Annotated in this window: 45 protein-coding genes, 1 tRNA gene, 3 pseudogenes and 1 riboswitch (1 of these 50 running past the window's edge); of the genes and pseudogenes, 28 read left to right on the forward strand and 21 right to left on the reverse strand. The window is 51.3% G+C overall.

Annotated features, from left to right (window positions below; translation table 11 throughout):
* A protein-coding gene (locus ABS784_RS07195) for an RluA family pseudouridine synthase (RefSeq protein WP_011230332.1) crosses the window boundary here: on the forward strand, positions 1–377 show its 3' portion. The gene continues 535 nt to the left of window position 1, outside the view; 377 of the gene's 912 nt are visible here — the last part of the coding sequence; the start codon falls outside the window, past its left edge; its stop codon occupies positions 375–377.
* Here ABS784_RS07195 and prpE read toward each other — a convergent pair.
* Both prpE and ABS784_RS07205 read right to left on the reverse strand, forming a co-directional pair.
* Complete coding sequence (gene prpE, locus ABS784_RS07200; protein WP_011230333.1) at positions 374–1,111, reverse strand: bis(5'-nucleosyl)-tetraphosphatase PrpE; 738 nt, start codon at positions 1,109–1,111, stop codon at positions 374–376. The genes ABS784_RS07195 and prpE overlap by 4 nt on opposite strands.
* Before the next feature lie 206 nt (positions 1,112–1,317).
* The gene (locus tag ABS784_RS07205) at positions 1,318–2,493 is read right to left on the reverse strand and encodes an FtsW/RodA/SpoVE family cell cycle protein (protein WP_011230334.1); all 1,176 of its coding nucleotides are present in this window, start codon (positions 2,491–2,493) and stop codon (positions 1,318–1,320) included.
* 198 nt (positions 2,494–2,691) lie between these two features.
* Between ABS784_RS07205 and fabI the strand changes: the two genes are divergently transcribed.
* Together fabI and ABS784_RS07215 are read left to right on the forward strand one after the other, a co-directional pair.
* Positions 2,692–3,468 (forward strand): enoyl-ACP reductase FabI, encoded by a 777-nt coding sequence (fabI, locus tag ABS784_RS07210; RefSeq protein WP_011230335.1) that lies wholly within the window; start codon positions 2,692–2,694, stop codon positions 3,466–3,468.
* A 119-nt stretch (positions 3,469–3,587) separates the two neighbouring features.
* The gene (locus ABS784_RS07215) at positions 3,588–3,998 is read left to right on the forward strand and encodes a CotO family spore coat protein (protein WP_011230336.1); all 411 of its coding nucleotides are present in this window, start codon (positions 3,588–3,590) and stop codon (positions 3,996–3,998) included.
* Positions 3,999–4,152: 154 nt separating this feature from the next.
* Here the strand turns inward: ABS784_RS07215 and ABS784_RS07220 are convergent, their stop codons facing one another.
* From ABS784_RS07220 to ABS784_RS07255, 8 genes are all read right to left on the reverse strand, one after another.
* Positions 4,153–5,724 carry a glycosyltransferase family 4 protein gene (locus ABS784_RS07220; protein ID WP_352511932.1) on the reverse strand — a complete coding sequence of 524 codons (1,572 nt, stop codon included), beginning with the start codon at positions 5,722–5,724 and terminating at the stop codon, positions 4,153–4,155.
* A 2-nt stretch (positions 5,725–5,726) separates the two neighbouring features.
* Positions 5,727–6,821 carry a CotS family spore coat protein gene (locus ABS784_RS07225; RefSeq protein WP_014195186.1) on the reverse strand — a complete coding sequence of 365 codons (1,095 nt, stop codon included), beginning with the start codon at positions 6,819–6,821 and terminating at the stop codon, positions 5,727–5,729.
* 255 nt (positions 6,822–7,076) lie between these two features.
* Positions 7,077–8,231: a glycosyltransferase family 4 protein gene (locus ABS784_RS07230; protein WP_352511935.1), complete on the reverse strand. Its 1,155-nt coding sequence runs from the start codon at positions 8,229–8,231 to the stop codon at positions 7,077–7,079.
* Entirely contained in the window at positions 8,228–9,184 is a 957-nt protein-coding gene (locus ABS784_RS07235) for an NAD-dependent epimerase/dehydratase family protein (RefSeq protein ID WP_011230340.1), read from the reverse strand. The genes ABS784_RS07230 and ABS784_RS07235 overlap by 4 nt, the downstream gene beginning before the upstream one ends.
* Positions 9,181–10,464, reverse strand: a complete 1,284-nt coding sequence (locus ABS784_RS07240; protein ID WP_011230341.1) for a UDP-glucose dehydrogenase family protein — start codon at positions 10,462–10,464, stop codon at positions 9,181–9,183. Before ABS784_RS07240 ends, ABS784_RS07235 begins: the two co-directional genes overlap by 4 nt.
* 181 nt (positions 10,465–10,645) lie before the next feature.
* Positions 10,646–11,728, reverse strand: coding sequence for a glycosyltransferase (locus ABS784_RS07245; RefSeq protein WP_011230342.1), 1,083 nt, complete (start codon positions 11,726–11,728; stop codon positions 10,646–10,648).
* 6 nt (positions 11,729–11,734) lie between these two features.
* Positions 11,735–12,730: an aminoglycoside phosphotransferase family protein gene (locus ABS784_RS07250; protein ID WP_011230343.1), complete on the reverse strand. Its 996-nt coding sequence runs from the start codon at positions 12,728–12,730 to the stop codon at positions 11,735–11,737.
* 161 nt (positions 12,731–12,891) lie between these two features.
* Entirely contained in the window at positions 12,892–13,194 is a 303-nt protein-coding gene (locus tag ABS784_RS07255) for a hypothetical protein (protein WP_011230344.1), read from the reverse strand.
* Positions 13,195–13,368: 174 nt separating this feature from the next.
* On the opposite strand from ABS784_RS07255, the gene ABS784_RS07260 reads away from it, so the two are divergent.
* Together ABS784_RS07260 and ABS784_RS07265 are read left to right on the forward strand one after the other, a co-directional pair.
* A complete protein-coding gene (locus ABS784_RS07260; RefSeq protein WP_011230345.1) occupies positions 13,369–13,719 on the forward strand; it encodes a DUF1360 domain-containing protein in 351 nt (116 codons plus the stop codon).
* Between the two features lie 23 nt (positions 13,720–13,742).
* Positions 13,743–13,877, forward strand: a complete 135-nt coding sequence (locus tag ABS784_RS07265) for a hypothetical protein (protein WP_014195190.1) — start codon at positions 13,743–13,745, stop codon at positions 13,875–13,877.
* Between the two features lie 155 nt (positions 13,878–14,032).
* Here the strand turns inward: ABS784_RS07265 and ABS784_RS07270 are convergent, their stop codons facing one another.
* Both ABS784_RS07270 and ABS784_RS07275 read right to left on the reverse strand, forming a co-directional pair.
* The gene (locus ABS784_RS07270; RefSeq protein WP_020754296.1) at positions 14,033–14,797 is read right to left on the reverse strand and encodes a hypothetical protein; all 765 of its coding nucleotides are present in this window, start codon (positions 14,795–14,797) and stop codon (positions 14,033–14,035) included.
* Positions 14,798–14,898: 101 nt separating this feature from the next.
* The gene (locus ABS784_RS07275; protein ID WP_011230348.1) at positions 14,899–15,618 is read right to left on the reverse strand and encodes a BMQ_0737 family morphogenetic spore coat protein; all 720 of its coding nucleotides are present in this window, start codon (positions 15,616–15,618) and stop codon (positions 14,899–14,901) included.
* A gap of 154 nt (positions 15,619–15,772) precedes the next feature.
* Between ABS784_RS07275 and ABS784_RS07280 the strand changes: the two genes are divergently transcribed.
* From ABS784_RS07280 to ABS784_RS07330, 11 genes are all read left to right on the forward strand, one after another.
* Positions 15,773–16,108 carry a spore coat protein gene (locus tag ABS784_RS07280; protein WP_014195191.1) on the forward strand — a complete coding sequence of 112 codons (336 nt, stop codon included), beginning with the start codon at positions 15,773–15,775 and terminating at the stop codon, positions 16,106–16,108.
* 382 nt (positions 16,109–16,490) lie between these two features.
* Positions 16,491–16,721 carry a hypothetical protein gene (locus ABS784_RS07285; RefSeq protein ID WP_011230350.1) on the forward strand — a complete coding sequence of 77 codons (231 nt, stop codon included), beginning with the start codon at positions 16,491–16,493 and terminating at the stop codon, positions 16,719–16,721.
* 27 nt (positions 16,722–16,748) lie between these two features.
* The gene (locus ABS784_RS07290; RefSeq protein ID WP_023633985.1) at positions 16,749–16,952 is read left to right on the forward strand and encodes a phage holin family protein; all 204 of its coding nucleotides are present in this window, start codon (positions 16,749–16,751) and stop codon (positions 16,950–16,952) included.
* A 158-nt stretch (positions 16,953–17,110) separates the two neighbouring features.
* Positions 17,111–17,317: a DUF1657 domain-containing protein gene (locus ABS784_RS07295; protein WP_011230352.1), complete on the forward strand. Its 207-nt coding sequence runs from the start codon at positions 17,111–17,113 to the stop codon at positions 17,315–17,317.
* 97 nt (positions 17,318–17,414) lie between these two features.
* Positions 17,415–17,891: a YhcN/YlaJ family sporulation lipoprotein gene (locus tag ABS784_RS07300; protein ID WP_011230353.1), complete on the forward strand. Its 477-nt coding sequence runs from the start codon at positions 17,415–17,417 to the stop codon at positions 17,889–17,891.
* 11 nt (positions 17,892–17,902) lie between these two features.
* On the forward strand, positions 17,903–18,382 hold the full coding sequence (spoVAC, locus tag ABS784_RS07305; RefSeq protein ID WP_011230354.1) for a stage V sporulation protein AC: 480 nt from the start codon (positions 17,903–17,905) through the stop codon (positions 18,380–18,382).
* Positions 18,382–19,395: a stage V sporulation protein AD gene (gene spoVAD, locus ABS784_RS07310; RefSeq protein WP_011230355.1), complete on the forward strand. Its 1,014-nt coding sequence runs from the start codon at positions 18,382–18,384 to the stop codon at positions 19,393–19,395. Before spoVAC ends, spoVAD begins: the two co-directional genes overlap by 1 nt.
* A 1-nt stretch (position 19,396) precedes the next feature.
* The gene (gene spoVAE, locus ABS784_RS07315; RefSeq protein ID WP_289651979.1) at positions 19,397–19,753 is read left to right on the forward strand and encodes a stage V sporulation protein AE; all 357 of its coding nucleotides are present in this window, start codon (positions 19,397–19,399) and stop codon (positions 19,751–19,753) included.
* Positions 19,754–19,765: 12 nt separating this feature from the next.
* On the forward strand, positions 19,766–19,972 hold the full coding sequence (locus ABS784_RS07320) for a DUF1657 domain-containing protein (protein WP_011230357.1): 207 nt from the start codon (positions 19,766–19,768) through the stop codon (positions 19,970–19,972).
* A gap of 12 nt (positions 19,973–19,984) precedes the next feature.
* Complete coding sequence (locus ABS784_RS07325) at positions 19,985–20,845, forward strand: DUF421 domain-containing protein (RefSeq protein WP_013523193.1); 861 nt, start codon at positions 19,985–19,987, stop codon at positions 20,843–20,845.
* Positions 20,846–20,865: 20 nt separating this feature from the next.
* Positions 20,866–21,036 carry a hypothetical protein gene (locus ABS784_RS07330; RefSeq protein WP_011230359.1) on the forward strand — a complete coding sequence of 57 codons (171 nt, stop codon included), beginning with the start codon at positions 20,866–20,868 and terminating at the stop codon, positions 21,034–21,036.
* A 139-nt stretch (positions 21,037–21,175) separates the two neighbouring features.
* Here the strand turns inward: ABS784_RS07330 and ABS784_RS07335 are convergent.
* Positions 21,176–21,508, reverse strand: a pseudogene (locus ABS784_RS07335) (thioredoxin family protein); the annotation flags it as partial.
* A gap of 116 nt (positions 21,509–21,624) precedes the next feature.
* On the opposite strand from ABS784_RS07335, the gene ABS784_RS07340 reads away from it, so the two are divergent.
* From ABS784_RS07340 to spoVIF, 3 genes are all read left to right on the forward strand, one after another.
* Complete coding sequence (locus ABS784_RS07340) at positions 21,625–21,861, forward strand: hypothetical protein (RefSeq protein ID WP_352511941.1); 237 nt, start codon at positions 21,625–21,627, stop codon at positions 21,859–21,861.
* A gap of 76 nt (positions 21,862–21,937) precedes the next feature.
* The gene (locus ABS784_RS07345) at positions 21,938–22,066 is read left to right on the forward strand and encodes a YjcZ family sporulation protein (protein WP_013146038.1); all 129 of its coding nucleotides are present in this window, start codon (positions 21,938–21,940) and stop codon (positions 22,064–22,066) included.
* 126 nt (positions 22,067–22,192) lie between these two features.
* Positions 22,193–22,450 (forward strand): sporulation-specific transcription regulator SpoVIF, encoded by a 258-nt coding sequence (gene spoVIF / locus ABS784_RS07350; RefSeq protein WP_011230363.1) that lies wholly within the window; start codon positions 22,193–22,195, stop codon positions 22,448–22,450.
* Between the two features lie 117 nt (positions 22,451–22,567).
* Here spoVIF and ABS784_RS07355 read toward each other — a convergent pair whose 3' ends face one another.
* From ABS784_RS07355 to ABS784_RS07365, 3 genes are all read right to left on the reverse strand, one after another.
* Positions 22,568–23,002 carry a GNAT family N-acetyltransferase gene (locus ABS784_RS07355; protein ID WP_352511943.1) on the reverse strand — a complete coding sequence of 145 codons (435 nt, stop codon included), beginning with the start codon at positions 23,000–23,002 and terminating at the stop codon, positions 22,568–22,570.
* Between the two features lies 1 nt (position 23,003).
* On the reverse strand, positions 23,004–23,525 hold the full coding sequence (locus ABS784_RS07360; RefSeq protein WP_011230365.1) for a YjcG family protein: 522 nt from the start codon (positions 23,523–23,525) through the stop codon (positions 23,004–23,006).
* 98 nt (positions 23,526–23,623) lie between these two features.
* Positions 23,624–24,352, reverse strand: coding sequence for an alpha/beta hydrolase (locus tag ABS784_RS07365; protein ID WP_011230366.1), 729 nt, complete (start codon positions 24,350–24,352; stop codon positions 23,624–23,626).
* Between the two features lie 186 nt (positions 24,353–24,538).
* Positions 24,539–24,649: riboswitch (SAM riboswitch) on the forward strand.
* 201 nt (positions 24,650–24,850) lie between these two features.
* Here ABS784_RS07365 and ABS784_RS07370 point away from each other — a divergent pair.
* Together ABS784_RS07370 and metC are read left to right on the forward strand one after the other, a co-directional pair.
* Positions 24,851–25,954 carry a methionine biosynthesis PLP-dependent protein gene (locus ABS784_RS07370; protein WP_352511946.1) on the forward strand — a complete coding sequence of 368 codons (1,104 nt, stop codon included), beginning with the start codon at positions 24,851–24,853 and terminating at the stop codon, positions 25,952–25,954.
* A 3-nt stretch (positions 25,955–25,957) separates the two neighbouring features.
* Positions 25,958–27,136, forward strand: coding sequence for a cystathionine beta-lyase (metC, locus tag ABS784_RS07375; protein WP_352511947.1), 1,179 nt, complete (start codon positions 25,958–25,960; stop codon positions 27,134–27,136).
* Between the two features lie 118 nt (positions 27,137–27,254).
* Here metC and ABS784_RS07380 read toward each other — a convergent pair whose 3' ends face one another.
* Positions 27,255–28,754 carry an HD-GYP domain-containing protein gene (locus tag ABS784_RS07380; protein WP_352511949.1) on the reverse strand — a complete coding sequence of 500 codons (1,500 nt, stop codon included), beginning with the start codon at positions 28,752–28,754 and terminating at the stop codon, positions 27,255–27,257.
* A 129-nt stretch (positions 28,755–28,883) separates the two neighbouring features.
* Here ABS784_RS07380 and ABS784_RS07385 point away from each other — a divergent pair, with 129 nt between their 5' ends.
* The 6 genes from ABS784_RS07385 (at position 28,884) to ABS784_RS07410 (ending at position 36,572) form a co-directional block, all read left to right on the forward strand.
* On the forward strand, positions 28,884–29,102 hold the full coding sequence (locus ABS784_RS07385; protein WP_352511951.1) for a hypothetical protein: 219 nt from the start codon (positions 28,884–28,886) through the stop codon (positions 29,100–29,102).
* Between the two features lie 121 nt (positions 29,103–29,223).
* Positions 29,224–29,296 (forward strand) — tRNA-Val (locus ABS784_RS07390).
* Between the two features lie 367 nt (positions 29,297–29,663).
* Positions 29,664–30,209: a P-loop nucleotide/nucleoside kinase family protein gene (locus tag ABS784_RS07395; protein WP_352511953.1), complete on the forward strand. Its 546-nt coding sequence runs from the start codon at positions 29,664–29,666 to the stop codon at positions 30,207–30,209.
* A gap of 212 nt (positions 30,210–30,421) precedes the next feature.
* Entirely contained in the window at positions 30,422–33,664 is a 3,243-nt protein-coding gene (gene hsdR / locus ABS784_RS07400) for a type I restriction-modification system endonuclease (protein ID WP_352511955.1), read from the forward strand.
* 2 nt (positions 33,665–33,666) lie between these two features.
* Positions 33,667–35,148, forward strand: a complete 1,482-nt coding sequence (locus ABS784_RS07405; protein ID WP_352511956.1) for a class I SAM-dependent DNA methyltransferase — start codon at positions 33,667–33,669, stop codon at positions 35,146–35,148.
* Positions 35,145–36,572, forward strand: a complete 1,428-nt coding sequence (locus ABS784_RS07410) for a restriction endonuclease subunit S (RefSeq protein WP_352511958.1) — start codon at positions 35,145–35,147, stop codon at positions 36,570–36,572. The genes ABS784_RS07405 and ABS784_RS07410 overlap by 4 nt, the downstream gene beginning before the upstream one ends.
* Positions 36,573–37,039: 467 nt before the next feature.
* Here ABS784_RS07410 and ABS784_RS07415 read toward each other — a convergent pair whose 3' ends face one another.
* From ABS784_RS07415 to ABS784_RS07430, 4 genes and pseudogenes are all read right to left on the reverse strand, one after another.
* Entirely contained in the window at positions 37,040–38,476 is a 1,437-nt protein-coding gene (locus ABS784_RS07415; RefSeq protein WP_352511960.1) for a DDE-type integrase/transposase/recombinase, read from the reverse strand.
* A 252-nt stretch (positions 38,477–38,728) separates the two neighbouring features.
* Positions 38,729–38,983, reverse strand: a complete 255-nt coding sequence (locus ABS784_RS07420) for a GlsB/YeaQ/YmgE family stress response membrane protein (RefSeq protein WP_352511962.1) — start codon at positions 38,981–38,983, stop codon at positions 38,729–38,731.
* Positions 38,984–39,157: 174 nt separating this feature from the next.
* Positions 39,158–39,358: pseudogene (locus ABS784_RS07425) on the reverse strand (nitroreductase family protein); the annotation flags it as partial.
* Between the two features lie 169 nt (positions 39,359–39,527).
* On the reverse strand, positions 39,528–39,908 hold the full coding sequence (locus ABS784_RS07430) for a hypothetical protein (RefSeq protein ID WP_352511964.1): 381 nt from the start codon (positions 39,906–39,908) through the stop codon (positions 39,528–39,530).
* A 345-nt stretch (positions 39,909–40,253) separates the two neighbouring features.
* On the opposite strand from ABS784_RS07430, the pseudogene ABS784_RS07435 reads away from it, so the two are divergent.
* Positions 40,254–40,381 (forward strand): annotated as a pseudogene (locus tag ABS784_RS07435) (IS701 family transposase); the annotation flags it as partial.

Consider the following 40,381-nt stretch of genomic DNA (forward strand, 5'->3'; position numbering starts at 1 on the left):
AGGATGAAGGGACGATTGACGCCCCCATCGGCCGCCAAAGCGACAGCATCATTGCTCGCGAAGTGCGGGAAGACGGGAAGCCGGCTGTCACTCATTTTCGTGTACTTGAGCGGCTTTATGGCTATACATACGTTTCGCTCCGGCTGGAGACGGGGCGCACGCACCAAATTCGCGTCCATTTGGCTTATCTCGGCCACCCGCTCGCCGGCGATGAACTGTACGGCGGGAGCCGGGAGATGATCGGCCGCCAGGCGCTTCATAGCCGGCAGCTGTCGTTTTTTCATCCGTTTGCCGGGCGCTGGTATACATGTTCCGCCCCGCTTCCTGACGATATGGAGCTCCTCATCGAGGCAACGCGCAGAAGGTGCGCTGATTAGGAGAACGTGCGGAATTTTTCCGGAACGAACGGCATCGAGGAAGGAACGGAGACCGTTTCCATTTCCGGATAGCGCAAGGCGGTCAGCGCGCCGCCGAATACGCAGCCGGTGTCGATGTTGACCGTCCGCCCGACAAACCGCGGTTTTTCGACCGGCGTGTGGCCATATACAACCCATGCGCTGCCGTGATACCGTTTCGCCCAGTCGCGGCGCACCGGCGTCCCGTCCTGGTTCATTTCGCCGGTGATGTCCCCGTACAGGACGAACGTCTTGACTTTTTTGTCCGTCCGCCCGATATAGTCGTGACGGATGCCGGCGTGGGCGATGACAAGGCGCCCCTCATCGAGCACCGCATACAGCGGCGCCTGTTCATACAGGCGGATGAACTTGCGGCGGATCATCTCCTGTTCGCTTGGAGGCAAGGTGCGATATTCTGCGACCGTCGTCTCAAGCCCGTGGGCGATTTGCACGTTTCGTCCTAAAAAAAAGCGGTACAGCTTATTGCAATGGTTGCCTGGCACGTAGTAAGCCAAATTTCGCTCAACAAGGGCGCAGACGATCTCGATCATGTTCAGCGATTCAGGACCGCGGTCGGTCAAATCGCCGACGAAGCCGAGCTTTCGTCCGTCGGGATGAATCGGCACCCCTTCGTCCCAATGGTAGCCGAGTGTTTCCGTCAATGCGGCGAATTCACGGAAGCAGCCATGAATGTCGCCGATGATGTCCACTTGCATCGAATGTGCTCCTTTCTCGCCATAGTGGTTGTACTACCAGTATGTCCGTTCAGTCAGGAAAAGAAAAGATGCGGCGGTTTTGCCCGTCTCATCGCGGCTTTTGCGGGGGCAACGCCCAAACGGCGGAGCCCGCGGCCAGGAAACAAAGAAGTGGAGTTGAGCTTGATGGCGACAAAAAACGCCGCCTGCGGACACAGCAAGCGGCTTTATTCATCGCTTGCGAACATAAACTTCCGCGTTCGCGAATGAACGTTTAAGACGAGGCCGATCGCCAGCATATAAGTCGCCAGCGAGCTTCCTCCATAGCTGATGAACGGAAGCGGCAACCCCGTGATCGGCAAAAGTCCAATCGTCATGCCAATGTTTTGGAACACTTGGAACGTAATCATGCCCGCGACGCCGGCGCATAAATAGCTGCCATATAAATCGTTGCTCTCCAAGGCAATATGGATCATGCGATAAATGAGCAGGAAAAAGAGAGACACGACGATGCTTGAGCCGACAAATCCGAACTGTTCTGAGATGACGCCAAACACAAAGTCTGTGTGCGCCTCCGGCAAATAGACTTGTAAGTTGCCCAATCCTTTCCCATACAGTTCCCCTGACCCAATGGCCATAAGCGAACGGATGAGCTGGAAGCCTTGTTCGTTGGAATATTCATATGGAGCCAGCCAGCCGTAAAACCGGTTCAACTGGTAATCTTCTTTAATAATGTACTTATGGAAGAAATCAGGAAAATAAAAGAAAATGAACACAACGACTGCCACCATTGTTACACCGGAAAGGACAATGCCGAAAATGATGCGCCAGCGGATGCCGGAAACGAGCACCAAGGTGGCGGTGATGGCCATAAACACCATCGACATGCCCATGTCCGGCTGCTTGGCGAGCAAAATGAGCGGCGGCAAGACGGTCAAAGCGATTTTGCCAAGCAATTTAAAATCATCGCTGATCGTCGGTTCGGGATATTTTTCCCGATGGTTGACGATGATGCGACTTAGGACGATGATCATAAAAATTTTCATCAGCTCGGATGGTTGAAAGTTGCCTCCAGGTAGATGGTACCAGCTCGTCGCCCCCTTAATGGTTACTGATCCTGGGACGTTCAATTCCAGCCCAAGCAACAGCAACATCCCGAATCCATACAAATACCAAGCGATTTGAAACAGCCGATCATAGTCAATGATCATCGTCAAGGCGATCACGACAGCGCCGATGGCGTACCATTGCAGCTGTTTCGAAGCGAAGTTGACGTTTTGCAGTTTCTCCGGCAGCATCGGTTCTGCGCTATGGATGGCGATGGCGCTGACGACCGCCATCAAGAATAAAAGGAACAGCATATGGTAATCCAGCTTCGATTTGGAAAAACGATCATGATCCATGGAACGATCCTCTCCATTCAAATGTGCCATATACCATATTAGCGAATCGCGCCGGTTTTGCAAAGTGGGAAAAACCGCCGCCAGCATGAAGGAATCGGAAGGCAAAAGGGAAGCGTGCATTTACATCGGCCGCCGCATCGCCTATAATAGAATTAACACCTGGTGCTAAGAATAAATGATAATTGGGAGGATGAACGAATGGTCTTATCGTTGGAAGGACGTACATATGTCGTGATGGGGGTGGCGAACAAACGAAGCATCGCCTGGGGCATTGCTCGTTCGCTTCACGCTGCCGGCGCTCGGTTGGTGTTTACGTATGCCGGAGAGCGGTTTGAAAAAGAGGTGCGGGCGCTTGTGGATACGCTTGGGGACGAACGTTCGCTTCTGCTGCCATGCGATGTGGCAAAAGATGAAGACATCGTTCAATGTTTCGCGCAAATCAAAGAACAAGTCGGCGTCATCCACGGCGTCGCTCATTGCATCGCCTACGCCAATAAAGAAGACTTGAGCGGGGAATATATGAACGTCAGCCGCGAAGGCTTTTTGCTCGCCCACAATATCAGCGCATATTCGCTCACCGCGGTTGCGCGCGAGGCGAAAGAGCTGATGACGGAAGGCGGCAGCATCGTCACCCTCACGTACTTAGGCGGCGAGCGCGTCGTGCAAAACTACAACATTATGGGTGTGGCGAAAGCGTCGCTTGATGCGAGCGTGAAATATTTGGCGAACGATTTAGGCAAATACGGCATCCGCGTCAATGCCATTTCCGCTGGACCGATTCGCACACTGTCGGCCAAAGGGGTGAGCGATTTCAACTCGATTTTAAAGCAAATCGAAGAACGCGCTCCGCTCCGCCGGACGACGACCCAAGAAGAAGTCGGCGATGCGGCGCTGTTTTTGTTCAGCGACTTGTCGCGCGGCATCACCGGGGAAATTATTCACGTCGACTCGGGATACCACATTTTAGGATATTAAAAACGTGCGAGCAGCCGTTCCTGTTGATGGAGCGGCTGTTTTTTGCTTGACTTGGGCAATTATTGAGATCACGGGCATACATATATAAGGTAAGGCAAGCATGGAAAAGGGGGATCGACGTGCGGAAACAAAACGTTGTGGAGACGGAGCCGTTGCTTTACATTGTGCAGCCAAAAGCGATGCGGGCGGCGGCGCATATGCAAGAAACGTTTATGTGGACTAGCCGAACGCAACAGGAAGAGGAAGGAAATTCCAACGATGAACGAGGCGGCGAGGAGGAACCGACTGAATTTTTTGCCAAAAAAGAATTCCAAGCGATGGCGCTCGACGAGCGGCTGGCCTTTTTGGCGGAGCTGCCCGGCCATTTGCCGCCGCTGAAATGCCAATTTGTCATGAAGGATAAGAGCTATGAAGGCATATTAAAGAAGTGCACGGCGACCGAGTTGACGATCGCCGATGAACAGGGAAACGAAACGGTCATCGGGCGCGCGCAGCTTCTCGCGGTGACGATGATCGGGTTTGTGCAGTAACGCATTTCCTTGCGTTGAAACGCATCTTTGCCTGAATGCGTTGCGGCGCCAGGAAAGGATGATGAGGGTTTGTTTCCTTCATTTGCTGTGGGAGTGTATTCTCATTTTTATTTTGGATGTCCGTCATTTTCTTCTTGGCGATTTTCGATTCGTGTTAGTGTGAGCTTGCAATCGTAAAATGTTTGGTGTCATGTTTCGCTTGAGCCAATTTGCGGTTCAAATGCGTTTTAGGCGACGCGTCCAGCGTTTGTTGGTTGCCGCTTGCAATGGTAAAAGGTTTTATGTGGCGGCCGGTTTGGGGCTGTTTAGGAGCTGGGGCGCTTTTCGCGAGTTCAGTTCGCTCTGCCGCAGCTTCTTTTTGTTTGGCTGTTTGTTGATGGTCTTCCATTGATATGGCACGCTCTTTTTTGGTTTTTCCCTTTTTCGTTTTGTCGGATGACGCTGCCGCGTTCTTTTTCGAGTGGACTTTTTCTTTTGCATCCGCTTTAGGGGTTGGCCGGTTCAGTTGTTCTGTTGCATCTTCTTTCAGCGGTTCTATTGTCATGCCGGCTGCTTGTTCTTCACTCACTACAGCTTGTTCTGTTTTCTCCGCCTGCTCCCAAACTTCCAATAACTCGGAAGCGACTCGCTCCCAATGATAGATCGAAATCGCAAGCTGCCGGCCTTTTTCTCCCATTCTTCTCATCAATGATTGATCCGATAATATTTGGGCAATCTTGTTGGCAAAATCACTCGGGTCCTCCGGATTTTCTACGATAAGGCCGTTTTCATTGGCGAAAATGACTTCCGGATTGCCGCCTCTCGCGGTCGTTACGATCGGAAGGCCTGCTGCCATGGCCTCATAGTGGACGCGCGCCAACGGTTCCTGCCATTGCGAGGTGCATACAAACAAATCAGCCGCCGCAAACCAATTTTGGATTTCATTCGGTGGGACAAAGCCTGTCGTGACAACGGGGACAGGCATTCGTTTCGCCAGTGCTCTTACATATGCGACATAATCAGTAATGTCATTTTCGCTAAACCAGTTGCTCCCGACAATCACCAGGGCTAAGTTTTTAAATTTTTTTGCCAGCTCCGGCAATGCTAGAATGAGTTTATCGACCCCTTTATTGCGAGACAGCCTTCCGGCGAACAAAATGACCGTTTTGTTTTCCAACCCATGTGCCCGCCGAATGTCGTTGCGTATTTTCTGCATTTTTGGATGATTTCCCGGCAAAAATCGTTCGCTGTCTACTCCAGAATAAATCGTGCGCAATTTTGGCGATGCCTGCGGATATAGACTGCGGATGACATTGCCAATATAATCGCTCACTGTTACGATGTAGGCCACTTCTGCGATGGCCGCCGTTGCTTCTTCTGGATCGATTTTTTCCGGTTGAAACATATCATTGTGCATACTTAACGTCATTTTGGCGTCGGGCGCTGCCTGCCGGATGGGCAGAACAAGGCGGGGGCGGTTAAAGATATGGATGAGATCGAACTTGTTCGCTTCCACATAACGAACAACGTTTTCCCGGTATATTTCAAATATTTTTCCCGGTACGCGCACGTAGCGAACGCCTTGGATGGTTTCTTGCTCGGGAAGCGACGAATCGCTGATGCCTAAAACGGTAATATCATGGAATTGGCTTACATGTGGAAGAATGCCGGAAATATACGTTTGAATGGCTCCGCCGAGTACAGGGGGAACGGGGAGTTTTTCTGTACAAACCATCAAAATCCTCATATTTATCCCACTCCTTTCCAGTCATTTTCGATTTCTGCCAATACAGGCCACTTTGACTGGTCGGTTTCGACAATCGTTTGAATTAACTGTGCTGTTTGTTCATTGAGAAAAATTTCCGGTTCATAGACGACTTCTTTCATATTTTTATAAAATTCGTTTGGCATGGCCAAGTCAATCATCAAAAGCTCGTATAATTCAGGTGTGATTGGATTTGCTTCGTGGTACGCTAGAATCATTTCCCGCACCCATGTTGCATCCCATTTGTATAAATCCGCCATTGTGCCGCTAATGAGTTTTCGTAAATCACGAATCGGAAGGTCAAAGGCAACTCCGTCGAGATCAATAATCCACATTCCGTCCGCGCCCATTTGGCCGTTGGACCAACCGTAGTCTTGGTGAACCAACCCCCAATGAGCCGTTCCTTGCTTGACGAATTCAACATAGCTGGATTGCAGGAATCGTTCCATGCCTTTTCGCGCCTGTTCTTCAAATCGGTCAACTACCTCTAATAATGGTGGGCTTGCCGGCATTTCAGGGTAGTATTTGGCAATGTTCCGAAACCAGCTCATTTTCGTAATCATTTTTTCATAGTTTTTTGGCCATTTGTGCAGCCGCGAAGCCATTTCCGCCTGTTTTGGGGGGACATACCCTTTGCTTAGCCGATGGAATTCACCAAGGGCATAACAAAGCTTTCTTGCTCCTTCCAAATCCTTTGTAACTGGCGTCAACGGTTCAATCCATTCCGCCACAAACCATAGTTTTCCTCCTGCCTCGACATAACTTTTTCCATCCTTTGTTTTTACAATTGGCGGCACTCTTGCCTTGCGCACTTCCACTAAATATTCTTGTGCTCCTAGGCTGAATAGGCTCCTTGTCGGCCTCCGGTGCAGCAGCTTCAAACTTTTCGGGCCTGATTTCGTTTCGAGCTTCCAAATCGCTCCTCCCTTGTCCGGTTTTGTCGTAACGATTTGCATGTTTTGAACGGATAAATCGTAGTTTTTCAGCACTTCCTCTGCCAGCTGGATGATATACTCAGGGATAAAAAATTCATGGGTCGTTTCATCGACGAGCCATGGTTCAATAACGATGTCTTTCATGCTATCCCTCCTGTCAGGTATTTGGGAATGGACGAAGTGAAATATGTGTGATTGCTACTAGGATATGTATGGAGAACGAAATTGGACTGGGTAAGCTCATTAAATAGAGGATATTTCCCGAAGCCTCTGCAGTTTGACGAACTGGGGGGCGGCGAAAGTGTGACGAGTGGGGATAGATGCACAAGGAGCGGCATGGTTGATTTCATCGGAGAAAGAGAAAAAGGCTGTCCCGAAAACATTTCTCTTAGACAGCCCTTATTGGTTTGGGGAAAGAGAGGAACATGCTTCGATATAAACCGTTTCAAACCGCTTGGCCACATGGTGGAATTGAAATTGCTGTTCAACGAGCGTTCTTGCCTTTTTCGCCATGGTTTCCGCTTCATGTTTGTTCACAAGCATGTAATCAATCGCTTCAAAAAAAGCGTGCGGGTTTTGGTAGTCATCGATGACAAAGCCGGTTTCGCCGTGGCGGACGATTTCGGTGTTGCCGCCGCGGTTGGTTGTCACGACCGGAATGCCGGCGGCCATCGCTTCGTAATGAACGCGGGCGAGCGGCTCGTGCCATTGCGAGCTGCATACAAACACATCGGCCATTAAGAGCAGTTTGGGGATATGACTGTGCGGAACGTAATTCGTAAACAGAACGCGATCGGCCATCGGCGCCGCGAGCTCATGAAGCCAGTCGATGTATTCGCTTCGGCCGGTGTCGCCGAACCATTTTCCGCCGACGATGACAAGCGCTGCCTCGGGATGGCGGATCAAAAGGGATGGCAGGCATTGAATCAGCAAATGCGGTCCTTTTGTTTTGCTGAGTCGGCCGAGAAAGAGAACGACTTTTTTATCGGTGAGTCCGTACGCTTCGCGTTCCGCTTGGCGGCTGCGCCTGCCTTCTTCCGTCCAAACGGGGATGTATTGGGAAGCATCGACTCCGGAATAAACGACTTTTACTTTCTGAGGATCGATTGGGTAACGGTTTGTCACCGTCCGTTTGATGTATTCACTGACGGCGGTCAGCAAGGTGCAGGCGTCTAGCGCCCGCTTCGCCTGTTCTGCTGTAATTTTCAGCGGGGAAAACATGTCGTTATGCAGGCTTAGCACAAAGGCGCTTTGCGGAGCCGCCGCTTGGTAATCGATGAGCGGAACAGGACGATTGAAGACGTGGACGACATCGAATTTGTGCGCGGCCAACGCACGTGCCACATCCGTTTCATACGTGGCTTTTGGAAAACGGATGTAGCGGATGTCTCCGTCTGTCTCTTCAGGCGGCAAAAGCGGATCAGCGATTGAAAAAATCGTCAGTTCGTGGCGTCGGGCGATCAATGGAGCAATCCCATCGATCATCATTTGAATGGCCCCGCCCCGCACTGCCGGGGCGGGCAGCTTTTCCGTGCAGACATAGGCGATTTTCATGAATGCTCACCCTCATACAGCGAACGGATGTATTCGATCTCTTTTTGTAGGCCGCCCTCAAGCGTTACAACCGGCTTGTACCCGAGCAGCCGCTCCGCTTTTGCCAAGTCGGCCCACGTTTGTTTCGGCTCTCCGCGGGCGGAGGGGGTATACTGAATGATCGCTTGTTTTCCCGTCAGCGTTTCCAGCAGACGGATCACCTCATTGACCGATGCTCGTTCTTTTCCGCCGATATTGATCGTTTCTCCAATGACGCCATCCCGCTCGAGCGCGGCGATCGTTCCATCAACGCAGTCAGAAATATAGGTGAAATCGCGCGATTGTGTTCCGTCGCCGAACACGGTGAGCGGTTGTCCAGCGAGCAGCTGGCGGATGAAGCGGTGAAACGACATGTCCGGGCGCTGGCGCGGGCCATAGACGGTGAAATAGCGCAAAATGACGATCGGTACGGCGAACTCGCGAAAATAGACGCGGCATAAATGTTCGCCGGTGAGCTTCGTAATGCCATATGGGGAGAGCGGGGCCGGTTCAAGCGTTTCCGACAACGGGCCGCTCCGCTCGCCGTAGACGGATGAGGTCGAAGCGTAGATGAACCGTTTGAGTGGCCGGTCTTTGCATGCCTCAAGCAACCGCTGGGTAGTGGAAATGTTGTGTGCAGCATAGGCGGCAAACTCCGTCCCCCAGCTCGTTCGCACACCGGGCATGCCGGCTAAGTGGTAGACCGCTTCGACGTTTTGCAGCAAGGACGGCAAATCGGCTGTCAACAAATCCAGCTCAAGAAAGGTAAACCGTGGATGAGACTGCAAATGGGCAATGTTCTTCGCTTTTAGCGGCGCCGGCGTCGGTCCGAGAAAGCCGTCGACGCCAATCACATGATGCTCGTCGTTTTCCAGCAGTTTTTCGCATAAATGGGAGCCGATAAATCCGGCCGCACCGGTGACGAGAATGTTCACGGGCGCCCCACCCCCATGTAGCGCAAACCGCTTTGTTCGACTGCATGGCGATCCAAACAGTTTCGACCGTCAAACACGAGCGTCCCATTCATCGCCGCTTTCACTTGCCCCCAGTCAAGCGTGCGGAATTCGTCCCAATCGGTGGCGATGACCAAGCCATCCGCCCCTTGGATCGCTTCGTGCACCGACTGGACTTGTGTGACGCGGGTAAGCGGCTCCGAGAGCGTTGCCTTCGGGTCGTAGGCGGCAACCGTACAGCCGTTTTCACTCAATCGGCGGATGAGCGCTTCAGCGGGGGAAAAACGCGTATCGTCTGTATTCGGCTTGAAGGAGATGCCAAGCACGGCAATCTTTTTGTCCGTCAATGGGGCAAGTTGCTCATTGAGTTTTTGGAAGCAAACGTCAAGCTGGGTGGCGTTGATGGTCTGCACCGCCTTCAGCAAATGCGGCTCCACTTGGCGCGAACGCGCCGCATGTTCGAGCGCTTTGATATCTTTTGGAAAGCAAGATCCTCCATAGCCGAGGCCGGCCCGCAAAAAGTGTGGGCCGATGCGCGGGTCGAGGCCGATCCCGCGGGCGATGTCATTGACATCGACGGCAAACGCGTCACAGATGCGCGCCATTTCGTTAATAAAGGAAATTTTGGTCGCCAAAAACGCGTTGGCGGCGTATTTGATCAGTTCCGCGCCGGTCAGGCTCGTTGTGAGGTAAGGGGCGTTGATGCCGGCATACACCGCCTGCATGACGGCAAGCGATTGGTCATCATCCGGTTCGAGTCCGACGACGATTTTGTCTGGGTGAAACATATCGTAGACAGCCGACCCTTCCCGCAAAAACTCTGGGTTGGATACGATTCGGAACAACTGCGGTTTCACTCCTTTGCGGATAAGCTCGGCACGCATCCATTCATTCGTCCCCGGCGGGACAGTGCTTTTCGTGACGATCGTTTTGTACGATTTGATCGTCGTTGCCAAGCGGTCGAGCACCGCTTCAATATAGCGCAAATCGGTGCCGCCGTCGGGCCGCGGCGGGGTGCCGACACAAATGACAACGACGGCCGCCCGTTTGATATCATCCCAGCGGCCGCTGAACGTCAAATAATTATCATTTTTGGCAATCAATTCTTCGAGCCCTGGCTCATAAAACGGAACTTCCCCGTTATTGAGCAGGCGGATTTTCCGTTCATCATGATCAATGCAATGCACTTCATGCCCAAGTTCAGCAAGGACGGCAGCGGTGGTTAGTCCGACGTAGCCAGCGCCAATGATGCAGATGTTCATGCTAATAGGCCTCCTTCGTGAAATCTCCGGCTTTTATAGCGTATTAACGGACAAGTGTGGTTTGCTACATGGCAAGCGCCTAAAACGCTGGAAATGGTGCGGCCTATTTTCGTCGGACAACCTTTCTACTGTTTGGAAAGGAAAGGGGAAGAATTGAGCATCAAAAAAAACCAGGTGACAGTTACCTGGTTTTTTTGATGAATTCATCATACAGCCGCTCCTGCACCTTGATTTGTTTCGTGATATCAAACCGCTGTTCAATCACTTTGCGCGCTTTTTTCGTGAAGGATGGAATTCGTTCCGGATGTTCCAGAAAAAAGCGAATGCCGTTCGCTAGCTCAAGATCGTCTCTTTCTGGTGCGAGATAGCCGGTGCGTTTGTGTTCGATCAATTCGGGGATGCCGGCGTGATTCGTTGAGACGACCGGCAGCCCGCTTGCCATCGCCTCTTTCAACACGTTGGGGATGCCTTCGATGTCTCCATCAGAAGCGGTCTCGCTCGCCAAGCAAAATAGATGGGCGCGTTCCATTTCGCGGGCGATTGAAGCGGCATCCATGGCACCCAGCAGGTCGACAAACGGATCGAGCTTCAGCTCGCTGACAAGCCGGCGGATGTTTTCTTCCTCTTTGCCGCTGCCGATGATGCGGAGGCGGCAGCGCGGATGAACTGCATGCACGCGCCAAAAGGCGCGCACGAGCGTTAAAAACCCTTTTTTCTCGACGAGCCGGCCGATCGAGAGAATGATGATGTCTCCGTTTGCAGGAATCGTCCGTTCCCGGTACGGAAATAAATCGAGCTCGATGCCGCCGTAGAGAACTTGAATTTTTTTCGGCGGAAAGCCTAGCGTGATCAGTTCATTGGCAAGGTAGCGGCAGACAGGAAGAAAGAGCGCCCCATGCTGTTTGAGCAAATTGTACCGTTTTTGATTGCGCCGCAAACTTTGATGCTTCGCCGATCCATCGCGGCCGCGGATGCTGACGACAAGCGGAATGCGATGGGCGATGCAAAGCGGAAGAATTTCGACGGCATGCTTTCCATGGTGAGCGTGAATGGCGACAATATTTTGTTCTTTGGCGAAGCGGCCGAAATCGTCGATGTCGTTGAGGCGGTAATAGTTGATGAGAGGAAACGGATGGATGCCGTCATCAGCGAATGACCCGATCATGATCGGGCGGTATTTTTTTAAATGAACCATTTGGTTGTAAATAAAACGTTGATTGATTTTCATTTTTTCATGAAGAAAGTGGGCGATCGTTTGTTTCATTTTTCTCTATCCCTCGCTTTTGAAAAAATCGGACAAGAATGCGAATTTTTTTGTTTCCTGTTCGGCGAGGCGGGTGAGCAAGTCCAAGGACGATGGGCTGTGCAACGCTTGCTTTTGTTTTTCACGGCCGACCGCTTCGCTGTAAAACACGTGAGGAAACATAGCATCAGCGACATAGACGCTCTTGTACGGAGCGTACAGCGGGCAAATGGAGAAATAAAGGTCAAATAGCAGCTTCGTTCGCTTTACCGCATCGTTTTTCGGGTTTTTCATCAATGAAACAAGCAGAAAGCGAAAATCATCAAGCGGGAGGCCATAGTAGGCGCGGTCAAAGTCAATCATCATGACTTCGTGGTTTTCCGCCAATAAAAGGTTGTTGCTGTTGTAATCCCCGTGGCAAATGGCCTTTCGTTCTTTCGCTGTGCGGCAAAAATCAGCTAGATTGCTTTTTTCAAGCCATGCATAACTTTGATTAGCGATCCGGGCCATCTGTTCCATTATATGAGAAAGAGTGTCACCATGATCGATGGCCTTTGCCTGCTCCTCTAACTGTGCTGCTTTTTGCCGATGTGCGCTCAGCACGTCTTTTGGCTCCGGAAACGATGAAGGGCAGGGGCCGATCCAATCGGCAAACAGACTGTGAGCATGAAAGCGGGCGAGCCCTTCGATCCGTTGTTGGAAAGAGGGCTTCGTTCCGCTTGGGACGATGTAGTCCATCAAATAGTAGTAATGGCCTTTTCGGTGGATGTAATATTGGTCTGTTTTCGTTTGGAAGATTTTTGGGACATGAAATCCTTCTTGGTACAGCTTTGAATGAAGCAAAATCGGAAAATTCGTTTTGTCTTCGCTCAGCCGTTTCAGCACGTACCGTTCCCTCGTTTTTTTGTTTCGCACAAGCCATACTTTGTCGTTTTTCAGTTCCTTCATGATATCGACTTCAGTTCCAGTCAGGTCGTAACTGCTTAAAATGTCAAACAACAAGCGAGATCGTTTCGAAGCCAAGATCAGTTCCTCCTAGCATCTATTGTCGATTAGTAAAAGTGTATGTAATACGAGAAGCGAATGTATAGACAAGCGCACTAGTCAATGAGAAAACGGCGCCGCCAAAAAAATAAGCGCCGACCGCGCTGGTTGGCGTCAGCCGGCTGTGCCTTCTTTTCTAGCTATTCTTCCTCTTCATCTGTGTCGGCGGATGGAGCTGGCCTCATGGAGGCAGGGAGATCGATTGAGGTGATCGTGGCAGCATCGATCGTAAGCGAGCGCCCCCCCTCTTTATAAAAGCGGTCAACCAATAGCGAGACGCTGTTCGTCCGCGGCTCGAAGCCGAGAAAAAGCGCATTGTAATGCGTCTCGTTGGTGGTGTGCACGTTAACCTCAGTGTTGAGTGGAAGCGCGGCCAGCTGTTCGTAAAGAGCACGGGGAAGGCGGGGGCGGGTTGGGCGTCGGTTGAAAAAGACATGGTACATCGCGTCGCCTCCTTTCTAGTCTCTTGTGTTAAAAACCTATACTCCATCATATGATTGGCGTAGGAGAGCGTTTGGGTAAACGTCTGTACCAAAGAGAATTCGCTAGCTGCCAAATGGGAACGACAGAAGGCAATCGGTTTTTTGCGGTCATAATCATGGAAAGGGGAGGGGAGCATGGACGATCCGTTTTCATTTGTCCTTCTTTGTTTAGCCAGCTTTCGCCTGACACGGCTCATCGTATATGACGCGATCACCGCCTGGATTCGCCGTCCCTTTCACGAATGGACGGAGCAGGAGCTTCCGGACGGAAGCAAACAAGTGTTTCTTTCTTTCAAGGGAGGCGGGCTGCGTCGCTGGTTTGGCGAACTGCTGAGCTGCTACTGGTGCACGGGGATCTGGTGTGCGGCGTTTTGTTATATTGGCCTAATGCTTTGGCCGAATGTTTTTGAGCCGCTCATTATGCTTCTAGCGATTGCCGGCGGGGCGGCGATCATGGAGACGATCGTTAGTAAATGGTTGTCGTAAGGAGAAAGGCGGCTATTGAGGTCATGACACAGCCAATGAGGGATGCCGGCGGGCGTCGTTTTGGTCAAAAAATGGACAGCGAATCGCTGATGCTGGTTGGGCAACGTTCGCTGAAGGAATGGCCGGCGGTGTGGATGGAAGTCGTCGTCAGCCGGTGATGCAAAAACAGCCGCGCAGCTTGTCGGGATGACGTTGATGGAAGGAAACGTCCAACTCCTATTGTTTGAAATAGGAAATAGCGGAGCCGGCTCAAAACGGCCGGCCCAAACAGCAGGTGCGCCGCTGGTCGGCATGAAGGCGGAAAACGAGCGGGTCACCATTGAATGGCAATATGGTTGGCGGCAGGAACGCCCTTTGGCAGTTCTGCGCAATACACGAATCCATCAACCGTCAATGAGCGGGCATTGCTGGACGGGGGAACAGTGATTTCGAACTGGGAAAAGCGCCGCTCCTCGCTTGGTTCAAGCGGGGCGTCATAAAGCGGGGCAAGCCAGTATTCCCCGCTTTGCCGCACTTTTTCCCGCCAGTTTTCGTGGGTGAACATCCAGCTTTCCGCGCTATTGGAGATCAGCGTTTCCTGCTCGGCCCGTCCGCTGTTTGGCAAAACAATTTTCCCGCTGAGCACCGCCGTTTTTGGAGGCGAAAGGCGGAGACAGACAATCAAATGGTGAAGCGGCGCTGTTCCGTGATTGCGAATGATGAAATCGCCGATGATGGTCAGCTCCTCCTCATCAAGATGCGTCGGAACGACGACAGAATAGTGAAACAACGCTGACACGGCAGCAGCTCGTTCAAACGCTGGTGTCTGTGTCTCTTTTGAGGTGTTATATCGCGTTTCTTCCAGTGCAATTTCACACAACAGAAGCTGGCGTTCCAAGGCGGCGATTTTTTTCTTGTACGTTTCAACGTTGGTTGTTTCTGCTTCACGCAGCTTCTCTTTCAAATAGGCGCTGCGCATTTTTTCCTTGGCCAACTCGGCCTCCAGTTGCTGCACTTGTTGCCGGCATGAGGCTGCTTCTGACCGGTAGTGGATGATTTGCTGCTGCAGACGGAGGTGTTGGTCGTTTTTGTTTTTCATACGGTTTCCACCCCTTCCATTCTCATCTTATGTATCCATTGCGGGTGCATGCCATATAAAAAAGGCTGTTGTTGGAACAACAGCCTGAACGGTGCAGGACGCTACATGGCCGGGAATACGTCCGGGCATTGCGGCGGGAATTTGGTTGTCGGGCAAAGCACGGCTTCGGCCAATTCTTCGCGCGGTTGGCAGAAACGAGCTTCGACTTCGATTTTGACATCAGCTTCCACTTGGACTTCAAGGCATAAGGTGATGGAAACATCAAGTTGTGCAAAGTTGTCTGTGCAGACTAGGCTCGTGTCGCATTCGAAGAACGAAATATGGCAGTTGAGCTGCGTGCCTTCTGGGGCGCACAAGATGAACGTTTGTGCTGTAGCGAACGGAATTGGTTTCGATTGGCAAATGACCGTGCCGGCTGGGCTGACAATTTGCACGACGACATGCCCTTTGATGAGCGCTTTGACTTTTTGCAGCGTCACCGTTTCCCCAGAAGGAAGGGTGACGTTTACGGACTGCCGGCCGTTTGGCTGCGTAATTTCCTGGCAAATCAATGCGTCCTGGTCAACGACCGAGTCGATCGGGTTTCCGTCGGCGTCTGTCAGGAAGCAGCGGATCGTCAAGTGTTGCGGGTTTGTATGTTGCGCTCCCAAAAAATCGCAAATCGTTCCTTCCCGCTGGCAGTGGTCCATCGGGAAAATCGCTTCCAAATCCTCGCCGCTGAAGCTTCGCAATGGCACATCGACTTGCCGCGTCACCCAGTCGTAAATTTTGCGCGTTCTGATGCATACTCTTTCTGTATCGCGACGGTGATGATGACCCATTTTCTTCGTTCCTCCTATCGTTCAGTTGTTCCCCAACGCCTGGTGGTTTGGGACTACTGTATACTATGGAACGGCTTAGGTAAATGTGTTGGGACAGATGCGGATTTTTTGCTGGTGGGTGCAGACAACGATGAATCAAAGGAGGAGATGTCGAATGATGAAAGACAAACATGGGGCGATGAATGAAGAGAGAAGGGGGACAGGTGAACAGCGGCTTGCTGAGCGAATGGCTGAACTGGAGCGCCGGCTGAAAGAGGTGGAAGCCGAAAACATTGTGTTAAAGGAACTGGCTTACCAAAGCGCCAAGCGCTACGAGCAGCTCAAACAGCTGGCGAAGGAAAATGACGAGCTTCGCCGCCAGCTGCTGCAATCGCCATGGAGCGAAAAAACGGGCAAGGCAGATGAGGACGAACGGCCGGACAGCTGGTTTTTCCGCACACTGAGGCAAGAAAATGCCATCATGCCACACCCGGAGCGAAACGAAAAATGAGAGGCACCCTTGGCTCGCCAAGCCATACAATAGCAGTAGCCGCTCGCTTTTTCTCTCGCCGTTAGACATTGTTTGTTTTTATGCCGTTTCGATTAGAGACGAATGGTACGGAAATGGACTTGAACATAAATTGGTTGATCGGCGAGGGCTACACTTTTTCGGGATGGAGGGATGAGGAATGAAGAAGCCTACTCCGTCGAAACCGGTGACAAGGGTGCTTTCTTCGACAACGCAGCCTGTGCGGCGTCCGAGCGGATGCGGATGCGGTCGGCCAGCCGTCATCAAGAAGAAATAACGGAAATCTGTGAGAGATGCCTATACTTCGCTTCGCCTCCTTGCATAGTCTAACAGTGCAACTAGGCGAAAGGAAGGAGGGAAGGGCATGTCGGATCGGAAAAAAGCGAAAGTGATTCATGTCGATAAATTGATCATTCATGCCGATGACATCGTCATTATGCCGCGCGGCCGCATCCGCGATCCATGGTTGTTCCCGCACCGCGATGATACGGAAATGGAAGCCGTTGAAGATGTGCGGGACCGGGATAAGGAAGAACATGGTGAAGGAGGCCATGATCGAAACGAAGGAGAACGGAGACCGTTCTCGTGGATCTAGCCATAAAGCAAATGGGGGACGCAAACGGTGGAGCGTTTTAAAAATTACGGGCTTTGGCTCGGGATCGGATCGTTTGTTGTACTGGCGCTGGAGACGTTTGGCGTCGACATCGACCTTGGCAAGTATGAACAGTTGTATCATGCGTTGTTAAGCATTTTGGTGATGGCCGGTATTTTAAACAACCCGTCGCTCGGCCGCGGTTATTCCGACAAAGTTGATGACAAGTCGTAAACCGTATGGGCGCCTGCAGAAGGCGCCCTTTTCGTGCCCGGAAAGGCTGGAAAGGCGGCAGAACGTTTTGCAGAAAATGACAATTATAATTTGGCGGCGAAAAACCATTCTAAACATTGTCACCACCCATCTTACACCATATAAGGAGGACATGAATCATGACGGTTGCAACACAAGTGAAACAAACATTGGCGGGGTTAAAATCGGCTCAAGCGAGCTTCGAAACGTTTGCTTTGCAAACCGAAAACCAAGCCGCGAAACAGCTTTACCAACAAGCTGCCCAACAAACGCAGGCGGTCATTGATTTGGTGAACTCGCGCATGCAAGAAATTCAAAACGAAGAGCCACAATATAAACAACAATAACCTTCGCAGAAGCGAATGGGATGGTTTAGGCGGAAAGGTTGGCACAGCACGCCAACCTTTCCCGACTTGGCGGAAATACATAAAAACGAATGGGTTGATGAAGATGAAAAAATGGTGGTTGGCGGCCGTCGTTGCGATGATCGCGGTCGGCGGCTGCGCCAAAGAAGAAACGGAACAAAAGCAATCGCTGCAAGGGGCAAACCTGCTGAGAACCCAAACGTCCGGGACGGCGAAACATGCGGAGCTGAACCAAGGTCCGGCCGAGCGGGCGGCCAGCTATTTGCGCGGGCGCGACGATGTTCGGGACGTGGTGGCGGTCAACAGCGGGGATCGGTTGCTCATTGCTTATCAAATTCCCCATATGAAGCGGTGGAGTCGAAAACAAATTGAGAAAGACATTGACCAAAAACTGCGCGACCTGTTTCCTGGCTATGACGTTGTTTCCTCGAGCGATTTGAAAATTTTTTGGAAGACGAAGGAATTAAAAGCTAACATGGACAATCGACGCTGGGATGAACGAAAAGTCAATCGGGAAATCAGGCGCATTGAAAAGCTAAGCAAAGAGCAAACATAAGAGGTGTCATTATGGCGAATGAAAAACGGAAAAAGCTGACCCCGGTTCAGCAGGAATATCATTTATTCGAAAAAGAGCGGGAAACGAAGCGCCCTATCGTTCGCAACTGTGTTTGCGCGTTTCTCGTTGGCGGAATCATTTGCGTGATTGGACAGGCGATCTCTTATTTTTACATGTATTTTTTTGACTTTACCGAGCAAACGGCAGGCAATCCGACGGTGGCGACGATGGTCTTTTTGTCGATGATTTTAACTGGGCTTGGCGTTTATGACCGGATCGCCCAATTCGCTGGGGCGGGAAGCGCCGTGCCGGTGACAGGGTTTGGCAACGCCGTCATCTCGGCGGCGATTGAGCACCGGACGGAAGGATTTGTGTTAGGCGTCGGCTCGAACATGTTCAAGCTCGCCGGATCGGTCATCTTGTTCGGTACGTTTGCCGCCTTTGTTATCGCCCTTGTCAAAACGATTGCGACCCAGTGGGGGGGATTGTAATGCTGAAAGGGCACCGCACATGGGTGTTTGCGAACAAGCCGGCAATCATCGCAACAGCGGCGGTCGGCGGGCCGTTTGAGGCAAACGGCCGCCTCGCGGAAGACTTTGATCTTCTTCACGAAGATTTATGGCTCGGAGAGGAGTCGTACGAGAAGGCGCACCGCGTGCTCATGGAGGAAGCAGCGTTTCAGGCGATGGAAAAAGCCGGCCTAGAGAAAGAAAAAGTGCAATTTCTCATCGCCGGCGACTTGATCAACCAAATGACCCCGACAAGCTTTGCTGCCCGAACGCTCGGCATGCCGTATCTCGGTGTTTTTGGCGCCTGTTCCACTTCGATGGAAGGGCTGGCGCTAAGCGCTTTTATTACCAACTACGGCGGGGCAGATTATATATTAACCGGAGCCTCAAGCCACAACGCTGCCGTCGAAAAACAGTTTCGTTACCCGACGGAATACGGCGGGCAAAAGCCGCCGACGGCGCAGTGGACAGTAACGGGAGCTGGCGTGGCGATCGTCAGCCCGAAAGGGGACGGGCCGCGCGTGACCGCGGCGACGATCGGCCGCGTTGTGGATATGGGGCTTGCCGACCCGTTCAACATGGGTGGAGCGATGGCGCCGGCGGCGGTCGATACGATTGAGGCGCATTTGCGCGACATGCAAATCGATGCATCGTATTACGATTTGATCGTCACCGGCGATCTAGGGCGAATCGGACGCCAAGTCTCCCTTGACTTGCTGCGTCAGCACGGCATTGACATCGATGAAGAGCGCTACCAAGATTGCGGACTGCTCATTTACCGCGATGGGCAGCCGGTTTTGTCCGGCGCAAGTGGGGCGGCTTGTTCCGCCGTTGTCGTTTACGGGCATCTCATCAAACGGATGCGGCGCGGCGAGCTGAAGCGCATTTTGGCAGTCGCGACAGGAGCGCTATTGTCGCCGCTATCGTTCCAGCAAAACGAGACGATTCCATGCATCGCCCACGCGGTGGCGATCGAGTATGGAGGTGAGGCGTAGCGTGTTGGCTATGTTTTTTTGGGCGTTTGTCGTCGGCGGGCTGATTTGCGTGATCGGGCAAATTTTGATGGATGTGTTTAAACTGACACCTGCGCATACGTTGACGATTCTCGTCGTCGTCGGGGCGATTTTGGATGGATTCGGTTTGTATGAGCCACTCATTGATTTTGCCGGCGCCGGGGCGACGATTCCGATTACAAGCTTCGGCAATGCGCTCGTCCACGGCGCGATGCAAGAAGCAGAAAAACACGGCATTGTCGGCGTGTTGACCGGCATGTTTGAAGTGACGAGCGCCGGCATCTCCGCGGCGATCGTCTTTGGGTTTATCGGGGCGCTCTTGTTCCGCCCGAAAGGATAGGAGGGATCTTCCATGACCGTTGCTTCGCAGGTGAAACAAACGTTGGCGAGCTTAAAAGGCATTCACGCTGGGCTGCAACAGCTGGCGCTCACTTCCCAGGATGAAACGGCGCAACGGACGTTTCATGAAGCGATGCTTGCGACAGAGGAGATCATCGCGGACATCAAAGACCGGATCGGCCGGCTCGAGTTCGAAGAGCCGCAATACCACGGAAAGTAAGGAGCATGATCGATGCCTATATGGTTAGAAACCGCCATTCGTTCGATTTGCATTTTAATCGGGTTGTTTGTGATCACCCGCATTCTCGGCAAAAAGCAATTATCAAAATTGTCGTTTTTTGAATACATCGTCGGCATTACCGTCGGCGATATCGCTGGAACGATGTCGGTCGATTTAGGAATTTCGTTGCAAGAAGGCATCACCAGCATTTTGATTTGGTCGCTGTTTCCAGTGGCTGTCGCTCGACTCTCGCTGCGCAACAAGAAATTTCGCGATTTTGTCGAGGGCAACTCCACGGTTTTTATTAAAAACGGCAAAATTTTAGAGGAAAATTTGAAACGGGAGAAATATACGGTTGACGAGCTGCTCGAACAGCTGCGCAAAAAAGATGTGTTTCGCGTCGCCGACGTCGAGTTTGCGGTGCTTGAGCCGAACGGCGACTTGAACGTGTTGCTGAAGCGGGAAAAGCAGCCGCTCACCGTCGGCGACGTGTTCCCAAACCCGCCGCGGGAAAAAGAGCCGCAAACGGTCATCATGGACGGCATGATTTTGGATGAGCCGCTCGCTACGATGGGGCTTGGCCGCGGCTGGCTGAAGGAACAGCTTGACAAACAAGGAGTGGCGATTGAAAATGTGTTTCTCGCCCAAGTCGATTCATACGGACAGCTGACGATCGATTTGTACGATGATAAGATCCAAATTGCCGAGCCGCAGGAGAAAAAGCTGCTCTTGGCCGCGATGAAAAAAGTGCAGGCTGATCTGGAGCTGTATGCGTTGCAGACGAATTCCGAAGAGGCGAAGGCGCTGTATGAACGAAACGCCGCAAAAATGGCAGAGCTTGTGCAAAAAGTCGAACCGCTCTTGCGAAACTGATGACACAGGAGGAAAAGACGATGGAAGACAAACGGATAAAAACGACGGATGAGGAAATTCAAGTCCAATTGAAACCAAACGACCGCTCCGAGCGGACGCGGACGACCGATGAGGAAATTTCGATTGAATTGATGTTTGACAGCCCGCAGCTGACGCGCCAGCCGAAAGACTACGACGAAATTGAATATTGACGGCTTCCGTTTCCACAATCGGCGATCCATAAGGAGCTGTCTGTTCATTCGCATGGCTGTCCGAGAAGGAAAGCTTCCTTCTCGGACAGCCTCTTTTTGTTGCCCTTCTTCTCTGGCGAGGCAAGGATGCCGCCCCGTCTTACTCCGGCAGGGACTGCAAAAAGGCGCGCACTTCTTCCGGCGTTTTCGCATCGGCGCTATGCAGATGAGCAATTTTTTTTCCGTTGCGGAAGACAAGCAGGCTCGGGATGCCAAGTACCTGGTATTTCTCGCCAAGTTCCGAAAACTGGTCACGGTCGATTTCAAACCAATCATATTGTCTATAGTCGCGAACGATGTCATCGATGAACATATTGAGGCGCACGCAGTCCGGACACCAAGTTGTGTAAAACTTGATGATCGTTGGTTTATCACCGGAAATGACCGCCTCGAATTGCTCAACTGTTTCAATTTGTCTCACATTCGTTCCCTCCCTTTCATGTTGCCGTTCATCTTTACTTTACCATATGGCAAGGTAAAAAAAGAACGGTGATGCCTTCACCACGGGCAGCCGTTTTTGCATACAACAGTAAGAAAGGGGGGAAACGTGTGAGCAAAGAGCTGGAAAAGGCGCTCGAAGGTTGGGTTGCGTCGCGCAAAGAAGGGCATGAAACGTTCATCCGCCTGTTTGAACAATGGGGAAAAGACTTCGACAAGCAGCTGCAAGAAATCGAAAAATTGAACAATGGGTTTCTAAAAAGTGTGCAAGGCAACTTAGACTACATCGAGCAATGGTTTGCGAAGAAGGAGCGGGAATTTGCCGGGCTGTTCCGCCGATTTAGATGACAAAATGGCGTTTGCGCCCATACGCCTCGCTAAGCCGGTGAATACGATACAGTAAACGGAGAAGGAGGTGCACATTATGATGGGCTTCTGCGGTTATGGTTATCCTTACGGCTACGGCTATGGCGGTGGCTATGGCGGTGGCTTTGTGCTGATTGTCGTGTTGTTCATTTTGTTGATTATTGTCGGCGCGGCATTTGTCGCCTAACGGAAAAAGCGAAAGGGGTACGGGCCGTTTCGGCGCCACGGAGCGGCTCGTATTTTTCTTTCCCTAATTTGATGCACGCCGAGGCGGGAGCATCATACGATATAGCAGGGAGAAGGAGGCGGAACGATGGATCAGCAATTTTTTAAAAACATCGAAAAGAAAACAGGTGTCAATATGAAAGACGTTTTTGAGCTCGCCAACTCGCTGCAAAACGCCAATTTCAGCGATGAAAAAACGGTGCGCCAAGTGGTGAAGCGGGTGGCGCAAATTGCCAACCGGAAAGTGCCAAAAGAACTTGAGGATCAAATCGTCAAGGCGATCGTCCATAACGGCAAGCAAATTGATTTCAATACGATCGCCAATATGCTGAACAACAAAAAGTAAGCAAAAGGGAGCTTGCGTGCGCACAGCTCCCTTTTGCTCTGCTTGGCTCAGGAGAGCGAAACGATGTTCGATGATCCCAAGCCTTGGATCAGTGTAGACGAGGCTGTTCTATGGCCATCATTCGAGCGATTTCACCATCGTGACATGTGGGATGCCGGCGTCCATAAAGACGCCGGAGACGGTCGTATAGCCGAGCTTTTGGTAAAACGGTTCTGCGTGCGTCTGGGCGTTCAGTTTCGCCGTTTTCGCCCCTTTTGTTTTCGCCAGCTGTTCGATCGCTTCCATCACCATCCGTCCGGCGCCGCGGCCGCGGTAGGACGGCAGGACGCAAATGCGCTCGATTTTGCCGACGCCTTCGTCAATGAAACGGAGTCGCCCAGCACCCACCGGTGTTTGGCCATCATACAGGACGAGGTGGAACGAGTCGTCCTCGAATGTGTCGATTTCCTCGTCTTCCGGCACGTTTTGCTCCTCAATGAATACGAGCCGGCGGACGCGCAAGGCGTCTTCGTACAAAGCGCGATCTTGCGTTGTGCCAATCGCAATGTTCATCTCAGACCGTTTCCTTTCCTCCGACGATAAACGTTTCATAGACGGTCCACGAGCCGTTTTCCAGCTGATAGAGAAGATGGAAGCGGTCGACGGTCTCCTCGAAGTGCACATCTTGCAGCTTCAGCTGGCTGTAGACGTCCGCATATTCTGCGCCCGGCAAATCGCGGCCGATCGTAATGTGAGGCACGAACACAAACTCCGGCTTTCCGGCGAACAAGCCGCTGTGCAGTTGTTCATGAAGGCGCTCGAGCACGTCGTTTGGTTCCACCTTCAAATAAATGATGTTGCTTGTCGGGTAAAACGAGCTGAATTTCGTCACTTTGATCGGAATGGGAGGTGTTTCCGCCGCAATGCGGCGCAACTCTTTCGCCATTTTTTTTATTTGCTCCTCATCCGCTTCAAATGGGTATTTCAGCGTAATATGCGGCGGGATGAGGGCGTAATGGCTGTCGTACCGTTTCCGGTACGAGTTGGCGAAGTCCTGAATCCGTTTTGGCGGAAAGATCACAATGCCGTACTTCATTTTGTTTTCCCTCCTTGAACCAGTTCTTTTTCCATGCACAGGAAACGCACGGAATGGATGCGGCGGCTTCGACATCTTTGAAGTTGCTCCGTTTTGTCCTATAATGATAAAACAGCGGCTACGGCCCGGGGTACATCCGGCTGCCAATACGTCCACGCATGGCCGCCTTCGAACTCATGGTACGTATAAGCAAACCGTTTTTCCATAAACAAGTCCCGCGCCATTCGATTCGGGGTGATAAAATCGCGCACATGGCCATCCGTCGTTTTCACCGCTGTTTCCTCTGTGCCAACAGAATGGTAAAGCGAAAGGAGCGATGGATCGCGGAATGAGCGGATGCGCGCCAATACCGAGTCATCGATATAGGGGGACTGCATGGCGATTTTCCCAAATGTATGCGGATACAACAACCCGGCTAGAAGCGACACCGTTCCGCCGAGCGAATCGCCGATCAGCGCCCGGCCTTTGCCCATTTGGTATGTCGGCAGTTCGCGGTCCAAAAACGGGACGAGCTCATGGGCTAAAAAACGAAGGTATGCTTCGTGCTTTCGTCCTTCCGGGTGGTATTTCTCGTAGCGGTCGTTGACGTTCCGATACGGGATGCCGACGACGATCGTCCGGTCGATTGTTCCTTCTTCCATCAGCGTTTCGATGACGGTTTTCATTTTTCCATACATAAAATAATCTTTGCCGTCTTGCGCGATTAATAAAGAATATTTGTAAAGCGGCGAAAAATTGCTTGGCAAGTAGATGAGCAGTTCGATTTCTTCTTGCAGCTCTCCGCTGTACAACTTGCAGTCGCGCATCGTTCCTGTTGCTGTCGCCATGACCATCCTCCATGAAAGCGTAAGTTCATCTGTTATTGTAACATATTTGCACCAAAAGATGTTAATGAACGGCTCGAATTTTTTGTGAATTTGCCGAATGGTGCCATTGATAAAAAAATGACTTGCAAAAACGGGGGGAATGCGCTACATTTTTTATTAAATTAGAAAAATTGAATACGCGTCTCATTCTTATCAAGAGAAGCGGAGGGAACTGGCCCAATGAAGCTTCAGCAACCAGCCGCCCGGCGGCCAGGTGCTAAATCCAGCGAATTGAGCATTCAATTCGGCAGATAAGAAGAAGCATGACCATGTGCGTATGGAAAAGTCTTCTTCTTAGAAGACTTTTTTTATTTACTCAAGCGGCCGCTTCCATCAACCGCGAGGCGGTTTCGGACGAAGGCGCTCGGCCGCTGCCCGAGAGACAGCGGCGCTTCGTTTGGCGCCAAGCGGTCGGCCGTTGACCCATGATGGAATTTTCAGCAGAAGGAGAGAGATGAGATGGAGAAACTGGAGACGTTGTTAGCGCAAATTGGCAACCGGAGCGAAACGGCGACGGGGACGGTCAACCCGCCTGTTTATTTTTCCACCGCTTACCGCCATGCCGGCATCGGAGAGTCGACCGGGTTTGACTACATCCGCACCGGCAACCCGACGCGCAAAATCGTCGAAGAAGCGATCGCGAAGCTTGAAGGCGGCGACCAAGGCTACGCGTTCAGCTCCGGCATGGCCGCCATTCAGACAGTGCTCGCCTTGTTTGAGAGCGGAGATGAGTTTCTCGTATCGGCCGACCTGTACGGCGGCACGTACCGCCTGTTTGAGCGCGGCTGGCGCAAGTACGGTCTTGGGTTCCATTACGTCGATTTTACCGATCTTGCTGCTGTAGAGGAAAAAATTGCGGAAAAAACAAAAGCCATCTTTTTGGAAACGCCAACGAATCCGCTCATGCACGAGACGGATATCTCTGCGGTCGCCGAGCTCGCCAAGCGGCACGGGCTTTTGTTGATCGTTGACAACACGTTTTATACACCGGTGCTTCAACGCCCGATCGAACAGGGCGCCGATATTGTCATCCACAGCGCCACGAAATATTTAGGCGGCCATAACGACGTCTTGGCCGGTCTTGTCGTCGCCAAGGGCGAGGAGCTCTGTCAACGCCTGGCCGAGTATCAGAACGCCATCGGCGCTGTTTTGTCGCCGTTTGATTCGTGGTTGCTGATCCGCGGGATGAAAACGCTGGCGCTAAGGATGCGCCAACATGAAGAAAACGCGAAGCGAGTGAGCGCCTTTTTGCGCGAACATGAAGATGTCACCGATGTGTTGTATCCGGGAAGAGGCGGGATGCTGTCGTTCCGGATTGCCGATGAAAAGTGGGTGAACGGGTTTTTAAAAAGCTTGCGCCTCATTACATTCGCGGAAAGCTTAGGCGGAGTCGAAAGCTTTATTACGTACCCAGCGACGCAGACGCATGCGGACATTCCTGAGGAAATCCGCATCCAAAACGGTATTTGCAACCGGCTGCTCCGTTTCTCGGTCGGCATTGAGCACGCTGACGATTTGATCGCCGACTTGGCGCAGGCATTGAAAAACATGAAAGAGGTGTAAGCGATGGAACAGGAATGGTCGTTTTCGACGAAACTGCTCCATAACGAATGGAAAGTCGACCGCGCAACCGGGGCGGTGAGCGTGCCGATCCAGCACGCCTCCACGTTCCATCAGTTCGATTTCGATTCATTCGGCAAATACGACTACAGCCGCTCCAGCAACCCGACGCGCGAGGCGCTTGAGGAAACGATCGCGGCGTTAGAAGGCGGCGTGCGCGGATTCGCCTTCGCTTCTGGCATGGCCGCCATTTCGACGGCGTTTTTGCTCTTGTCCAGAGGCGACCACGTCCTCGTGACGGAAGACGTTTACGGCGGCACGTACCGGATGATCACCGAAGTATTGAGCCGCTTTGGCATTGAGTATACGTTTGTCGATATGACCGATTTGCGCGCCGTCGCCGAAAACATCCGACCGAACACGAAAGTCATTTACATGGAAACGCCGTCCAATCCGCTCTTAAAAGTGACCGATATTCGGAGTGTTGTCAAGCTGGCGAAAGCGCATGGCTGCCTAACGTTTCTTGACAATACGTTTATGACGCCGGCGCTGCAGCGGCCGCTTGATCTTGGCGTCGACGTCGTCCTACACAGCGCAACGAAATTTTTAGCCGGCCATAGCGACGTCGTCGCCGGGCTGGCGGTCGTGAAAGACGAGGAATTGGGAAAAGAATTGTACAAACTGCAAAACGCCTTTGGCGCCGTCCTCGGCGTGCAAGATGCGTGGCTTGTGCTGCGGGGGATCAAAACGCTTCATGTCCGGCTGAAACAATCGTCCGAATCCGCCCTGGCCATCGCTGAGTATTTGGCGCGCCATCCGAAAGTGGAAGATGTGTATTATCCGGGGCTTTCGCACCACCCAGGCCATGACATCCAGCGCCAACAGGCGGCCGGGTTTGGCGCCGTCTTGTCGTTCCGCCTTGCCGATGAAGAATCGGCCCGGACGTTCGTGCAAAACGTCCGCCTGCCCGTGTTCGCCGTCAGCCTTGGGGCGGTCGAGTCAATTTTATCGCACCCGGCGAAAATGTCGCATGCGGCCATGCCGAAAGACGAGCGACTCCGCCGCGGCATTACCGACGGCTTGCTGCGGCTGAGCGTCGGACTGGAGGATGTCAACGATTTGATCGCCGATTTTGAGCAGGCGTTGTCGTTTGTGAAAGAGCGGCCGTCCGTCCCATCCACCTAGCAAGGCGCCGCACGGTATGCCCCTTGCGACGGGGGCGTACCGTTTGCACTGTTTGAAAGGAAGAAAGATGCAGCCTGAACCGTGCTTCGTGCCAGAAAGAAGGTTTGGACAGCGCTGATTAGGAAACCGCTGTAGAAGAAGGCAAAAGTTGTTGTTCTACATATTGCAAAAACACATCGACAATTTCTTCATCCCATTGAGTTCCTTTTCCATTCTTTAAAATGTCGGCCGCTTGGCGAATATCCATGCCTTTTCGGTACGGGCGGTCCGAAGTCATGGCATCAAACGCATCCGCGACGGCAATAATCTTTCCGAATAATGGAATCTCGTCACCTGCTAAGCCATCTGGATATCCCTTGCCATCGATGCGTTCGTGATGGGAGCGAATGCCGGGCAAAAGCGGTTCGATCGGTTCGATCGGCCTGACTTCTCGCAAAATGGCTTCCCCAAGGGCAGGGTGTTTTTTGATCCAGGCAAATTCGTCATCGCTTAGCTTTCCCACTTTAAGCAAAATGGCGTCCGGAACGCCGATCTTTCCGATATCATGCAGTAGAGCGGAACGATACAAGGCATCAAGCTGTTCATTCGGAAGGGAAAGCTTTTCCCCAATCGCGAGTGCGTAACGGGCCACGCGCAGCGAGTGCCCAGCTGTATAAGGATCGCGGGCGTCAAGCGCCGCTGTCAGGACAGTGATGAAACTGTTAAGCAGTTCTTTGTTCGTTCGGTCGCGGCGATGCACAGCATCGATCATATGGTTGAATCCGCGAAGCAAATAGGCAAATTCATCGGTATACACATTGTGGGCGACGGGGGTGTATGTTTCGTTTTCCGCCTGTTTCATATGCGCTACAAGCACACTGACGGGTTCATTGATCTCATTGACCAATAAGCGGGTCAAAAAAACGGAGAAGGCGGTCGAAAACAGCAAAATCACGGCTGCCCAGGGCCAATACGACCAATGGGATGCACTCGGTCCGGCGAGCGACCATTTGATTTCCGTCGCTAAGCTGAACAGCAGAACAGGAAATATCCCACTGAACAAGACCGTCAGTTGCAATTTTGTTTTGAGTGACACGGGAAGCGGCGGATGCCTTTCATCGATCCTGCCAGCCTTCGTAAGCAAATGCGCCATCAGCGGCCGGCAAGTTTTCGTTGTCAAGAAAAATTCAATCAACGCATGGAGCGACGCGATCAAAATGGCGCCGATAAAGGCGTACAAGATATATCGATACGGAAGGGATAGGACATGGTGATGGATGCATAAAGCCGTCAGCCCCATGCCGGGAATCGACAACCCGAACAAATGCGGACCTAAAATGCGGCGCACCGCCAATATCGGCAAGCGGCGTGTTTGTTCCAGGGCCTTTGCGGCCAATCTCTCGTCCGGCTGTTTGACGGCAAAAAAACGGCGAATCGGCGCCAAGTCACGGCGAAAAACGATCCACTCGGCCGCTCCCATGACCATTGTCGACAGCAACAAAATCCCTACCAGCCACTTTCCCTCCTGAAAGGAAATGCGGAGCGTCGTCAGCATTAATGTCGCACCAACGATGCCGACAGCGATGGCCGATCCAGTAATGTAATGGCGCAGCAGCTGGTGTACGAATGAACGATACATGTTTTTCCGCCTTTCTTCTAAGACTATGGGCTTATTTCTAATATACTGATTCTCGTTTGATAGAACAATCAGAATGTAATAGAAAAATGCGCTGCCCCGCTGTAAGATTTCTTCCTCCGTGTTGGTTATTTGTCCTATCTGTGTGCCAATAACAGATTCGACTTCGCCGCCTCGCTTGGCCTTGATTGTTACGTCATCTCGACCGCCAGCCTACAGCTTGACACCGACTTGATCGAAACAGCGGCCTTCGCTAAACAGCAACGCCGCCGCATCATCACACAGTACGAATCCGCCCGCCGCCGGTATACCCCGCTTTTGCTCGAGTCGTTCGATCACGGGTTGTTCTGATCGAGGACGGCACGAGCTTCCCCTTTTTCACAGTGAACACTTATTTTTTAAAAAATAGTTGACAACTTGTATTTCCGTTATATATAATTAAAAATGTGTTCAACAGCGAACAACAACATATGATTCCGTAGCTCAGCTGGGAGAGCGCCACCTTGACAGGGTGGAGGTCGCTGGTTCGAGCCCAGTCGGAATCATCAAGTGAAATCCCTTGAGCTGCAAGGCTTAAAGGGATTTTTTTGTTTATGTTGTCGTTTTTATTTGAATTTTTTGGTTATATGGGGGAGACTATGTTTAGCGAAAAAATTTACGAAGAAGTCGATAGTTCTATAAAAAAGATTTGGTTGGAAGATATCAAAAAAGATTATTTGCAACCCGTGGTGCTAGTTAAGCCTTAGCGCTCAACTAGCCCGAGTGTCATCAGCGAATACGTCAAGGGGATTCTCCTTTCGAAGGTAGGTTGCACTTTCATTAGAAGATCCGCTAAGCAAGGGCTATTTTTATGCTTGCTCAAGCTTATCTAGCACCACGGGTAATAAAACTATATTGAGCAGGTAAAAAGGGATGCATATGAAAAATAATCAAACAAGAACAGTCTATGTCATATCAGGCCCCGCTGGAGTTGGCAAATCAACAATCTCAACAGCATTGGCGAACAAGTTGGAGCGTAGTGCGTATATTTCCGGCGATGACATCAGCCATATGCATATCAATGGACGGAAAAAACCGTGGGAAAGTAAAGAAGAGCTTTCATTAATTTGGGATAATATTCTAAGTCTTGCAAGAAATTTTGTAAAATACGGCAATGATGTGGTAGTGGATTATATTGCCTTTCCCCAAGAAGCGATATGGTTGTATGAAAATGTAAAGGATTTAAACGTAACGGTTATGTATGTTGTTTTGTGGGCAGATGGGAAAACGTTAAGGCAAAGGGATGAGATGAGGGTCCCCGAGCAACAAATGGGGGAACGCTGCCTCATTTTGCTGAATGAGTTCCATGCATCAGGATTCGATCGAAAGCATCTTTTGGATACTAGCGGGAAAAGTAAGGATGACATAGATGAGATGATTGATGAAATCATGAGCAATCAAAGGTTTCGAATTTGTTAAAAGATGTTTAATTGGCGCCGCTCTTTCCTTGCCATCGCTAGTTGATTCTCACATCTTTGAAGCAATGACACTGCGAACAGCAACCACCCCTGTTCGCTTTTTTTATTGCCCTGCCGGTGAACACAAACAGCCCGTTTTCAGCGGGCTTTTTTTCATGATATGATAATGGCAAAAGAAGAAAGTTGCAAAAGAGACGAAGATGAGGGATGGGCATGGCGCATAACTTTCAATTTCTAGAAGGAAAATGGGATGTGCTCGCCCGGGTAGGGGAGACGGCCGAGCGGCATGTGCATCAAAACCCAAACGTGGCGATCAGCGAGCTGCGCAAGTTGGCCGAGGCGATGACGAAATACATATTGGCGCTCGAAGGCATTCGCGAAGAGCGCGGCACCGATCAGCAAGACCGCCTCAAGGTGCTGCTGTATGAACAAATCATCCCAAAAGAGATATATGACATCTTCACGATGATCCGCTTAAAAGGCAATCAAGCGGTGCATGATCCCCATTATGGGGATGTGCATGAGGCAAAGACGCTATTGCACATGGCGTTTCGCCTAGCCGTATGGTTTATGGAAGTGTACGGCGACTGGTCGTTCGAAGCTCCCCAGTATCGAGAACCGCTGCCGCCATCATCTGAATCGACGGATGAACTGAATCAGCTCATCGAATCGTATAAACAGCGGCTTGCCGACTTGGAAGCGGAGCTTTCGCACATCCGCGAGACGGGGCTGTATACGAGTGCCGAGGAAAAACAAAAGCGGCGTGACTATTCGCGGCGGGCGGTGGCGAATTTCGAACTGACTGAGGCAGAGACGCGCCTCATCATCGATGAACAGCTGCGGGCGGCTGGCTGGGAGGCTGATTCGGAAAAACTGCGCTTTGCCAAAGGCGCGCGGCCAGAGAAGGGGCGGAATTTGGCGATTGCCGAATGGCCGCTTCGGCACGGGGTTGCCGATTATGCTCTTTTTATCGGCTTGGAGCTGGTCGGCCTCATTGAAGCGAAACGCGCAAGCAAAGACATCCCCGCCGATATCGAACAGGCAAAACAATACGCCCGTCTCGTTGTGCGCCATGGGCAAGAAGTGATTCACGAGCCGTGGGGGGAGTATTTCGTTCCATTTTTGTTCGCCACCAACGGCCGTCCGTACGTGAAACAGCTTGAACAAAAGTCCGGCATTTGGTTTTTGGACGCCCGGAAATCGACGAACCATCCGCGCCCGCTGCAAGGCTGGTATACGCCGGACGGGTTGAAACAGCTGCTGGAACAAGACATTGAACGATCCGAACAGCGGCTGCGCGATGAGACGTTCGATTATTTGAAACTGAGGCCGTACCAAGTGCGGGCGATTCAGGCTGTTGAGCGGGCGCTTGAAGACAAGCGCCGGAGCGTGCTTATCGCCATGGCGACGGGAACGGGAAAAACGCGCATGGCGATCGGTTTGATTTACCGCTTGCTCAAAGCGAAACGGTTTCGGCGCATTTTGTTTCTCGTTGACCGAAAAGCGCTCGCCGAACAAGCGGAAGCGGCGTTTAAAGAAAGCCGAATGGAGCACTTTCAGACGTTTGCCGAGATTTACGGTTTGCAGTCGCTGTACGACCAAAAGCCCGATCCGGAGACGAAAGTGCATATCGCCACCGTTCAAGGAATGTTGAAGCGCATTTTTTACAACGACCGTCCCGAAAACGTTCCGCCGATTGACCAGTATGACTGCATCGTCGTCGACGAAGCCCACCGCGGCTATACGTTGGATAAAGAAATGAACGAAATCGAGCTGGAGTTTAAAGACCATCGCGATTATGTAAGCAAGTATCGGCAAGTGCTCGATTACTTCGATGCCGTCCGCATCGGTTTGACCGCGACGCCCGCCTTGCATACGACGGACATTTTCGGCCCGCCCGTGTTTACGTATTCGTATCGCGAGGCGGTCATCGACGGCTATTTGGTCGACCATGAGCCGCCGTATCAGTTTGATACGGTGCTGAAACGGGAAGGGATTACGTGGGCGAAAGGAGAGACGGTTGATGTCTACGACGCCGTATCCCATACGGTGTCGCAAGAGTATTTGGAGGATGAACTGAACATTGATGTTTCGCACTTTAACACGAAAGTCGTAACGGAAAGCTTTAACCGTGTCATCATTCGCGAGCTCGTCAACTATATCGCTCCGGATGATGAAGGGAAGACGCTCATTTTTGCCGCGACGGATGATCACGCTGATCTCGTCGTCCGGCTGCTGAAAGAAGAATTTGCGCGCGTATACGGAGAGTTCGATGACAATGCGGTCATGAAAATCACCGGATCGATCAAAGACCCGTCAGGAGCGATCCGCAGGTTTAAAAACGAAAAATATCCGACAATCGCGGTGACGGTCGATTTGTTAACGACAGGGGTCGATGTGCCGGCGATTACGAACCTCGTCTTTTTGCGCCGCGTTCGCTCGCGCATTTTGTATGAACAAATGCTCGGCCGGGCGACAAGGCGGTGCGATGAGATTGGGAAAGACCATTTCAACATCTTTGACGCCGTCGGCATTTACGAAACGTTAAAGCCGTATACAAGCATGAAACCGGTCGTCGCCCGCCCGCAGGCGACGCTGACGGAGCTGTTCGATGAACTCGAACCGCTTGAACAGACCGCCCATCTGGAATACCAAAAAGAACAAATCATTGCGAAGATGCAACGGAAAAAGCGGACGTGGTCCGACAGGCAACACGAAGATTTCCGCGTGCTCTCCGGCGGAAAAACGGTCGATGAATTCATCGACTGGCTGAAATCGCTGCCGTCTGATGAACTGAAAGACGGGCTGAAAGAATATAAATCGATGTTCCGCTATTTGGACGAAAACCGGTACCGCGAGCGCAAGCAATACATTTCCCACCATGAAGACAAGCTGCTTGGCGTCAAACGAGGCTACGGCAATGCGGAAAAACCAGACGACTATTTAGAGGCGTTCGGTGAATTTATCCGCACGAACATGAATAAAATCCCGGCGCTGATGATTGTCTGCCAGCGGCCGTCCGAACTGACGAGGGAAGAGTTGAAACAACTGCGATTGGAACTTGACCGAAGAGGCTTTTCCGAGAAAAAACTGCAGGCGGCATGGCGGGAGGCGAAAAATGAGGACATCGCCGCCGACATTATCGCCTTCATCCGCCAACAGGCGCTCGGCGACCCGCTCATCAGTCATGAAGAACGAATTCGCCGCGCCATGAACGCCATTTACCGGATGAAACCATGGCCGCCGCTGCAAAAGAAATGGCTTGAGCGGATCGAAAAACAGCTGCTGCAAGAATACGTCCTCCATCCCGACCCGGAAAAAGCGTTTGACTACGAACCGTTTAAAAGCCACGGCGGCTTTAAGCAGCTGAACAACATTTTCGGCGGTCAATTGCCGCAAATCGTGCGCGAAATTAATGAAAACTTGTACAACTACGCCAAGAAGGAGCAAGCCTAGAGATGAACAACCGAGAAATTGTCCAAAAGCTGTGGAACTTGTGCAACGTCTTGCGCGACGACGGCATCACGTACCACCAATATGTCACCGAGCTGACGTATTTGCTGTTTTTGAAAATGATGAAAGAAACCGGGCAAGAATACATCATCCCCGAACCATACCGTTGGGACGTGCTCGCCAAAAAGGATGGAATCGAGCTGAAAACGTATTACCAACAGCTGCTCATGGCGCTTGGGCAGGAAGAGAACGAACTGTTAAGGCAAATTTACACCGACGCGACGTCCAACATCCGTGAGCCGAAAAACTTGGAAAAAATCATCCGCACCATCGACGCGCTTGACTGGTACAACGCGAAAGAAGAAGGGCTCGGCGCCTTGTACGAAGGGCTGCTCGAGAAAAACGCGAGCGAATTGAAATCAGGCGCGGGGCAATATTTCACCCCCCGCGTGCTTATTGACGTCATCGTCGAACTCGTTGACCCGAAGCCCGGCGAGCGCTGCCACGACCCGGCGGCGGGGACGTTCGGCTTTATGATCGCCGCCAGCCGCCACGTCCGGGCGAAAACGGACGACTATTTTGATTTATCGGAAGAAGAAATTCGGTTCCAGAAATATGAAGCGTTCTCCGGGGTCGAGCTCGTCCGCGACACGCACCGCCTCGCGGTCATGAACGCCCTCTTGCATGATGTGCACGGCGACATTTTGCTTGGCGACACGCTCTCTCCCCTTGGCGAACAGCTGAAAGGGTATGATGTCATTTTGACAAACCCGCCGTTTGGCACAAAAAAAGGCGGCGAACGGGCGACACGGACCAACTTTACGTTTATGACGTCAAACAAGCAGCTGAACTTCCTCCAGCACATTTACCGGGCGCTCAGACCAAACGGCAAGGCGCGCGCCGCGGTCGTTGTGCCCGACAACGTGCTGTTTGAAGGCGGCGTCGGCGCCGACATCCGCCGCGACTTGATGGACAAATGCAACGTCCATACGATCTTGCGCTTGCCGACCGGCATTTTCTACGCCCAAGGGGTGAAAACGAACGTCTTGTTCTTCACCCGCGGGGAAACAGACACGGGCAACACGAAAGAAGTATGGGTGTACGATCTTCGCACGAACATGCCGTCGTTTGGCAAGCGCAATCCGTTGACGAAAGACCATTTCGCCGGATTTATGAAAGCCTACACCGCCGAAAACCGCCATCAAGTCGACGATGAACGGTGGAACGTCTTCACCCGCGCCGACATCGCCAAAAAAGGCGACAGCCTCGACATCGGTCTCATCGCCGACGAATCGCTGTCCGTGTACGACAACTTGCCCGACCCGATCGACTCGGCTGAAGAAGCGGTGGAGAAATTAGAGCTCGCCATCTCGCTGCTCAATGAAGTCATTGCCGAACTGAAAGCGGCCGAACACCCGACCCGCTACGAACCGGCCAAAACCGAAATGCTCCACGTCGCTGAACGACTCGAGGTGTCAGAACGATGAGCAAGGCCAAACCAAAATCGATGGAACAGCTGCTCGAAGAAGCGCTCGTGCCCAAAGACGAGCAGCCGTACGAAGTGCCGGGGAATTGGGTGTGGGTGAAATTTGGAGTTGTTGCCAAATTATTTAATGGATATGCATTTAAAAGCACTGATTATTCTGATGAGGGTATACCAATAATTCGAATATCCGATTTAAATGGTATGGAAACAACTCCCGAAACCGCTGTTAGGGTTCCTAGGGAGCTCTACAATGAAAAGTTTTTGGTGCGCAAAGGCGACTTATTAATCGCAATGTCTGGAGCTACTACTGGGAAAATAGGTATATATAATTCGAACGAAATCGCTATGCAAAACCAGCGTGTTGGGAATATCAAAACGATTAATGATAACATTTTATATGCAGCGTATAGAAATTATTTTGTGATTAGTTCCTCGACACAAATTTTGAAATTGGCGTATGGTGGAGCACAGCCAAATATAAGTGGTGCTCTCATTGAAAGTCTGCCTTTCCCACTCCCCCCCCTAAACGAACAAAAACGCATCGCCGATAAAATCGAGCGGCTGTTTGCGAAAATCGACGAAGCAAAGCGGCTGATTGAAGAAGTGAAGGAGTCGATCGAACGGCGGCGGGCGGTCATGTTGGAGAAGGCGTTTAAAGGGCAATTAGGGACAAATGACCCGAGCGAGAAAAGTATATTGGAAACATCCGATGATCTAAGTGAAAAAGACGTCATTCCGAAAGAACAATGGCCTTATGAGGTGCCGGGGAATTGGGTGTGGGTTCGATCAGGCCATGTAGCAAAGTGGGGGTCAGGGGGGACCCCTTCAAGAAAGAGATTAGAATATTACGGTGGGGATATTCCTTGGATTAAAACGGGCGAATTAAATGATGGAATAATCACCGGCTCTGAAGAAACTATTACAGCAGAGGGACTCCAGAAGTCCAGTGCAAAAATATTTCCAAAAGGATCTATAGTCATTGCAATGTATGGTGCAACAATTGGGAGACTTGGCATACTTGGTATAGATGCTGCTACAAATCAGGCCTGTGCAGTCGGTCAACCGTATGAGTTTTTAGATTCAAAATATATGTTTTACTATTTTTTTGCACGAAGAAGTGATTTAGTAGCGTTAGGTAAAGGTGGAGCCCAACCGAATATCTCTCAAACGATAATCAAAGATTTTCCTTTTGCCTTGCCTCCCCTAAACGAACAAAAACGCATCGCCGAGAAACTCGACAACTTATTAGAAAAATTAGAGAACGAAAAACAACTCGTTTTGGCAGTGGAGGAAAAGCTCGATTTATTAAAACAATCCGTTCTCCAGAAAGCCTTCCGCGGCGAGTTGGGGACGAATGACCCGAACGATGGACACGCGATGGAGTTGGTCAAAGAAGCGTTGCTCTCGTCAAGCGGACAGCGGTGACGCTGTTCGCTTGATCGAATCATGCCATTGGCATTGTGAGGGATGACAATGAAAATTTATGCCGAGCCGCTGGCCATATCCGCTGATCGATGTGCGCGAAGGCGGCAAAAAGCTGCTTGCCGTGAATCGGTATGAACGAAAGAAATGCAAGGGCGTGGAATCTTTGCTTGCAAAAGTACAGCTACCGTTGTGTCGTCTGTGACTTTGGTCGGAAACACCCCCACTTCCATGCAATCCATGTGGTAGCGTCAAAAATTCTATGAAAAGCGTCGATGAGCGACCTGTTGGAGGGAAAATAAAGGGGATGGTGGAATCGGATTCTCCCTTGACCAACACTCGCCAAAGGAGAGAAGAGGTCAGTAAGGGCAAGGGCAGGAAAAAGGGCATAGGAAAGCAGCCCTTGCCCATTCCTGATTTTACCTTTGGCGAGGTTCGGATGGTCAAGGGTTCGCTCCGCCGAATCCCTATTAGGCAGCCTGTTGTTTTAGAAAGTCTTGCGCCATGGCAATGAGCTTGCCCCAGCGTGCAGGCATATGTGGGAGGTTGTCTAACTCTGGGATGACGACGGGAACTCGGTTTTCGAGTGCACCATGAGGGCGCAAGAAGTTGAAATACGCCACAAACAACGTGACAAACGAAACAGAACCTTCTTCTGCGCCAAACCCATGGGTTGGTCGATAGTTGCCTTTAAACGTTCGGTTGAATCGTTCGATGATCTGTTTGAGTGGGCGGAACTCTTCCGATACAGGGTCGTCATTGGTGAGTCCGATCACTTGGCGGACATCGAAATGAATGCCGTGTTGGGCGAAAAAGTGTTGAGCCAATAAGTAGATCGGGTTTCCATCGACGACAAGTGAAAGATCATCTGGAATCGAAGGCAACTTCTTTAGGACGTCATCGATGGCACGAATCGCAGACATCGTATCTCGGTTGGGGGAGACACGATAAGATAACACGACTTTCTTGATGGCATCAAACATAAAGAACAAGTAATGCCACCGTCCTTTGACGCGAATATACGTCTCGTCCCCACAAAAGGAGCCAGACAGCTCGTAAGGAAAGTGATCGATGAAAGGCTTGACGATCAGCGCGACACTGTTGGCATAGTTGATGACCGTCTGATGTGAAATCGACAGACCATGGACGTCCTTCATGATGCCCGCTGTTTTTCGAGAAGACATCCCATAGTTGACGTGATACGTCAAAATCAGCCCAAGCGTGTGCGGAGATACCGACAGACGCGACAGATCGACCTTTGGCTTTTTCGGGGATGACGGTGCCAATGGTTGAAAGTCAAACAGAAATTCCCGATAAATGTACCGAACTTTAAAGGCGTGTGGTTCCTGTTTAAACCGTTTACGCTCGCTTGCGTTCATCCGTCGAAGATTGGCTTGGTAAAACGAACAATCGTCATTTTTGCATTTATAGATGTGATAATCCTTGCGCTCTTTGATTTTTTCGAGCGTCTTTAAGCAATGCGGACAACGCATGATGACCTGTTTGGCAAATCGGCTTCGGTGATTGAATCGACAATGGCACACCTTGCATTGGTACTGCCCCTTTCCCCCGTTGTTGGCGTACAAATAGGCAGAAGGGGCTTGGCATTGCGGACAGGTCAGCGTATCTGGGACGGTTGCTTTGGCGTTTGTGCGTCGTTGAATAGGTTTTAAAGGTCGCCCATGCTTCTGTTCATATTCAGCGAGAAGTTGGCGATAGTCCAAACGTGGAAGCGTTTCAATGACAGGCAACTCGTCGACTTGGAGTTTCTGATACGGTTTACGCACAGGTTCTTCCTCATCAAGGTCTGTGAGGGACTTTCCGAGAAGAACACCAAGCAAATAAATAATCATTTGATATTGGGTCTTGATTATTTCAAACAAATAGGCTAATAATTGAGGTAACAAGCTTGTCACTCCTTTGTTTGGTTGGTGGGTGTCGTTACCTCAATCGTACCAAAAACAGCAGGGGTGGCAAGCTTTTTTTGTCGAGAACAGCATAAAATCAACAAAAAATCGGGGTACGTCTTTAAAACTTTTGACAGTACCATCCATGTAAGTGGGGGGAACCTATGGATAAAGCCGATTGGTTTTGGTTGTACCTCAAGAAACTGACCTGACCAGACCGATCCCTGCTGCAAAGCGCGAAAGGGGCGTCGTTCACGCCGCCCTATGCAATCTGTGAATGACAAAACTTGCAAGCAAAATGAGGATAACCGAACCGATCAGGGCTGGGATGATGTCAAATCCGCCGATGGTCGGCCCCCAGTTGCCAAAGAGCGCCGTTCCAAGCCAGGCTCCGATAAACCCGGCGATCATGTTGCCAATGATCCCTCCAGGAATATCGCGTCCTGTCAGAAGACCTGCCAGCCAACCGATGACGCCCCCGACGATTAAGCTCCAAAGAAACGACATGGATGATTCCTCCCTCAAATCATGAAAAGGCTTCTTTCGTATTTATATTGTGCGTCAAAAGGAGCAGCAATTATGCATGCAAAAAGCCCCATCATACTTTATCGGCGCGCGTTCTCTGTTTTTGGCGTTTTGTCCGGGGACAGAGTTTTGGTTGCGTATTGGAAACCATTGTGTTCATGATGACGGATAAATCGTCAGCTTCTCTTCCGCCCTCGTGCGCGGCCGGGCGGGTGGGATTTGCTCAGAATCGAAGAAGCCGAGATGCAAAAAGCCGACGATTTTTTCCCCTGGCTGGACGTTGAGCCGTTCCCTTGCTTTTGGATCGTAAATATGTGGATTCGTCTTCCAAACGACGCCAAGCTGCTGTTCCCAAGCCGAGTTCAATGGATTTTATCGAAGCCGTGCAGCTAAGGAATGGAGAGGGGATGGGTGGAATGACGTTTCCTTGCAGGAAGCGTTGAGTTGATCGGAGAGTTTGCGCTCTGCACAAACATTACAGCCGCGCTTGACTCGCAGTCAAACGCGGCTTTCGGATGAAGGAAAACTAGCGAATGAATTCAAGCTGTTTGGCAAGATGGTGGAGTTTTTTCTCATGCTGGATGGTTTTGGACGCGAGGAAATGGACGGTTTCTTGCGTTTCTGTCAGCTCCACGCGCAAGCCAGCGAATTTTTGCTCGAGTCGGTCGAACCGCTCGTTCACCTCGGCGCGAAATTGCTGCATTTCCGCTCTCAGTTGGTTGGACGTGTCTTGCATCTCAGCCCTCAGCTGATTAGCGGTGTCTTGGATTTCTGCCCTCAGCTGATTAGCAGTGTCTTGGATTTCCGCTCTGAGCTGGCTTCCCATTTCGTCAATTTGGGTGCGGATGTCGCGGGAAAATATTTTCAGCGCCTCGACCACTTCTTTCACAACCGTATCGCGTTCCATGCTTGTTCACCTCCTCTTTTTTGATTATACAACGTGGAGCAGGGAAAGAAAACTACGTTTTGAACAAGCTTTTTCTCCGTTTTCATTTGATTGATCGTTGGCTCGAGTTGCGGCGTCGTGGGTGAGGTTGGAAAGTTCATGTCAATGATCATAGCGGCGTTTTGAGGGAACGGGTGGATCTGCCTCTTCGTTAATCAAAATATTTGTTTCTCGTTTATCACTTTTACTGTAGATGAGCAAAATCACTAACATAAATTTACATCAAAACAAAAAAGGAGACATGAACCCGATTCCTTGGTTAGAATAGATGTGTCATCCAACCATTCACAAGGAGGTTCATGTCTCATGAATAGATTCGCACATCATCAAGGAATCCACAAGTTTTTCACGACGTTCGGGTTGGCGCTTTATTTCTCGAAACCAGTCATGAAGCATCTCGTTCATATCGTCGATGCGATGATCACAAAGGGCTT

Origin of the sequence: Geobacillus sp. G4, from assembly GCF_040327975.1 — a bacterium.
Taxonomy (GTDB): domain Bacteria; phylum Bacillota; class Bacilli; order Bacillales; family Anoxybacillaceae; genus Geobacillus; species Geobacillus thermoleovorans.

Bases quoted from the DNA above. Each gene is read 5' to 3' on its own strand.
- ABS784_RS07285 (WP_011230350.1), top strand. From the start codon at position 16,491: ATGTCGGATCGGAAAAAAGCGAAAGTGATTCATGTCGATAAATTGATC.
- spoVIF (WP_011230363.1), top strand. From the start codon at position 22,193: ATGGATCAGCAATTTTTTAAAAACATCGAAAAGAAAACAGGTGTCAAT.
- ABS784_RS07345 (WP_013146038.1), top strand. From the start codon at position 21,938: ATGATGGGCTTCTGCGGTTATGGTTATCCTTACGGCTACGGCTATGGC.
- ABS784_RS07405 (WP_352511956.1), top strand. From the start codon at position 33,667: ATGAACAACCGAGAAATTGTCCAAAAGCTGTGGAACTTGTGCAACGTC.
- ABS784_RS07280 (WP_014195191.1), top strand. From the start codon at position 15,773: ATGATGAAAGACAAACATGGGGCGATGAATGAAGAGAGAAGGGGGACA.
- ABS784_RS07265 (WP_014195190.1), top strand. From the start codon at position 13,743: ATGACACAGCCAATGAGGGATGCCGGCGGGCGTCGTTTTGGTCAAAAA.
- hsdR (WP_352511955.1), top strand. From the start codon at position 30,422: ATGGCGCATAACTTTCAATTTCTAGAAGGAAAATGGGATGTGCTCGCC.
- ABS784_RS07255 (WP_011230344.1), bottom strand. From the start codon at position 13,194: ATGTACCATGTCTTTTTCAACCGACGCCCAACCCGCCCCCGCCTTCCC.
- ABS784_RS07240 (WP_011230341.1), bottom strand. From the start codon at position 10,464: ATGAACATCTGCATCATTGGCGCTGGCTACGTCGGACTAACCACCGCT.
- ABS784_RS07330 (WP_011230359.1), top strand. From the start codon at position 20,866: ATGGAAGACAAACGGATAAAAACGACGGATGAGGAAATTCAAGTCCAA.
- ABS784_RS07260 (WP_011230345.1), top strand. From the start codon at position 13,369: ATGGACGATCCGTTTTCATTTGTCCTTCTTTGTTTAGCCAGCTTTCGC.
- spoVAD (WP_011230355.1), top strand. From the start codon at position 18,382: ATGCTGAAAGGGCACCGCACATGGGTGTTTGCGAACAAGCCGGCAATC.
- ABS784_RS07225 (WP_014195186.1), bottom strand. From the start codon at position 6,821: ATGAAAGACATCGTTATTGAACCATGGCTCGTCGATGAAACGACCCAT.
- ABS784_RS07365 (WP_011230366.1), bottom strand. From the start codon at position 24,352: ATGGCGACAGCAACAGGAACGATGCGCGACTGCAAGTTGTACAGCGGA.
- ABS784_RS07275 (WP_011230348.1), bottom strand. From the start codon at position 15,618: ATGGGTCATCATCACCGTCGCGATACAGAAAGAGTATGCATCAGAACG.
- ABS784_RS07295 (WP_011230352.1), top strand. From the start codon at position 17,111: ATGACGGTTGCAACACAAGTGAAACAAACATTGGCGGGGTTAAAATCG.
- metC (WP_352511947.1), top strand. From the start codon at position 25,958: ATGGAACAGGAATGGTCGTTTTCGACGAAACTGCTCCATAACGAATGG.
- ABS784_RS07300 (WP_011230353.1), top strand. From the start codon at position 17,415: ATGAAGATGAAAAAATGGTGGTTGGCGGCCGTCGTTGCGATGATCGCG.
- ABS784_RS07410 (WP_352511958.1), top strand. From the start codon at position 35,145: ATGAGCAAGGCCAAACCAAAATCGATGGAACAGCTGCTCGAAGAAGCG.
- ABS784_RS07395 (WP_352511953.1), top strand. From the start codon at position 29,664: ATGCATATGAAAAATAATCAAACAAGAACAGTCTATGTCATATCAGGC.
- prpE (WP_011230333.1), bottom strand. From the start codon at position 1,111: ATGCAAGTGGACATCATCGGCGACATTCATGGCTGCTTCCGTGAATTC.
- ABS784_RS07355 (WP_352511943.1), bottom strand. From the start codon at position 23,002: ATGAACATTGCGATTGGCACAACGCAAGATCGCGCTTTGTACGAAGAC.
- ABS784_RS07380 (WP_352511949.1), bottom strand. From the start codon at position 28,754: ATGTATCGTTCATTCGTACACCAGCTGCTGCGCCATTACATTACTGGA.
- ABS784_RS07220 (WP_352511932.1), bottom strand. From the start codon at position 5,724: ATGAGGATTTTGATGGTTTGTACAGAAAAACTCCCCGTTCCCCCTGTA.
- ABS784_RS07205 (WP_011230334.1), bottom strand. From the start codon at position 2,493: ATGGATCATGATCGTTTTTCCAAATCGAAGCTGGATTACCATATGCTG.
- spoVAC (WP_011230354.1), top strand. From the start codon at position 17,903: ATGGCGAATGAAAAACGGAAAAAGCTGACCCCGGTTCAGCAGGAATAT.
- ABS784_RS07245 (WP_011230342.1), bottom strand. From the start codon at position 11,728: ATGAAACAAACGATCGCCCACTTTCTTCATGAAAAAATGAAAATCAAT.
- fabI (WP_011230335.1), top strand. From the start codon at position 2,692: ATGGTCTTATCGTTGGAAGGACGTACATATGTCGTGATGGGGGTGGCG.
- ABS784_RS07320 (WP_011230357.1), top strand. From the start codon at position 19,766: ATGACCGTTGCTTCGCAGGTGAAACAAACGTTGGCGAGCTTAAAAGGC.
- ABS784_RS07370 (WP_352511946.1), top strand. From the start codon at position 24,851: ATGGAGAAACTGGAGACGTTGTTAGCGCAAATTGGCAACCGGAGCGAA.
- ABS784_RS07360 (WP_011230365.1), bottom strand. From the start codon at position 23,525: ATGAAGTACGGCATTGTGATCTTTCCGCCAAAACGGATTCAGGACTTC.
- ABS784_RS07325 (WP_013523193.1), top strand. From the start codon at position 19,985: ATGCCTATATGGTTAGAAACCGCCATTCGTTCGATTTGCATTTTAATC.
- ABS784_RS07430 (WP_352511964.1), bottom strand. From the start codon at position 39,908: ATGGAACGCGATACGGTTGTGAAAGAAGTGGTCGAGGCGCTGAAAATA.
- ABS784_RS07420 (WP_352511962.1), bottom strand. From the start codon at position 38,983: ATGTCGTTTCTTTGGAGCTTAATCGTCGGGGGCGTCATCGGTTGGCTG.
- ABS784_RS07270 (WP_020754296.1), bottom strand. From the start codon at position 14,797: ATGAAAAACAAAAACGACCAACACCTCCGTCTGCAGCAGCAAATCATC.
- ABS784_RS07230 (WP_352511935.1), bottom strand. From the start codon at position 8,231: ATGAAAATCGCCTATGTCTGCACGGAAAAGCTGCCCGCCCCGGCAGTG.